56 protein-coding genes and 2 pseudogenes are annotated in these 55,370 nt (G+C 73.2%); 34 read left to right on the forward strand and 24 right to left on the reverse strand.

Annotated features, from left to right (window positions below):
* From ACFV20_RS22655 to hypA, 8 genes and pseudogenes are all read left to right on the forward strand, one after another.
* Nucleotides 1–569 (forward strand): annotated as a pseudogene (locus tag ACFV20_RS22655) (hypothetical protein); the annotation flags it as partial.
* Between the two features lies 1 nt (nt 570).
* The gene (locus ACFV20_RS22660) at nt 571–1,659 is read left to right on the forward strand and encodes a hydrogenase expression protein HypE (RefSeq protein ID WP_385659111.1); all 1,089 of its coding nucleotides are present in this window, start codon (nt 571–573) and stop codon (nt 1,657–1,659) included.
* Nucleotides 1,660–1,708: 49 nt separating this feature from the next.
* Nucleotides 1,709–3,502, forward strand: a complete 1,794-nt coding sequence (locus tag ACFV20_RS22665; RefSeq protein WP_385659112.1) for a nickel-dependent hydrogenase large subunit — start codon at nt 1,709–1,711, stop codon at nt 3,500–3,502.
* A complete protein-coding gene (locus ACFV20_RS22670) occupies nt 3,495–4,043 on the forward strand; it encodes a NifU family protein (RefSeq protein ID WP_385659114.1) in 549 nt (182 codons plus the stop codon). Before ACFV20_RS22665 ends, ACFV20_RS22670 begins: the two co-directional genes overlap by 8 nt.
* Nucleotides 4,040–4,636, forward strand: a complete 597-nt coding sequence (locus ACFV20_RS22675) for a DUF5947 family protein (RefSeq protein ID WP_385659116.1) — start codon at nt 4,040–4,042, stop codon at nt 4,634–4,636. Before ACFV20_RS22670 ends, ACFV20_RS22675 begins: the two co-directional genes overlap by 4 nt.
* 40 nt (nt 4,637–4,676) lie before the next feature.
* The gene (locus ACFV20_RS22680; protein WP_385659118.1) at nt 4,677–4,883 is read left to right on the forward strand and encodes a hypothetical protein; all 207 of its coding nucleotides are present in this window, start codon (nt 4,677–4,679) and stop codon (nt 4,881–4,883) included.
* 34 nt (nt 4,884–4,917) lie between these two features.
* Complete coding sequence (locus tag ACFV20_RS22685) at nt 4,918–5,109, forward strand: hypothetical protein (protein ID WP_385659120.1); 192 nt, start codon at nt 4,918–4,920, stop codon at nt 5,107–5,109.
* A 7-nt stretch (nt 5,110–5,116) separates the two neighbouring features.
* Nucleotides 5,117–5,467, forward strand: coding sequence for a hydrogenase maturation nickel metallochaperone HypA (hypA, locus tag ACFV20_RS22690; RefSeq protein WP_385659122.1), 351 nt, complete (start codon nt 5,117–5,119; stop codon nt 5,465–5,467).
* Nucleotides 5,468–5,627: 160 nt separating this feature from the next.
* On the opposite strand, the gene hypE is transcribed toward hypA, so the two are convergent.
* Genes hypE through ACFV20_RS22725 form a run of 7 tightly spaced genes read right to left on the reverse strand, consistent with a single transcriptional unit; the run spans nt 5,628 to nt 13,570 of the window.
* Complete coding sequence (hypE, locus tag ACFV20_RS22695) at nt 5,628–6,698, reverse strand: hydrogenase expression/formation protein HypE (RefSeq protein WP_385659124.1); 1,071 nt, start codon at nt 6,696–6,698, stop codon at nt 5,628–5,630.
* On the reverse strand, nt 6,691–7,833 hold the full coding sequence (hypD, locus tag ACFV20_RS22700; RefSeq protein ID WP_385659126.1) for a hydrogenase formation protein HypD: 1,143 nt from the start codon (nt 7,831–7,833) through the stop codon (nt 6,691–6,693). The genes hypE and hypD overlap by 8 nt, the downstream gene beginning before the upstream one ends.
* Entirely contained in the window at nt 7,830–8,150 is a 321-nt protein-coding gene (locus tag ACFV20_RS22705) for a HypC/HybG/HupF family hydrogenase formation chaperone (protein ID WP_385659127.1), read from the reverse strand. Before ACFV20_RS22705 ends, hypD begins: the two co-directional genes overlap by 4 nt.
* Nucleotides 8,151–8,153: 3 nt before the next feature.
* The gene (gene hypF / locus ACFV20_RS22710) at nt 8,154–10,466 is read right to left on the reverse strand and encodes a carbamoyltransferase HypF (RefSeq protein ID WP_385659129.1); all 2,313 of its coding nucleotides are present in this window, start codon (nt 10,464–10,466) and stop codon (nt 8,154–8,156) included.
* Nucleotides 10,463–11,200, reverse strand: a complete 738-nt coding sequence (gene hypB / locus ACFV20_RS22715) for a hydrogenase nickel incorporation protein HypB (RefSeq protein WP_385659131.1) — start codon at nt 11,198–11,200, stop codon at nt 10,463–10,465. The genes hypF and hypB overlap by 4 nt, the downstream gene beginning before the upstream one ends.
* A gap of 40 nt (nt 11,201–11,240) precedes the next feature.
* Complete coding sequence (locus tag ACFV20_RS22720; protein WP_385659133.1) at nt 11,241–11,828, reverse strand: hydrogenase maturation protease; 588 nt, start codon at nt 11,826–11,828, stop codon at nt 11,241–11,243.
* Entirely contained in the window at nt 11,825–13,570 is a 1,746-nt protein-coding gene (locus ACFV20_RS22725) for an enoyl-CoA hydratase-related protein (protein WP_385659134.1), read from the reverse strand. Before ACFV20_RS22725 ends, ACFV20_RS22720 begins: the two co-directional genes overlap by 4 nt.
* Before the next feature lie 219 nt (nt 13,571–13,789).
* Between ACFV20_RS22725 and ACFV20_RS22730 the strand changes: the two genes are divergently transcribed.
* Together ACFV20_RS22730 and ACFV20_RS22735 are read left to right on the forward strand one after the other, a co-directional pair.
* Complete coding sequence (locus tag ACFV20_RS22730; protein ID WP_385659135.1) at nt 13,790–14,548, forward strand: IclR family transcriptional regulator; 759 nt, start codon at nt 13,790–13,792, stop codon at nt 14,546–14,548.
* Between the two features lie 129 nt (nt 14,549–14,677).
* On the forward strand, nt 14,678–15,883 hold the full coding sequence (locus tag ACFV20_RS22735; protein ID WP_385659136.1) for a PP2C family protein-serine/threonine phosphatase: 1,206 nt from the start codon (nt 14,678–14,680) through the stop codon (nt 15,881–15,883).
* A 79-nt stretch (nt 15,884–15,962) separates the two neighbouring features.
* Here ACFV20_RS22735 and paaK read toward each other — a convergent pair whose 3' ends face one another.
* Together paaK and paaI are read right to left on the reverse strand one after the other, a co-directional pair.
* A complete protein-coding gene (paaK, locus tag ACFV20_RS22740) occupies nt 15,963–17,318 on the reverse strand; it encodes a phenylacetate--CoA ligase PaaK (protein ID WP_385659138.1) in 1,356 nt (451 codons plus the stop codon).
* Entirely contained in the window at nt 17,319–17,705 is a 387-nt protein-coding gene (gene paaI / locus ACFV20_RS22745; protein WP_385659356.1) for a hydroxyphenylacetyl-CoA thioesterase PaaI, read from the reverse strand.
* A 199-nt stretch (nt 17,706–17,904) separates the two neighbouring features.
* Here paaI and paaA point away from each other — a divergent pair, with 199 nt between their 5' ends.
* Genes paaA through paaE form a run of 5 tightly spaced genes read left to right on the forward strand, consistent with a single transcriptional unit; the run spans nt 17,905 to nt 21,643 of the window.
* On the forward strand, nt 17,905–18,891 hold the full coding sequence (gene paaA, locus ACFV20_RS22750) for a 1,2-phenylacetyl-CoA epoxidase subunit PaaA (protein WP_385659140.1): 987 nt from the start codon (nt 17,905–17,907) through the stop codon (nt 18,889–18,891).
* Nucleotides 18,888–19,181: a 1,2-phenylacetyl-CoA epoxidase subunit PaaB gene (gene paaB, locus ACFV20_RS22755; protein ID WP_385659142.1), complete on the forward strand. Its 294-nt coding sequence runs from the start codon at nt 18,888–18,890 to the stop codon at nt 19,179–19,181. The genes paaA and paaB overlap by 4 nt, the downstream gene beginning before the upstream one ends.
* Before the next feature lie 10 nt (nt 19,182–19,191).
* Nucleotides 19,192–20,019 carry a 1,2-phenylacetyl-CoA epoxidase subunit PaaC gene (gene paaC, locus ACFV20_RS22760; protein WP_385659144.1) on the forward strand — a complete coding sequence of 276 codons (828 nt, stop codon included), beginning with the start codon at nt 19,192–19,194 and terminating at the stop codon, nt 20,017–20,019.
* Nucleotides 20,013–20,528 (forward strand): 1,2-phenylacetyl-CoA epoxidase subunit PaaD, encoded by a 516-nt coding sequence (gene paaD, locus ACFV20_RS22765; protein ID WP_385659146.1) that lies wholly within the window; start codon nt 20,013–20,015, stop codon nt 20,526–20,528. Before paaC ends, paaD begins: the two co-directional genes overlap by 7 nt.
* A complete protein-coding gene (gene paaE / locus ACFV20_RS22770; protein WP_385659148.1) occupies nt 20,528–21,643 on the forward strand; it encodes a 1,2-phenylacetyl-CoA epoxidase subunit PaaE in 1,116 nt (371 codons plus the stop codon). Before paaD ends, paaE begins: the two co-directional genes overlap by 1 nt.
* A gap of 27 nt (nt 21,644–21,670) precedes the next feature.
* On the opposite strand, the gene ACFV20_RS22775 is transcribed toward paaE, so the two are convergent.
* On the reverse strand, nt 21,671–23,320 hold the full coding sequence (locus ACFV20_RS22775) for a PucR family transcriptional regulator (protein WP_385659150.1): 1,650 nt from the start codon (nt 23,318–23,320) through the stop codon (nt 21,671–21,673).
* 227 nt (nt 23,321–23,547) lie between these two features.
* On the opposite strand from ACFV20_RS22775, the gene ACFV20_RS22780 reads away from it, so the two are divergent.
* The 4 genes from ACFV20_RS22780 to ACFV20_RS22795 all read left to right on the forward strand — a co-directional run bounded on the left by ACFV20_RS22780 (nt 23,548) and on the right by ACFV20_RS22795 (nt 29,363).
* Nucleotides 23,548–24,816 carry an aspartate aminotransferase family protein gene (locus tag ACFV20_RS22780; RefSeq protein WP_385659152.1) on the forward strand — a complete coding sequence of 423 codons (1,269 nt, stop codon included), beginning with the start codon at nt 23,548–23,550 and terminating at the stop codon, nt 24,814–24,816.
* Nucleotides 24,817–25,137: 321 nt separating this feature from the next.
* Nucleotides 25,138–26,577: an NAD-dependent succinate-semialdehyde dehydrogenase gene (locus ACFV20_RS22785; RefSeq protein ID WP_385659154.1), complete on the forward strand. Its 1,440-nt coding sequence runs from the start codon at nt 25,138–25,140 to the stop codon at nt 26,575–26,577.
* A gap of 118 nt (nt 26,578–26,695) precedes the next feature.
* Nucleotides 26,696–28,663 carry a heavy metal translocating P-type ATPase gene (locus ACFV20_RS22790; RefSeq protein ID WP_385659156.1) on the forward strand — a complete coding sequence of 656 codons (1,968 nt, stop codon included), beginning with the start codon at nt 26,696–26,698 and terminating at the stop codon, nt 28,661–28,663.
* Between the two features lie 301 nt (nt 28,664–28,964).
* Nucleotides 28,965–29,363, forward strand: a complete 399-nt coding sequence (locus ACFV20_RS22795) for an SseB family protein (protein ID WP_234846955.1) — start codon at nt 28,965–28,967, stop codon at nt 29,361–29,363.
* Between the two features lie 173 nt (nt 29,364–29,536).
* Here ACFV20_RS22795 and ACFV20_RS22800 read toward each other — a convergent pair whose 3' ends face one another.
* Entirely contained in the window at nt 29,537–29,962 is a 426-nt protein-coding gene (locus tag ACFV20_RS22800; protein ID WP_385659158.1) for a MarR family winged helix-turn-helix transcriptional regulator, read from the reverse strand.
* A gap of 259 nt (nt 29,963–30,221) precedes the next feature.
* Here ACFV20_RS22800 and ACFV20_RS22805 point away from each other — a divergent pair, with 259 nt between their 5' ends.
* The 11 genes from ACFV20_RS22805 to ACFV20_RS22855 all read left to right on the forward strand — a co-directional run bounded on the left by ACFV20_RS22805 (nt 30,222) and on the right by ACFV20_RS22855 (nt 39,940).
* The gene (locus ACFV20_RS22805; protein ID WP_385659160.1) at nt 30,222–30,479 is read left to right on the forward strand and encodes an ArsR/SmtB family transcription factor; all 258 of its coding nucleotides are present in this window, start codon (nt 30,222–30,224) and stop codon (nt 30,477–30,479) included.
* 50 nt (nt 30,480–30,529) lie between these two features.
* Nucleotides 30,530–31,489 carry an SMP-30/gluconolactonase/LRE family protein gene (locus ACFV20_RS22810; RefSeq protein ID WP_385659162.1) on the forward strand — a complete coding sequence of 320 codons (960 nt, stop codon included), beginning with the start codon at nt 30,530–30,532 and terminating at the stop codon, nt 31,487–31,489.
* 511 nt (nt 31,490–32,000) lie between these two features.
* The gene (gene crcB, locus ACFV20_RS22815) at nt 32,001–32,456 is read left to right on the forward strand and encodes a fluoride efflux transporter CrcB (protein ID WP_385659164.1); all 456 of its coding nucleotides are present in this window, start codon (nt 32,001–32,003) and stop codon (nt 32,454–32,456) included.
* A complete protein-coding gene (locus ACFV20_RS22820) occupies nt 32,453–32,833 on the forward strand; it encodes a DUF190 domain-containing protein (RefSeq protein WP_385659165.1) in 381 nt (126 codons plus the stop codon). Before crcB ends, ACFV20_RS22820 begins: the two co-directional genes overlap by 4 nt.
* Nucleotides 32,830–33,177, forward strand: coding sequence for a fluoride efflux transporter FluC (locus ACFV20_RS22825; protein WP_385659166.1), 348 nt, complete (start codon nt 32,830–32,832; stop codon nt 33,175–33,177). Before ACFV20_RS22820 ends, ACFV20_RS22825 begins: the two co-directional genes overlap by 4 nt.
* A gap of 81 nt (nt 33,178–33,258) precedes the next feature.
* Nucleotides 33,259–34,095, forward strand: coding sequence for an undecaprenyl-diphosphate phosphatase (locus tag ACFV20_RS22830; protein ID WP_385659168.1), 837 nt, complete (start codon nt 33,259–33,261; stop codon nt 34,093–34,095).
* Between the two features lie 122 nt (nt 34,096–34,217).
* Nucleotides 34,218–34,955, forward strand: a complete 738-nt coding sequence (locus ACFV20_RS22835) for a FadR/GntR family transcriptional regulator (protein ID WP_385659170.1) — start codon at nt 34,218–34,220, stop codon at nt 34,953–34,955.
* Complete coding sequence (locus ACFV20_RS22840) at nt 34,952–36,394, forward strand: amino acid permease (protein ID WP_385659172.1); 1,443 nt, start codon at nt 34,952–34,954, stop codon at nt 36,392–36,394. The genes ACFV20_RS22835 and ACFV20_RS22840 overlap by 4 nt, the downstream gene beginning before the upstream one ends.
* A 32-nt stretch (nt 36,395–36,426) precedes the next feature.
* Nucleotides 36,427–37,443 (forward strand): asparaginase, encoded by a 1,017-nt coding sequence (locus ACFV20_RS22845; protein ID WP_385659358.1) that lies wholly within the window; start codon nt 36,427–36,429, stop codon nt 37,441–37,443.
* Nucleotides 37,444–37,564: 121 nt separating this feature from the next.
* Nucleotides 37,565–38,974: an aspartate ammonia-lyase gene (gene aspA / locus ACFV20_RS22850; protein WP_385659173.1), complete on the forward strand. Its 1,410-nt coding sequence runs from the start codon at nt 37,565–37,567 to the stop codon at nt 38,972–38,974.
* Nucleotides 38,975–39,016: 42 nt separating this feature from the next.
* Nucleotides 39,017–39,940 (forward strand): glutaminase, encoded by a 924-nt coding sequence (locus ACFV20_RS22855; protein ID WP_385659175.1) that lies wholly within the window; start codon nt 39,017–39,019, stop codon nt 39,938–39,940.
* 21 nt (nt 39,941–39,961) lie between these two features.
* Here ACFV20_RS22855 and ACFV20_RS22860 read toward each other — a convergent pair whose 3' ends face one another.
* Nucleotides 39,962–40,120, reverse strand: coding sequence for an alpha/beta fold hydrolase (locus tag ACFV20_RS22860; protein ID WP_385659177.1), 159 nt, complete (start codon nt 40,118–40,120; stop codon nt 39,962–39,964).
* Between the two features lie 500 nt (nt 40,121–40,620).
* Here ACFV20_RS22860 and mptB point away from each other — a divergent pair, with 500 nt between their 5' ends.
* Together mptB and ACFV20_RS22870 are read left to right on the forward strand one after the other, a co-directional pair.
* Nucleotides 40,621–42,015 (forward strand): polyprenol phosphomannose-dependent alpha 1,6 mannosyltransferase MptB, encoded by a 1,395-nt coding sequence (gene mptB / locus ACFV20_RS22865; RefSeq protein ID WP_385659359.1) that lies wholly within the window; start codon nt 40,621–40,623, stop codon nt 42,013–42,015.
* A complete protein-coding gene (locus tag ACFV20_RS22870) occupies nt 42,012–43,397 on the forward strand; it encodes a glycosyltransferase 87 family protein (protein WP_385659179.1) in 1,386 nt (461 codons plus the stop codon). The genes mptB and ACFV20_RS22870 overlap by 4 nt, the downstream gene beginning before the upstream one ends.
* A gap of 59 nt (nt 43,398–43,456) precedes the next feature.
* Here the strand turns inward: ACFV20_RS22870 and ACFV20_RS22875 are convergent.
* The 4 genes and pseudogenes from ACFV20_RS22875 to ACFV20_RS22890 all read right to left on the reverse strand — a co-directional run.
* A pseudogene (locus tag ACFV20_RS22875) lies at nt 43,457–44,293 on the reverse strand (D-alanyl-D-alanine carboxypeptidase family protein); the annotation flags it as partial.
* Nucleotides 44,294–44,382: 89 nt separating this feature from the next.
* Nucleotides 44,383–45,525: a transcription termination factor Rho gene (gene rho / locus ACFV20_RS22880; protein WP_385659181.1), complete on the reverse strand. Its 1,143-nt coding sequence runs from the start codon at nt 45,523–45,525 to the stop codon at nt 44,383–44,385.
* A 242-nt stretch (nt 45,526–45,767) separates the two neighbouring features.
* Nucleotides 45,768–46,595 (reverse strand): class I SAM-dependent methyltransferase, encoded by an 828-nt coding sequence (locus ACFV20_RS22885; RefSeq protein ID WP_385659183.1) that lies wholly within the window; start codon nt 46,593–46,595, stop codon nt 45,768–45,770.
* A gap of 69 nt (nt 46,596–46,664) precedes the next feature.
* On the reverse strand, nt 46,665–47,063 hold the full coding sequence (locus ACFV20_RS22890; protein ID WP_385659185.1) for a nuclear transport factor 2 family protein: 399 nt from the start codon (nt 47,061–47,063) through the stop codon (nt 46,665–46,667).
* A 68-nt stretch (nt 47,064–47,131) separates the two neighbouring features.
* On the opposite strand from ACFV20_RS22890, the gene ACFV20_RS22895 reads away from it, so the two are divergent.
* On the forward strand, nt 47,132–47,695 hold the full coding sequence (locus tag ACFV20_RS22895; protein ID WP_385659187.1) for a PadR family transcriptional regulator: 564 nt from the start codon (nt 47,132–47,134) through the stop codon (nt 47,693–47,695).
* Between the two features lie 4 nt (nt 47,696–47,699).
* Nucleotides 47,700–48,485 (forward strand): methyltransferase domain-containing protein, encoded by a 786-nt coding sequence (locus tag ACFV20_RS22900; protein ID WP_385659189.1) that lies wholly within the window; start codon nt 47,700–47,702, stop codon nt 48,483–48,485.
* Here the strand turns inward: ACFV20_RS22900 and ACFV20_RS22905 are convergent.
* The 8 genes from ACFV20_RS22905 to ACFV20_RS22940 form a co-directional block, all read right to left on the reverse strand.
* Nucleotides 48,451–49,272, reverse strand: coding sequence for an alpha/beta fold hydrolase (locus tag ACFV20_RS22905; protein ID WP_385659190.1), 822 nt, complete (start codon nt 49,270–49,272; stop codon nt 48,451–48,453). The two genes, ACFV20_RS22900 and ACFV20_RS22905, sit on opposite strands and share 35 nt — an antisense overlap.
* 54 nt (nt 49,273–49,326) lie before the next feature.
* A complete protein-coding gene (locus ACFV20_RS22910) occupies nt 49,327–50,133 on the reverse strand; it encodes a GntR family transcriptional regulator (RefSeq protein WP_385659192.1) in 807 nt (268 codons plus the stop codon).
* A 130-nt stretch (nt 50,134–50,263) separates the two neighbouring features.
* Nucleotides 50,264–51,430 carry a serine hydrolase domain-containing protein gene (locus tag ACFV20_RS22915; RefSeq protein WP_385659194.1) on the reverse strand — a complete coding sequence of 389 codons (1,167 nt, stop codon included), beginning with the start codon at nt 51,428–51,430 and terminating at the stop codon, nt 50,264–50,266.
* A 114-nt stretch (nt 51,431–51,544) separates the two neighbouring features.
* Entirely contained in the window at nt 51,545–52,513 is a 969-nt protein-coding gene (locus tag ACFV20_RS22920; RefSeq protein ID WP_385659196.1) for an acetylxylan esterase, read from the reverse strand.
* Between the two features lie 111 nt (nt 52,514–52,624).
* Nucleotides 52,625–53,206 (reverse strand): hypothetical protein, encoded by a 582-nt coding sequence (locus ACFV20_RS22925; protein ID WP_385659197.1) that lies wholly within the window; start codon nt 53,204–53,206, stop codon nt 52,625–52,627.
* Nucleotides 53,207–53,414: 208 nt separating this feature from the next.
* On the reverse strand, nt 53,415–54,179 hold the full coding sequence (locus ACFV20_RS22930) for a ferredoxin reductase (RefSeq protein ID WP_385659198.1): 765 nt from the start codon (nt 54,177–54,179) through the stop codon (nt 53,415–53,417).
* On the reverse strand, nt 54,172–54,777 hold the full coding sequence (locus ACFV20_RS22935) for a sulfite oxidase-like oxidoreductase (protein ID WP_385659200.1): 606 nt from the start codon (nt 54,775–54,777) through the stop codon (nt 54,172–54,174). Before ACFV20_RS22935 ends, ACFV20_RS22930 begins: the two co-directional genes overlap by 8 nt.
* A gap of 87 nt (nt 54,778–54,864) precedes the next feature.
* Nucleotides 54,865–55,263 (reverse strand): MarR family winged helix-turn-helix transcriptional regulator, encoded by a 399-nt coding sequence (locus tag ACFV20_RS22940; RefSeq protein WP_385659361.1) that lies wholly within the window; start codon nt 55,261–55,263, stop codon nt 54,865–54,867.
* Nucleotides 55,264–55,370 lie beyond the last annotated feature (107 nt).

Below are 55,370 nucleotides of genomic sequence, written 5' to 3' on the forward strand. Positions count from 1 at the left end.
CCGCGTCAGCCGACTCACCCCACACCTCCCAGACCCCAGCCGCCTCAGACGTCTTTCCCCTCACCTTCGAGACCCCCGCCGCGTCCGCCGACGGTCCCCTCACCTTCGAGACCCCCGCCGCGTCCGCCGACCGTCCCCTCACCTTCGGCACCCCCGCGGCGTCCGCCGGCCGTCCCGCCTGGTGGCAGGAAGGCGGCGACGACGGTCTCTCCCCGACCACCGACACCGTGCTCGTCGACGGCGTCCGGCTCGGCGGCGGCAGCCGGGTCCGGCTCCGTCCCCGGGGACGCGGCGCCGACGCCCAGGACATGTTCCTGGCCGGGCGCACCGCCGAGGTCGCGGCCGTCTTCCACGACGTGGACGGCAGCGTGCACCTCGCCGTCACCCTCGACGACGACCCGGCCGCCGAACTCAACAACTGGTACGGCCGCTTCCACTACTTCCGGCCCGACGAGCTCGAACCCCTCGGGCCCGCCGGATCCCCGGACGAGCCGTCGGCACCGGCTCCCGCCGCAGCTCCCCCGCGGCACACGACCGACTCCGAGACCCCCGCAGCGGAGGCCGAGTGACATGACCACCCACAGCAGCACCCAAGAAGTCAGCAAGGAACCCGACCGGTCCGAGGACCGCCGGGGCATCGACGAGATCACCATCCTGTGGATCTCCGAGGGCATGAGCTGCGACGGTGACACCGTCTCGCTCACCGCCGCCGACCAGCCCTCCATCGAGGACGTGGTGCTCGGGCTGATCCCGGGCCTGCCGAAGGTGAACCTGGTCAACAAGGTGCTCTCGCCCAGCCTGGGCGGCGAGGACTTCCTCGCGCCCTACCGGGCGGCCGTACGCGGCGAACTGGGTCCCTTCATCCTGGTCATCGAGGGCTCGATCCCCAACCAGAACATCATCGAGGGCGACGGCTACTGGACGTCCTTCGGCAACGACCCGGAGACCGGCGAGCCGCAGACCCTCAACTGGTGGATCGACCAACTGGCCCCCAAGGCCTGGGCGGTGGTCGCCGCCGGCACCTGCGCCACCTTCGGCGGCATCCACGCCATGTCCGGCAACCCGACGGGCTGCATGGGCCTCGCCGACTACCTGGGCTGGGACTACACCTCCCAGGCCGGCCTGCCCGTCGTCAACGTGCCGGGCTGCCCGATCCAGCCCGAGAACTTCATGGAGACCCTGATCTGGGTCCTCTACCACGCGGCCGGCTCCGCGCCCCCGCCGCCGCTGGACCACATGCTCCGCCCGCAGTGGCTGTTCGGGAAGACCGTCCACGAAGGCTGCGACCGCGGCTCGTACTACGAGCAGGCCGGCTTCGCCACGGACTACAACTCGCCCAAGTGCCTGGTCAAGACGGGCTGCTGGGGTCCGGTCGTCAACTGCAACGTGCCCAAGCGCGGCTGGATGGGCGGCCTCGGCGGCTGCCCCAACGTCGGTGGCATCTGCATCGGCTGCACGATGCCCGGTTTCCCGGACGCGTTCATGCCGTTCATGGACGAGCCCCCCGGCGGCACCCTGTCGTCCCTGGCCATCAAGCCGTACGGAGCCGTCATCCGCAGGCTGCGCGGCATGACCAACGAGCTCGTCAACCACGAGCCCAAGTGGCGCCACAACAAGCGCAAGCTGACCAGCGGCTACGACCCGCGCTGGCGCCCGTGATGACACCCGCGACCCCACCCACCACCGACAGCGAGGGGCAGTACCGCAGATGACCACCACCGAGGCCCGGCCCACGGACCGCAAGCCACCCCAGCTCGTGGACATGTCCTGGGACCCGATCACCCGGATCATCGGGAACCTGGGCATCTACACGAAGATCGACTTCGCCAACCGGGAAGTCGTCGAATGCCACAGCACCTCGTCGCTCTTCCGCGGCTACTCGGTGTTCATGAAGGGCAAGGACCCGCGCGACGCGGGCTTCATCACGTCCCGGATCTGCGGCATCTGCGGCGACAACCACACCACCTGCTCCGACTACGCCCAGCAGATGGCCTACGGCGTCAAGCCGCCCCCGCTGGCCGAGCACATCGTCAACCTCGGCGAGGCCGCCGAGTACATGTTCGACCACACGATCTTCCAGGACAACCTGGTCTTCGTGGACTTCTGCGAGGCGATGGTCAAGGCCACCAACCCCGGTGTCCTGGCCCGCGCCGAACGCACCGACGCCCCCCGCGGCGACATCCACGGCTACCGCACGATCGCCGACATCATGAAGGCCTTCAACCCCTTCGAGGGCGAGGTCTACAAGGAGGCCCTGAAGGTCAGCCGGGTCACCCGCGAGATGTTCTGCCTGATGGAGGGACGGCACGTCCACCCCTCCACGCTGTACCCGGGCGGCGTCGGCACGATGCCGCAGCCGACCGTCTTCACCGACTACCTCAGCCGCCTCATGCGGGTCATCGACTTCGTGAAGAAGGCCGTCGCCATGAACGACGACGTCTTCGACTTCTTCTACGAGGCCCTGCCCGGCTACGAGGAGGTCGGACGCCGCCGTGTCCTGCTGGGCTGCTGGGGCGCCTTCCAGGACCCCAAGGTCGTCGACTACCGATACGAGACCATGAACACCTGGGGCAAGGCGATGTACGTCACCCCGGGCATCATCGTCGACGGCGAACTGGTCACCAACAACCTCGTCGACATCAACCTCGGCCTGCGCATCATGCTCGGCAGCTCCTACTACGAGGACTGGGTCAACGAGCAGCCGTTCGTCACCCACGACCCGCTCGGCAACCCCGTCGACATGCGCCACCCGTGGAACCAGACCACCGTGCCGGTGCCGCAGAAGCGCGACTTCGACGACAAGTACAGCTGGGTGATGAGCCCCCGCTGGTTCGACCAGCGCACCGGCGACCACCTCGCCCTCGACACCGGCGGCGGCCCCCTGGCCCGTCTGTGGTCGACGGCGCTCAGCGGCCTCGTCGACACCCCGTACGTCAAGGCCACCGGCCACAGCGTGCGCATCTCCCTGCCCAAGGGCGAGTCACTGCCGGAGACCACCCTGGAGTGGCGCATCCCGCAGTGGAGCAACACCATCGAACGCGACCGCGCCCGGCCGTACTTCATCGCCTACGCGGCCGCCATGGCCCTGCAGTTCCTCGAGGAGGCCATGGGCATGGTGCGCGCGGGCGAGACCAAGGTGTTCGAGAACTTCGAGGTGCCCGACGAGGCGATCGGCTGCGGCTTCCACGAGGCCGTGCGCGGCGTCCTCTCCCACCACCTGGTGATCAAGGACAAGAAGATCGCCAACTACCACCCGTACCCGCCCACCCCGTGGAACGCCAGCCCCCGCGACAAGTTCGGCACCCCCGGCCCGTACGAGGACGCCGTCCAGGGCCAGCCCATCTTCGAGGAGAACGGGCCGGACGACTTCAAGGGCGTCGACATCATGCGCACGGTCCGCAGCTTCGACCCGTGTCTGCCGTGCGGAGTGCACATGTACGTCGGCAAGGGCAAGACGCTGACCACCCTGCACTCGCCGACGTACGGGGCGAACCATGGCTGAGGCCGTCGGCGCACGGCTGGCCGACCCGGACGTCGAGGCCCGGCTCGGCCGGCTCGACGAGCTGCTGGAAGGCCTCGAGACCGCGCCCGGCCCCACGACCCGATCCGCGACCGAGGCCGTGGCCCTGCTGACCGAGGTCTACGGCGAGGCCCTGGCCCGCGTCCTGGACCTCGCGGACGAGCGGCTGGCCGAACGCCTCGCCGAGGACGAGCTGCTGGGACACCTCATGGTGCTGCACGCCATCCACCCCGAGCCCGCCGAACGCCGGGCGGCCCGCGCGGTCGAACGGCTGCGTCCCGCCGTGCGGGAACGGGGCGGCGACGTGGAGTGGGCCGGGGTCGAAGGGCAGGTCGCCCGGGTCCGGCTGACGACGGGCGGCGGCTGCGGCTCCGGCTGCGGCGGCAGCGGCTCCGACGTCACCGACGCGGTCCGCGCGGCGGTGCTCGCCGCGGCACCCGAACTGACGGCGGTGGAGCCGCTGACCGAGACGGCCCCCGCCTTCGTCCCCCTGACCACGCTGACGCACCGGGGCGCACCGTGACCACCGACGGGGCACTGGCCCGCCTCATCCGCTCCTCGGCCGACCGTACGGCGGCGGCCGGGACGGAGGTGTGCGACCTGTGCGCCGCCCCGGTCGCCGGTGAACACGCCCACCTGTACGACACCGGACGGCAGGAGGTGCGCTGCGCCTGCGGCCCCTGCTCGGTGCTGTTCGCCGACGCGGCGGCGGGGGACGGCCAGTACCGGCTCGTGCCCCGCCGCCGGGTGCGGCTGCCCGAGGTCGACACGGCCGCCCTGGGCGTGCCGGTCGGCCTGGTCTTCTTCGTGCCCCGGGCCGACGGCACCGTCATCGCCGAGGGCCCGAGCCCCGCGGGAGCCATGCGGTGGGAGGTGGACGCCGACGCCTGGCGGGAGCTGGCCCGCACGTGTCCGCCGCTCGCGACCGTGGAACCCGAGGTGGAGGCACTGCTGGTGAACACCGTCCACGGCCTCGATCATCACTGGATCGTGCCGGTCGACGACTGCTACCGGATGGTCGCCGTCGTCCGCCGGGAGTGGCGCGGCCTGTCCGGCGGCGGCCGCATCTGGCCGGCCGTCGAGCAGTTCTTCGAGGACCTCACCGAGCGGCCGTAGGCACGGCCTCCGCAGGTCGGAGGCGAGGAAGGAGAGCACCATGGGCAGCATCAGAGTGGGGCGGCCCCAGGCCAAGCCCGACACGCCCCGGCACGTCGCCGGGATGCACCAGGGCAACAAGGGACCGCGCGAGCGGCAGAAGGGTCACCACCAGGACGGCACCGCCGACGCGCGCCGCTCCACGGGGATCCACTGGAAGCGGCATGACGCCCTCGCGGAGACCATGCCGAACATCTCGCCGGGATGAACACCGGCACGCGAACGAGCAGGGAGTCGCCGCAATGAAACGAGCAGGCAGAACCGTCGCGCGCGGACGGCGCGGGATGAGCGGGCAGCGGGTGCTGAAGGCCGAGGCCGCCCTGGTGGGCGGTGTGGCCCTGGCCCTGCTGTGCTGGGAGCTGCCCAGCCTGAGGCGGGAGGTGCGGATCTGGCGGATGGCCGGCGGGTTCCGCGCCGGCCGCCGCTACCCGTGAGACCGCCGTGCACGAACTGTCGATCGCGACCGCGATCATCGAGCGGGCCGACGAGCTGGCCCGGGCGGACGGGACGGACGCCGTCTCGAAGGTGACCGTCCGGGTCGGCGAGCTGGCGGGCGTCGTCCCCGACGCCCTGGACTTCGCCTTCGAGGTGGCCCGGGACGGCACGGCCCTCGCGGGGGCCGTGCTCGTCGTCGAGCAGGTCCCCGCGCAGGCCTGGTGCGGCCCGTGCGCCGAGGAGTTCGCGGTGGGCATGCCCCCGTTCTTCTGGTGCCCGCGCTGCGACCAGCCCTCCAGCGACCTGCGCAGCGGCCGTGAGCTGGAGATCGCCGGGATCGAGCCGGTCCCGGCATAGACAACGGCCGAGGGCCCCGCCGATCCGTCGGCGGGGCCCTCGGCCCTGTCCGGTGGCCTTGTCCGGTGGCCTTGTCGGGTGGCCTTGTCGGGCAGTTCTGTCAGGTGGTCCTCTGCGGCCGGCCTGTCAGGTGGTCCTCTCCGGCCGGCCTGGGCAGCGGTCAGCAGATGCGCGGCAGCTGCTCCCCGAGGGGCAGGTCCACCACCCGCGTCCCGCCGAGCCCGGTGGCGACCACCACCATCCCCGGATGCTCGGCGACGCACTCGCCGATCCGTGCCGCCCCGGCACCCTGCGGATGGGCCCGCATCGCGGCCAGCACCTCCTCCGCCTCCGACGGCGGCACGAACGCGACCAGCCGCCCCTCGTTGGCGACGTACAGCGGATCGAGCCCGAGGAACCCGCAGGCGTTCGCCACCGCGTCCGGCACCGGAATCGCCCGCTCCTGCAGCCGGACACCGGTCCCCGAGGCACGGGCGATCTCGTTCAGCGACGCGCCCAGGCCACCCCGGGTGGGGTCGCGCAGCACATGGATGTCCGCAGTGACGGTCAGCATCGCCGCCACCAGATCCGCCAGCGGCGCGGTGTCGCTGGCGACCTCCACCCCGAACTCCAGGCCCTCCCGCACGCTCATGATCGCCACGCCGTGCAGTCCGATCGGCCCGCTGACGATGACCGCGTCCCCGGGCCGGGCGCGCTGGGGCCGGATGTCCACCCCGTCCGGCACGAGTCCCACCCCGGCGGTGGTGACGTACACCCCGTCCCCGTGCCCGGACTCCACCACCTTGGTGTCGCCCGTGGCGATCGTGACCCCGGCGGCCCCGGCGGCGGCCCCCATCGAGCGGGCGATCCGCTCGACGACCGTCAGCTCCACGCCCTCCTCCAGGACGAAGGCCGCGGACAGGTACGCGGGCCGGGCGCCGCTCATCGCGAGGTCGTTGACCGTGCCGTTGACCGCGAGGTCGCCCAGGCAGCCGCCGGGGAAGAACAGCGGCCGGACCACGTAGGAGTCGGTGGAGAAGGCCAGCCGCGCACCGCCCAGTTCGAGGACGGCGGAGTCGGCGAGGCCGGACAGGGTGGCGTTGCCGTAGGCGGGGGTGAAGATCCGCTCCATCAGCTCGGCCGACAGCGCGCCCCCTCCGCCGTGCCCCATGACCACCACGCCCTGGTCGCGCAGCGGAGCGGGGCAGGTCCAGGCGGCCGGGTCGACCACGTCGGTGAGTCGCTCAGGCAACGGGGGTCACCTCCTGCGGCGCGGTCCCGCCGGCCTGCGGAGCCGGGGCGTTCATCCGCCGGTAGAGGTAGTAGGCCGCGCAGGCGCCCTCGCTGGAGACCATGGTGGCGCCGAGCGGAGTGCGCGGGGTGCAGGTGGTGCCGAACGCGGCGCACTCGGTCGGCTTGATCAGACCCTGCAGCACCTCGCCGGCCCGGCACTCGGCGGGCTCCTCGGTCCGGATCCCGCTCACGTCGAAGCGGTGCTCCGCGTCGTACGCGCGAAAGGCGTCGGTCAGGCGCCAGCCGCTGGCGGGGATCCGTCCGATGCCCCGCCAGGACCGGTCGGTGACCTCGAACACCTCCTCGATCATGCGCACCGCGGCCGGGTTGCCCTCCTCGCGCACGGCCCGCGGGTAGGCGTTCTCCACCCGGTGCTCGCCGCGCTCCAGCTGGCCCACCGCCCGGCGGATGCCCTCCAGGATGTCCAGCGGCTCGAACCCGGTCACCACCATCGGCACCCGGAACCGCTCGGCCAGCTCCGGGTACTCGGCCATTCCCATCACGCTGCACACGTGCCCGGCGGCCAGGAAGCCCTGCACACGGCACTCGGGCGCCGTCATGATCGCCTCGACGGCCGGGGGCACCCGCACGTGCGACACCAGCAGGCTGAAGTTGGCCAGCCCCAGGCGGCGCGCCTGGTGCACCGCCATCGCGTTGGCGGGGGCGGTGGTCTCGAAGCCGATCGCGAAGAACACCACCTCCCGGTCCGGGTTGCGGCGGGCCAGCTCCAGGGCGTCGAGCGGCGAGTACACCACCCGGACGTCACCGCCCTCGCCCTTGACCCGGAACAGGTCGCGGTCGGTGCCCGGCACCCGCAGCATGTCGCCGAAGGAGCAGAAGATCACCCCGGGCCGCGCGGCGATCTCCAGGGCCTTGTCGATGACCTCCAGCGGCGTGACACACACCGGGCAGCCGGGCCCGTGGATCAACTCGACCTGCTCGGGCAGCAGTTGGTCGATGCCGTGCCGGATGATCGAGTGCGTCTGCCCGCCGCACACCTCCATCAGGGCCCAGGGCCGGGTGGCGGTGGCGCGGATCTCGTCCAGCAGGCGCCGCGCCAGCTGGGGGTCGTTGAACTCGTCGATGTACTTCACCGGGCCTCGCTCCCGCTGTCCTGGGGCTCCGTCACCGCGGTGGTGCCCGCCTCCTTCGCCGCCTGCTCCCAGGCGTCCCCGAACTCCTCCTCCAGCAGCCCCAGTTCCTCGAAGAGCTTCAGGGAGGCCAGGGCCGACTCCTCGTCCAGACGCTGGAGCGCGAAACCGACGTGCACGATGACGTACTCGCCCACTTTCACGTCGGACACGTACTCCAGACACGCCTGCTTCTGCACACCGCCGAAGTCGATCAGCCCGGTGAGCGGGTCGGCGCTGTCGTCGATGGACACGACCTTGCCGGGCACTGCCAAACACATGGGTCACTCCTCCTGTCGTAGGTGCGCCGCGACCACCAGCTGGCCGAGGGCCAGCCCGCCGTCGTTCGGCGGGACTTCGCCGTGCCGGAGCACCGCGAAGCCGTCTTCGGACAGCAGCCGCGCGCACTCCTCCTCCAGCAGCGCGTTGGCGAACACCCCGCCGCTGAGCGCGACGGTGGCGAGGCCGGTGTCCTGACGCGCCCGCCGGCAGATCCCCGCCACCGCCCCCGCCACGGCGCGGTGGAAACGGGCCGCGAGCACGGCGGCCGGTGTGCCGCGCCGCAGATCGGCGATCAGCGCGCCGAGCACCGGTGCCGGGTCGAGATCCCCGGTGAAGGAGTACGTCCACCCGTCGGCGTCCCACGCCACGGCCGCGGCCGCCTCCAGCTCCAGCGCTGCCTGCGCCTCGTATCCCGTGCGGTGGCACACGCCCACGAGCGAGGACACGGCGTCGAAGAGCCGGCCCATGCTGGAGGTCGCCACACAGGCCAGAGCGCCGGACAACTGCTGTCCGAGCAGGGCGAGTTCGTCGGGCGCACAGGCGGTCACGCAGGGCAGGTCCGCATCCCACGGCAGTCCCGCGGCCCGCAGCCGGGCCAGGGCCAGCCGGCACGGGTTGGCGACGCCCGCGTCGCCACCGGGCAGCGGGGCGGGGGAGAGGCGGGCGTAGCGGCGGAAGCCGGTGTAGTCGGCGAGCAGGATCTCGCCGCCCCAGACGGTGCCGTCGTCGCCGTAGCCCGTGCCGTCGAAGGCGACGCCGATCACGGGGGTGGTGCCGTCGAGGCCGTGTTCGGCCATCGCGGAGGCGAGGTGCGCGTGGTGGTGCTGGACCAGCACGGGGGAATGCCCGGCCAGCCGGGCGGCCCACCGCGTCGAGTGGTACCCGGGGTGCCGGTCGGCGGCGACCAGTTCGGGGCTCACGCCGGTGAGGGCCCGCAGGTGCGCGTCCGCCCTCCGGGCCGCCTCCAGGGTGGCCAGGTCGCCCATGTCGCCGATGTGCGGGCCGAACCAGGCCTGCTCGCCCGCTCCGAGGCACAGGGCGTTCTTCAGGTCCCCGCCCACGGCGAGGGCGGGCCGCACCGGCACCGGCAGCCGCAGCGGACGGGGCACGAAGCCCCGCGAGCGGCGCAGCACCTGTGCGGTGCCGTCGGGGCGTACCCGCAGCAGGGAGTCGTCACAGGGGGAGGCGATGGGCCGGTCGTGGGCGAGCCAGGCGTCGGCCAGCCCGGCGAGCCGGTCCAGCGCCTCGTCGTCGTCCGTGACGATCGGCTCCCCGGAGCGGTTGCCGCTGGTCATCACCAGCACACGCGGGCCGGGCGGATCACCGGGCAGGCCGAACAGCAGGGTGTGCAGCGGCGTGTAGGGCAGCATCACGCCGAGGTGCGGGCTGCCGGGGCAGACACCGGGCGCGAGACCGTTCGCCTCCGGACGCCGGCGCAGCAGGACGATGGGACGGCGGGCACCGGTGAGCGCGGCCCGCTCCGGCGAGGAGAGCCGGGCGACGCGCCGCACGTCGTCGAGGTCCGCGCACATCACCGCGAAGGGCTTGCCGCCGCGTGCCTTGCGGGTGCGCAGGGTGTCGACGGCCCGGGCGTCACCGGCGTCACAGGCCAGGTGGTATCCCCCGAGGCCCTTGACGGCGACGATCCGCCCTGCGGCCAGCAACGCCCGTGCCGCTGCGAGGGCTTCGGCGTCCCGGGCCGGGCGGACCCCGCTGCCGGGCCCGGGCACCAGACGGAGCCGGGGACCGCAGTCGGGGCAGGCCACGGGCTGGGCGTGGAAGCGGCGGTCGCGGGGGTCGCCGTACTCCCGGGCGCACCCGGCGCACATCGGGAAGCCGGACATGGTCGTGACCGCCCGGTCGTAGGGCATGCCCGTGGCGATGGTGAAGCGGGGGCCGCAGTGCGTGCAGGTGACGAACGGGTGCCGGTACCTGCGGTCGGCCGGATCGCCCAGCTCCCGCAGGCAGTCCGGGCAGGTCGCCGTGTCGGGCGGGAGCAGGGTGCTGCCGGGGGAGCGGTCGGTGGAGCGGATGGCGAAGCCGCCGCCCGCGCCCGTCGCGGGCAGGTCCTCGAATCCCATGCCGGTGACGGTGGCCAGGGGCGGTGGCCGCTCGGCCAGCCGGTCGCAGAAGGCGTCGACGCCGTCCGGCGGGCCCTCCACCTCGATCAGGACCCCGCTCGCCGTGTTGCCCACGAAACCGGCGAGTGCGAACTCCGTGGCGAGGCGGTGCACGAACGGGCGGAACCCCACGCCCTGCACGGTGCCCCGCACGGTGACGCGTCGGCGCACCGCCCGGGCGGCGGGCGCCGTCACGGGACGAGGCCGGCTTCGGCGCCCTCGTGGCTGTGGGTGTGCGGACGGGGCGCCAGCGGCGGCCGGTGGGCGGGGGCTCCGTCCCGGACGCCGAGCACCCGCTCCAGGAGGGCGTCGACGCCGGTCCCGGTGCGGGCGCAGGACCGCAGCATCTCCACCCCCGGGTTGACCCGCTGGACGTTCGCCTCGAAGGCCGCCTCGTCGAACCCGGCCGGTCCGGCCAGATCGGTCTTCGTCAGCACCACCAGGTGGGCGGACCCGAACGCCGTGGGGTACTTGAGGGGCTTGTCCTCGCCCTCGGTCACCGCCATGAGCACGATCCGCAGACTCTCGCCGAGGTCGTAGGACGCGGGGCAGACGAGGTTGCCGACGTTCTCGACGAACAGCAGCGAGGTCCCCGCGGGCAGCCAGCTCTCCACATGACCGCGCAGCTGCCGTGCCTCCAGGTGGCACAGCCCGTCCGTCAGCAGTTGCTTCACCGGGGCGCCCGAGCGGGCCAGCCGGTCGGCGTCGTTCTCGGTCGCCAGGTCGGCGGTGAGCGCGGCCACCGGAAGGCTCCGCTCCACCGCCCTGGCCAGCACCCGCCCGAGCAGTTCCGTCTTGCCGCTGCCGGGGCTGGACAGCAGGTTGACCACACTCACTCCGCGCCGGGCCAGCTCCTCGCGCAGGCCCGCGGCCAGCCCGTCGTTCTTGGCCAGGACGGCCTGGGTGACCTCGTCCACGGAATCGCACATGGGCGCCGCTCCTCGCGGGTCGGTGGGGGACATCGTCGTGCTACCGATCCTCCGCGCCGCCGCTCACCGTGCCCGGCAGCCCGGCCGGGGACAGGGCGGCGTTTTCGTCCGGGCGGCTCAACGGGGGCGTGGCCGCCGGGTCCGCGAGCAGCACGGGCACCACCGTGTGCAGCGCCGCCACGGCCCGCCCCACCGCCTGACGCACCGTCGCGCTGATGCCGGGGGCGATGTCCTCGTCGGCGGGGGCCCGCAGCTCGGGCTCGCAGGCCAGCACCAGGACGCGGGGGAGCGGTTCGTCGCCCAGGTGGGCGGCCAGGGCCAGGACCTTGGCCGGGTCCATGCCGTGCGCCTCCGGCGGGGCGCCCGCGGTGGCGGCCGGGGGCAGGTCCGGCTCGATCAGCGACAGCGTGCCCGGCGCGTGTCCCCGCACGGCCGCGTCGACCAGGACGGCCGTGTCGTAGCCGTCGAGCAGCTCGTACGCCAGGTCCATGCCGCGGATGCCGAAGTCCCGCACGCGGACCTCCGGCGGCAGCGGGTGCCGGTCCAGGGCGCGGATCACCTCGGGGCCGAAGGCGTCGTCCGCGAGGAAGATGTTGCCGACGCCCGCCACGAGCAGCCGCTCGCTCACTTCGCTCCTCGGGTGGCGAGCGGACGGGCGGAGCCGTTCGGGAGTTTGCGGACGAACGCGGACCGCAGCGCGTGGTACGGCGCGGCGGGGTCGTCGAAGACGGCCCGCATGCGGGCGAGTTCGACCCGGCGGTACTCGGCGAGGGGCCGCTGGAGCTCGTCCGCGTGCCGTGCCGTGGCCTTGGCGGTGATCCGGCGCGGCAGATCCGGATCACCGGCCAGGTCGGCGGCCAGCCGCTCGACCTCGGCGGCGAACTCCTGGGGCCCCGCCGGCACCAGACGGTCCACCAGACCGATCCGCCCGGCGGTCGCGGCGCTCACCGGCAACGCCTCGGTCGTCAGCCGCTCGGCCGTCTCGGCGCCCACCCGGCGGGGCAGCGAGTACGTCCAGTACTCCGACCCGTACAGGCCCATGGTGCGGTAGTGCGGGTTGAGGACGCCGCCCGTGCGGCACCAGACCTCGTCGGCGGCCAGCGCGAGCATGACGCCGCCGGCGGCCGCGTTGCCGCCGAGCGCCGCCACCACCAGCCGGTCGGTGGTCCGCAGCACCGCCTCGACCAGGTCGTTCATGGCGTTGAGGTTGGACCAGGACTCGACCGCCGGGTCGTCCGACGCCTCGATGACGTTGAGGTGGATGCCGTTGGAGAAGAAGTCGCGGGCGCCGCCGAGCACCAGCACCGAGGTGGGGCGGGTGAGCGCGTAACGCCAGGCGGCGAGCAGCCTGCGGCAGTGGGTGGTGCTCATCGCCCCACCGGGGAACGAGAACGTCAGGAAGCCGAGGGGACCGCGCTGCCGGTAGCGGATGTCGGACCAGGTGGTGCGGTCCGGGGGCAGTTCGAGCGGGGCGGCGATCTCGGGCAGCCAGTACGGGCGCTCCCGCGTCCCCGGCATGCCCGGGCCGCTGCCGGACGGGGCGGGGAAGCCGGCGAGCACCGAGGCCGCCGGGCGCCGGAAGGGGGCCGGGTCACCGGAGCTCTTGCGGGGACGCAGCTCGGGGATCCACACCGCGCCGTCCCGGGTGGCCCGGCAGAGCGCGCCGGCCCGGGTCGCGAGCAGCTCCCCGGGCTCCCCGCGCAGCCGGTCCTCGGGGTGCCCGCCGTGCAGGAACACCTCCTGGCCGCAGATCTCGTCCCGGACACCCGGCTGCGAGTCCGCCCCGCGGAGTTTGCGCAGCACCGTCGCCGTGTCGTCGTTCTCCCAGTCGATCCGCCGCTGCTCCTGGCGGAAGAGGTCCCGCCACACCACATGGATCCCGGGTTCGCTCTGCGGGCGGGGTTTGTAGGACCCGTCGGCGTAGCGCCGCACGGCCAGCAGCACGGCGGCCGTGGCGGCGTCCGCGACCTCGTTGCGGTACAGGTCGCTCTTGCCCGTCGGCGGCACCGTGAACGTGGCGTCCGCCCACACGTCCCCGGCGTCCATGGCGGCCTCGGCCTGCAGCACCGTGACGCCCCACTCCGGCGCCTCCTCGGCGATCGCCCAGTCCAGCGACGACGGGCCCCGGTCGCCGGGTGGCCCCGGGTGCACGATCAGACAGGTGTGCTCCCGCCACACGTCCTCCGGCAGGGCCGACTTCAGCATCGGGGCGACGATCAGCTCCGGGCTCGTCTCGCGTACGGCGGCCCGGACGGCGTCGGGGCCGTGCGTGGCGAGCACGACGTCCACGTGGTGCCCCTCGTCCGACAGTTCGGCGAACACACGTTGGGACAGGCTGTTGAACGCGCTGGCGACGAGCAAGATGTCCATGACCCGGCATGGTCGTCCGTCCGGGGAGGGCCGTGAAGGACCACGGCGGCGTTTCGCGGTGGTCGCCCGCTTCCGGCCGAACGGGTACGCGACGGCGTCCCCACCGGTGAGCCGGTGCCGTGGACCGCGCCGCTGCCGCGCGGTGCCACCGCAGCCGGCCTCCGCCGGCCCGCCGGCCTCCCCTTGCCCCGGGCGTACGCTGTGGCGCACGCTGTTCGTATGGGTGCGCAGGACGGCCCAACGCTCATCAACTCCGTCCAGCGGGCCATGCGGCTGCTGGAGGTGGTGAGCGCGCACGTCAACGGCGCGCCGGCCAAGCAGCTGGCACGCGAGACCGGCCTGCCCCTGGCCACCACCTACCACCTGCTGCGCACCCTGGTGCACGACGGGTACGTGCGGAAGCTGGACGACGGCGGCTTCATCCTCGGCGACAAGCTGCAGACGCTGCAGTCCATGGGCCGTGCGCAGGCCCTGCTCAGCCGGGTCCGGCCCACCCTCGCCGCGCTGCGGGACGAGCTCGCCACCGCCGCCTACCTCACCTTCTACGAGGACGGCGAGATCAGGGTCGCCGAGATCGTCGACGGTCCGGGCACGCCCCGGGTGGACCTCTGGGTGGGCTTCGAGGACGCGGGGCACGCCACCGCGCTGGGCAAGTCCGTCCTGCGGGAACTGGGCGAGGAAGCGCGGCAGGACTACCTCTCCCGGCACCACCTCGCCGACCTCACCCCCCGGACGATCACCAGCCTCCCGGAACTGCTGCGCCGGCTGGAAGCCCCGCCCCTGGCACCGGCCATCACGGACCTGGAGGAGTACTCCCTCGGCACGGTCTGCGTCGCCGTCCCGGTGTACAGCGGGGACGTGCTCGGCTCGCTCGGTGTCTCGCTGCCCTCCCACCGGCTCTCCCGGCTGCCGGAGATCCGCGAGCGGCTGCTCCCGACCGCGAGCCGCGTGACCAGGACTCTCTCGCTCGCGAAGTGACGACGACCCCCCTCGTTCACTATCTGAAAACCCGCTCCTTGCCGGTGGCTGTGCTCACCCGGTTCTCTGGATAAAACAGACATTTTCGAAGACGTGCCCCGCGCACAGGTGAGGACTGCGGACCCAGACATGAGTCAAGCCCGTAACCATGGCGTCGACCACCGGCCGGTACGGCCGTCCGGCAACCGAGTGGCCGGTCCCGGGGCTTCGGCCCGCAGGCGCGTCGTCGCGCGGCTGGCCGTCGGCGCACCCGTCCTGCCCGTCCTGGTCGTGGCCGCCGTCGTGTGCGCCGACCTCGTGGGCGGGGCGGGCATGGTCTGGCTGCCCCTGCTCGCGGTGGGCCCCGCCCTCGCGGCCACGACCAACGGGCCGCGCGGGGTCCTGTGCGTCGGAGGCCTCGCCGTGCTGGTCGGTGCGACGCTCGGGATCCGCGACGGGGTGCCGGGCCGGGAGCTGGCCGCCGTGCTGTCGGCCCTGGCCGCCGTCACGCTGGCGAGCGGCCTGGCCGGTGTGCTGCGCGGACGCCGGGAGCGGGTGCTGGCCGCCGTACGATCCGTCGCGGAGACCGCACAGCACGCCCTGCTCAAGCCCGTGCCGTCGACCGTGGGGCCGTTCCAGGTGGCCGTCCGCTACAGCGCCGCCGCGGCGGAGGCCCGTATCGGCGGTGACCTCTACGCCCTGATACCCACCCCGCACGGGGTGCGGCTGATCGTCGGCGACGTGCGCGGCAAGGGCCTGCCCGCCGTGGGGACCGCCGCGCTGGTGCTCGGTGTCTTCCGGGAGGCCGCCCACGACGAGCCCGATCTCCTCGCCGTGGTCGACCGCATCGAGCGGAGCCTCGCCCGCAACCTGGGCCGCGACGACTTCGTCACCGCCGTGGTCGCCGGGTATCCGCGGGAGGGACATCTGGAGGTGGTGAACTGCGGGCACGCGCCCCCGCTGCTGGTGCGCGCCTCGGGGAGCATCAGCGCGGTGGAGCCCGCGCACCCGGCCCCGCCCCTGGGCCTGCGCGACCTCACGGGACACACCCCGGCACGCCACACGCTCCCCTTCGCCGACGGGGACCAGCTGCTGCTGTACACCGACGGGGTCACCGAGGCCCGCGACGGCGGCCGGGCCTTCTACCCCCTGGCCGAGGGGCTGGAGCGGCACGTCTCCCAGGAGCCGGCCCGCACCGTCGGCGCGCTCCACGAGGAACTGCTGTCCCATGTCGGCGGCCGGCTGCACGACGACGCGGCCCTGCTCCTCATCCGCAAGCCGGGCCCGACCGGCGCGGAGCCGGACCCTCCCGGCCCGAACGCAGCCCCCGCCGCCGGGGCGAGGTGCCGCTCCTGAGGGCGTCCGGACGCGCCCGGCCCGGTGCCCCGGACGACGTACCGCCCAGGGGGCCGGGCCGGCCGACCCGGATCAGCCCTCAGCCTTCGCGCAGGTCCTTCACCCGGCGGAGCTTGCCGAGGGAACGCTCCAGGGTCTCCGGTTCGACGACGGTCACCTCGGCGGTGATCCCGATGCCGTCCTTCACGGCCCCGGCGATCATGGCGGCCGCTGCCTCGCGCTGCTCGGGGCCGGTGCCGGGGCGGGTCTCGACGCGGACGGTCATGTGGTCCATACGCCCGCGCCGGGTCAGCTGGATCTGGAAGTGCGGGGCGACACCGGGCGTGCGCAGCACGATCTCCTCGATCTGACTGGGGAAGACGTTCACCCCGCGCAGGATGATCATGTCGTCGCAGCGCCCGGTGATCTTCTCGATCCGGCGGAACGCGGGCCGGGCCGTGCCGGGCAGCAGCCGGGTCAGGTCGCGGGTGCGGTAGCGGACGACCGGCAGGGCCTCCTTGGTCAGGGACGTGAAGACCAGCTCGCCCTCCTCGCCCTCGGGCAGCACCTCGCCGGTGACCGGGTCGACGACCTCGGGGTAGAAGTGGTCCTCCCACACGTGCAGCCCGTCCTTGGTCTCCACGCACTCCTGGGCGACGCCCGGGCCGATCACCTCGGACAGGCCGTATATGTCGACGGCGTGGATGTCCGTCCGCTCCTCGATCTCGCGGCGCATCTCCTCCGTCCACGGCTCGGCCCCGAAGACGCCCACCCGCAGACTGCTCGCGCGCGGATCGAGGCCCTGCCGCTCGAACTCGTCGAGCAGCGTGAGCATGTAGGACGGGGTCACCATGATGATCTCGGGCCGGAAGTCCTGGATGATCTGCACCTGGCGCGCGGTCATGCCCCCGGAGGCCGGGATCACCAGACACCCGGCGCGCTCCGCCCCGTAGTGCGCGCCGAGGCCGCCGGTGAACAGTCCGTACCCGTAGGAGACGTGCACCTTGTGGCCCGGCCGGCCGCCGGCGGCGCGGATCGAGCGGGCGACCAGGTCCGCCCACATCGACAGGTCGTTCTCCGTGTAGCCGACCACCGTGGGGCGGCCGGTGGTGCCGCTGGAGGCGTGCACCCGCCGCACCCGGTCCATGGGCACGGCGAACATGCCGAACGGGTAGGTGTCCCGCAGGTCGGCCTTGGTGGTGAAGGGGAAGCGGGAGAGGTCCTCCAGCGAACGGCAGTCGTCGGGGGAGACCCAGGCCGCGTCGAACTTCTTCCGGTACGCCTCCACGTGGTCGTAGGCGTGCCGGAGGCTGCCCCGCAGACGGTCGAGCTGGAGCTCGCGCAGCTGCTCGCGGGTCAGCCGCTCACCGTCGTCGAGGAGGTCGTGGGGGAGCGGTTCGCCGAGGCGCCGCGGCGTCGGTCCGGTGGCCCGGGAGGCCGTCGTCTCGCTGGTCATTCAGGACTCCTCCGGCCTCGTGCTCCTGATGCTCCGGCTGCGGCCCCGGAACTCGGCGATCACCTCGTCGCCCCGCCGCACGCTCACGTCGTACAGACCGCTGCGCCCGAACCGGGTACGTTCCTCCGCCCGCGCCACGAGCACGTCGCCCTGGTGCGCCGGGGCGACGAAGGTGATGTCGGCGCCCGCCGCGACGGTCACCGGACCGTGGCTGTTGCAGGCGCAGGCGAACGCGGTGTCGGCGAGCAGGAAGACGTACCCGCCGTGGGCGATGCCGTGCCCGTTCACCATCGCGCGCGTCACCGTCATGCGCAGGACGGCGGTCCCCTCGCCCTGCTCCAGCAGCTCGATGCCGAGCCCGCGGGAGGCCTCGTCCGCGGCGAACATCGCCTCCGCCGCGGGTGTCGCGTCAGCGGTATGACTCACTTCTCGCACCACCTTGTAGCCCGACCGAACATTCGGTTAGCTTCGGTGCCGTCAAGTAATCAACTCGTCTCGGCGCCTGTCAAGGGGCCGGGGGCTTACCAAGGTGCGGCGCCTTGTCATACGATGTACCGAACGAATGGTCGGTTGGGAAGTGGGACGGATGGACACGACACACTCCAGCCCCCCGGGGGCGGACGGCGCCGAGCCGGATCTCCAGCAGCACTTCGACGCGACGATCGCGCGGGACCAGCGGATCGAGCCGCGCGACTGGATGCCGGAGGGCTACCGCAGGACGCTGATCCGGCAGATCGCGCAGCATGCGCACTCGGAGATCATCGGCATGCAGCCCGAGGGCGAGTGGATCACCCGCGCCCCGTCGCTGCGCCGCAAGGCCATTCTGTTCGCCAAGGTCCAGGACGAGGCCGGGCACGGGCTGTACCTGTACTCGGCGGCGGAGACGCTGGGCGCCGACCGCGCCGATCTGACCGAGCGCCTCATCGAGGGCCGCCAGAAGTACTCGTCGATCTTCAACTACCCGACGCCGACCTTCGCCGACGTCGGTGTGATCGGCTGGTTCGTGGACGGCGCCGCGATCTGCAACCAGGTGCCGCTGTGCCGCTCCTCCTACGGGCCCTACGCACGCGCCATGGTCCGGATCTGCAAGGAGGAGTCCTTCCACCAGCGGCAGGGCTACGAGCTGCTGATGACGATGATGCGCGGCACTCCGGAGCAGCGCGAGATGGTGCAGGACGCGGTGAACCGCTGGTGGTGGCCGTCGCTCATGATGTTCGGCCCGCCCGACGACGCCTCGCCCAACTCCGCGCAGTCCATGGCCTGGAAGATCAAGCGGCACAGCAACGACGAACTGCGCCGGCGCTTCGTCGACATGACCGTCCCACAGGCCGAGAGGCTCGGCGTGACGCTCCCCGACCCGGAGCTGCGCTGGAACGAGGAGCGCGGACACCACGACTTCGGCACGCCCGACTGGGACGAGCTGATGCGGGTCATCAAGGGCGACGGCCCCTGCAACGACCAGCGGATGGAACGGCGCCGCACGGCCCACGAGGAGGGCGCCTGGGTGCGCGAGGCGGCCACCGCCCACGCCGCCAAGCAGGCGGCTCGCACGGAGAAGGGAGCGGTGGCATGACCGCCGACAAGCAGCACTGGCCCCTGTACGAGGTGTTCGTGCGCGGCAAGCGCGGACTGAACCACGTCCACGTGGGCTCTCTGCACGCCGCCGACGACCGTATGGCGCTCACCCACGCCCGCGACCTGTACACCCGCCGCAACGAGGGCGTGTCCATCTGGGTCGTGCGCTCGGAGCACATCGCCGCCTCCACCCGCGACGAGAAGGACCCGTTCTTCGAGCCCAGCGCCGACAAGGTGTACCGGCACCCGACCTTCTACGACATCCCCGAAGACGTCCCGCACATCTGAAGGAGAGGGCATGAGCGACGACCACGTCTACCTGACCCTCGCCGAGGGGCACGAGGACGACACCCGCTGGGCCTACGGCACCGGCTTCGAGGACCCCCTGCACGGCGTCGACACGACCGTGCCCGACGACCTGGACGCCGGCGAACTGGCCTCCGTCTGCGTCAGCCTCGCCGACGACGCCCTGGTTTCCGCCCAGCGGCTCGCCGAGTGGACCACCCGCGCCCCCGAGCTGGAGGAGGAGGTGGCGCTCGCCAACATCGGGCTCGACCTGCTCGGCCAGGCCCGCCTGCTCTACTCCCGCGCCGGCCAGGCCGACGGCACCGGCCGTGACGAGGACGCCTACGCCTACTTCCGCGACGCCGGCGACTTCCGCAACGTCCGCCTCGCCGAACTGCCGGGCGGAGACTTCGCGTTCTCGATCGTGCGGCTGCTGGTGTTCGCCAGCTGGCGCCTCGCGCACTTCGAGCGGCTCACCACCCACCGCGACCCGGTGCTCGCGGCCATCGCCGCCAAGGGCGTGAAGGAACTGGCCTATCACCGCCAGTACGCGGCCGAGTGGGCCGTGCGCCTCGGCGACGGCACCGAGGAGTCCCACCGCCGGATGCGCAAGGCGCAGGAGCAGGTGGCGCCCTACCTGGGCGAGCTGTTCACGGCGTACGACGTCCGCGACGAGGTCGTGGCGGTCCTCCGCCAGGTCACCGAGGCGGCGGGGCTGCCCATGCCGGTCTACCGCCCGCTGCCCGGCTCGGGCCGCACCGGGGACCACACCGAGCATCTCGCCCCGCTGCTCGCCGAGTTGCAGGGCGTGGCCCGCGCCCACCCGGAGGCGACATGGTGACGGCACTCCTGGACGAGCGACGGGCCCGGCGCATCGCCGAGCGGGTGCCCGACCCCGAACTGCCCATGCTCACCCTGGCCGACCTCGGCGTCCTGCGCGAAGTGACCCTGGACCAGGACGGCACGGTGGTCGCGAGCCTGACCCCGACCTACTCGGGCTGCCCGGCGATGGCGGAGATGCGCGCCGGCGTGGCCGCACGGCTGCGCGAGGCGGGGTACGAGCGCGTGGAGATCCGCACGGTCCTCGACCCGCCCTGGAGCAGCGACTGGATCACGGCGGACGGCCGGCGCAAACTCGCCGAGCACGGCATCGCCCCGCCCGGCGCCGCGCCCGCGCGCACCGCCGGACCGGTCCCGCTCGTGCTGTCGCCGACCCGCCGCTCGGTGCCCTGCCCGCGCTGCGGTCACCCCGACACCGAGGAGACCTCCCGCTTCGGCGCCACGTCCTGCAAGGCCCTGTGGCGCTGCCTCGCCTGCCGCGAGCCGTTCGAGTACCTCAAGGAGATCTGATGGAGGACCTGATGGAGCCGGCCCCCGCCCCGGCGGCACGCCCCCGTGCCCGCCGACGTCCGGTCTTCCACGCCCTGCGGGTCGCCGCCGTGCAGCCGCTGTGCGAGGACGCGGCAGCCGTGAGTTTCGACATCCCGGCCGAGCTGGCCGAGGAGTTCGCCTTCGCGCCCGGCCAGTCGCTCACCCTGCGCCGCGACGTCGACGGCCGGGACGAGCGCCGCTCGTACTCGATCTGCGCCCCGGCCGGCACGGCGCCGCGCATCGGTGTGCGGGTGGTGCCCGGCGGCCTGTTCTCCTCCTGGCTGGTGCGGGACGTGCGGCCCGGCGACACCGTCGAGGTGATGCCGCCCACCGGTGCCTTCACCCCCGACCTGACCGTCCCCGGCCACCACGTCCTCGTCGCGGCCGGCTCCGGCATCACCCCCATGGTCTCCATCGCCGAGTCCGTCCTCGCCGCCGACGCCCGCTCGCGCGTCACCCTCCTCTACGGCAACCGCCGCACCGGCACGGTGATGTTCGCCGACGAACTCGCCGACCTGAAGGACCTCTACCCGACGCGGTTCCAGCTCGCCCACGTCCTCTCCCGCGAGCCCCGCGAGGCCGAGGTGCTCTCCGGCCGGCTGGACGCCGAGCGGCTGGCCGCCCTCGTCGACGCGCTGGTCGACGTGGAGTCGGCCGACCACTGGTGGCTGTGCGGCCCGCACGGCATGGTCCGCGCCGCCCAGCAGGTCCTCACCGGCCTCGGCGTCCCCGCCGAGCGCGTCCACCAGGAGCTCTTCTACGCCGACGACGAGCCCGTCCGCGAGGTCCAGCACGCCGAGACCGGCCCCTCCGGCCCGGTCAGCCAGGTCACCGTCACCCTCGACGGCCGCTCCACCACGGCCCCGCTGCCTCGCGGGCGCACCCTCCTCGAAGGCGCCCAGCAGACCCGCCCCGACCTGCCCTTCGCCTGCAAGGGCGGGGTCTGCGGCACCTGCCGGGCCCAGATCACCGACGGCAAGGCCGACATGCGCCGCAACTTCGCCCTGGAACCGTCCGAGGTCGACGCCGGCTACGTCCTGACGTGCCAGACGTTCCCGGTGTCCGAGACGCTGACGGTCGACTTCGACACCTGACCCTCCTGGCCCGGGACGCCCGAAGCGCTACAGGGGGTGCGGTCCCGGGCCGGCGCGCAGGACCCGCAACGCCGTGAGCGCCACGTGGAGTTCCGTACGGTGGGCGCCGGATTCGAGGTCGGTGTCCAGAAGGCGTTCGACGGTGCGCAGACGCTGGTACACGGTCTCCCGCGACAGACCACCGCGCCGGGCCGTCGTGGTCTTGTTGCCGGCGGCGTCGAGGTAGTGGCCCAGGGTCGTCAGCAGATCGGTGCCGTGCCGGTCGTCGTGCTCGACGATCCGGCCCAGCCGGCGTTCCGTGTAGTCCTGGATCCTGGTGTCCTCGCGCAGCGCGTACAGCAGCCGGCGCAGGTCGACGTCCGGCAACTCGTGGAAGGACCGGTCCGCGGGCAGGGCCTGGCCGGGCGGAGTGGCCTCGATGACCCGGGCCGCCTCCCGGAAGGAACGAGCGGTGTCGGCGAGATCCTCCACCTCCGAGCCGACGCCGACGATCGCCCCCGGAGCCGAGGCCAGTGCCGCGCGGCTCAGCCGTTCGGCCACCGGCCGCCAGGGCCGGCCCCGGCGCAGCGCCGGCAGCACACCGAGGCGGCCGGGGGACAGCTCGCCGACCAGCGCCGGGACCCCGGCCGACCGCAGCTCCCGGTGCAGCCGGGCCTCCACGTCCGCGCCCTCCACGCCCGGCCCCGGGTCCACGAGCACCGCCAAGAACACGACGTCGTCCGTGGGCAGCCCCAGCGCGGCACAGCGGGCGCGGACGTCCTCGGGCGAGTGGTGGCGCTGCTCCGCCAGCTCCCGCAGGGCGTTGCGGTGGGCCGTGTGCTCCCACGGTGTGGAGTGGATGAGGCGGGCCACGGTGAGGGCCATCGCCGTCCGCTCCAGGACGGTGACGTGCTCCGGCCCGAAAACCGGCCCGTCGGCGGGCAGCATGACCAGCCGCCCCCAGCGTTCGCCCTGGTAGGAGACCGGTGCGGTGAGCCAGCTCTCCGGACCGCCCACCCCGGTGCGCTCGCCGGGCCCGGTCGCCCGTGAGCGCCGCTCCCAGTCCCCGAGCGCCTCCTCCACTGTGCTCCCCGAGGGCTCGCAGATCAGCGCCTGGTGCGCCAGGTTCTCCAGCACGACCGTCCGGCCGCTCATCTCCGCCGCCGCGCGCAGCACGTCCTCCGGCCCCGCCCCGCGCAGCGTCAGGGCCGTGAACGCCTCGTGGATCCGCTGGGTCCGCCGCATCGCCTCCGCCTGGCTGCCGAGGATCAGGGCGTGCACGACCTGCGTGACCTCCAGGAAGTTGACGTCCCGGGCGAGGGTGACCAGCGGGAGCCGCCGGGCCCGGCAGGCCTGCACGAGGGCGTCCGGAGGCCGGTGGTAGCGCCGTACGAGCTCGATGACCAGGGCCGCCGCCCCCACCTCGGTGAGCTCCTCGACGTACCGGCGCACTCCCGCGGCGTCCTCGGGCAGGGGCATGCCCGTGGTGAGGACCAGCTCCCCGCCCTTGAGGAAGGAGGCGGGGTCCGTCAGTTCGGTGATGTGCACCCAGCGCACCGGCCGGTCCAGCTGCGCCAGCCCCGTGACGACCTGGGGCTGCCCGGCGGCCAGCACCGGCAGGGCGAGGATGTCGGCGAGGGTCGGCGCGCGACCGGCCGGGGCGGGGTCACGGCCGGCTGACGTGGGGTGAGCGTTCACGGTGCCTCCCTGCGTGCCCGGTCACTCTGACAAGCGGTGCTGACCTGCGCAAGAGCTGCCCACGGGAGGGGCGGGCGGTGCCACGGGGGTTCGGCGCCTGACACAACGTCCGAACAACGGGTTCCGGCTGGACAGATCACGCGTTGTCCCGTTTCGCGACGGCCCGGATGCTCGGGAACCGGAGCTGCGCCGAGCAGCCAGACCTCGACGTACGGCCGGGAGACCACATGACCGCACTGTCGCCGCACCTTCGCCAGGCCACCCCCGTCGTGGCGGCCCGGGGCGAGGGCGTCCACCTCTACGGTGAGGACGGCCGCCGCTACCTCGACTTCACCGCCGGCATCGGCGTCACCAGCACCGGGCACTGCCACCCCAAGGTCGTGGCGGCGGCACAGGAGCAGGTGGGCACCCTCATCCACGGGCAGTACACGACCGTCATGCACCAGCCGCTGCGCCGCCTCGTCGACGCGCTGGGCGAGGTGCTGCCGTCCGGCCTGGACAGTCTGTTCTTCACCAACTCCGGCAGCGAGGCCGTCGAGGCCGCCCTGCGGCTGGCCCGCCAGGCCACCGGCCGGCCCAACGTCCTGGTCTGCCACGGCGGCTTCCACGGCCGGACCGTCGCCGCCGCCTCCATGACCACCTCCGGCGTCCGCTTCCGGTCCGGCTTCTCGCCGCTGATGAGCGGCGTGGTCGTCACCCCCTTCCCGACGGCCTTCCGGTACGGCTGGGACGAGGAGACCGCCACCCGCTTCGCGCTCGCGGAGCTCGACTACACCCTCCAGACGATCTCGTCGCCCGCCGACACGGCGGCGATCATCGTCGAGCCGGTCCTCGGCGAGGGCGGTTACGTCCCCGCCGGCCGTGCCTTCCTCGAAGGCCTGCGGGAGCGGGCGGACCGGCACGGCTTCCTGCTGATCCTCGACGAGGTGCAGACCGGCGTCGGCCGCACCGGCCGGTTCTGGGGCCACGACCACTTCGGCGTCACCCCCGACATCCTGGTCACCGCGAAGGGCCTCGCCAGCGGCTTCCCCCTCTCCGGCATCGCCGCCTCCGAGGAACTCATGACGAAGGCCTGGCCCGGCTCCCAGGGCGGCACGTACGGCGCCAACGCCGTCGCCTGTGCCGCGGCCTGCGCGACGTTGGACGTCGTACGCGACGAGAAACTCGTGGAGAACGCCGAGGCCATGGGCAAGCGGCTCCGCCAGGGCCTGGAGGCCGTGGCCGGCCGCACCCCGGGCATCGGCGACGTCCGTGGCCTCGGCCTCATGCTCGCCACCGAGTTCGTCACCGAGGACGGCAGCCCCGATCCGGAGACCGCCGCCCGTGTGCAGCGGGCCGCCGTCGACGAGGGCCTGCTCCTGTTGCTGTGCGGCGCCTGGAACCAGGTCGTCCGCATGATCCCGGCGCTGGTGATCGACGAGACCGGCGTCGACGAGGGCCTCCAGGCCTGGGCGAACGCCGTCGAGGCCGGAACCTCGGGGGCCTCGGAGCGCTGACCCCCGCCCCCCCCGCGACCTGGCGGGTCCGACGGCCCGTCTCGCCGAGCTCACGCCCGGTCTGCGGGTGGAGACCGGGGCGGGAGCCGCCGGCCCCTGTGCCCATGACGCCTCCGACTTCCGCGTGCCGCCCCGGCCGGTCGTCGTCGCCGAACCAGCCGTGCCGCCGCCCTCGGGCGTGACGTGTCGGCGGACGGGCCGTCGTCGCCGACGGCTTCAGCTGCGCCACCGGACCGGCCGCCTCGCCGGCGACCGGGGCATCCGTGCCCCGCACCTCGCCGGACTCCTCGACCCCGCCGCCCACCAGCCAGGAGAGATGACATGACCGAGGTTCTGACGCAGTTGTTCATCGGTGGTGCGTGGGTGGACGCCACCGACGGTGCCACCATGCCCGTCGACGATCCCGCGACCGGCGAGATCCTCTGTCACGTCGCCGACGCCGGCCCCAAGGACGCGAAGCTCGCCGAGGAGGCCGCCGTCCGGGCCCAGCACGCATGGGCCCGCACCGCACCCAGGGAGCGCAGCGAGATTTTGCGCCGCGCCTACGAGCTCATCCTGGAACGCACCGGCGAACTCGCCAACTTGATGACGTCCGAGATGGGCAAGCCGCTCGCCGAGGCCCGGGGGGAAGTGGCGTACGCCGCCGAGTTCTTCCGCTGGTTCTCCGAGGAGGCCGTCCGGGTCGACGGCGGCTGCGGCACCCTGCCCGACGGCCGCAACCGCATGCTGCTGTCCCGGCGCCCGGTCGGACCGTGCCTGCTGATCACGCCGTGGAACTTCCCCCTGGCCATGGGCACCCGCAAGATCGGCCCGGCGGTCGCCGCGGGCTGCACGATGATCCTCAAGCCCGCGCCGCAGACGCCGCTGTCCAGCCTGGCCCTGGCCGGGATCCTCAAGGAGGCCGGGCTGCCGGACGGTGTGCTGAACGTCGTCACCACCTCCCGTGCCGGTGAGGTGTGCGAGCCGCTGCTGCGCGGCGGGCGGATCCGCAAGCTGTCCTTCACCGGTTCCACCGCCGTCGGCCGGCTGCTGCTGGCGCAGTGCGCCGACACCGTCGTGCGGACCTCGATGGAGCTGGGCGGGAACGCGCCCTTCATCGTCTTCGACGACGCCGACCTGGACGTGGCCGTGGACGGGGCGATGATCGCCAAGATGCGCAACATGGGGGAGGCCTGCACGGCGGCGAACCGCTTCTTCGTGCACCGGTCGGTGGCCGGCGAGTTCGGCCGGCGGCTCGCCGAGCGGATGGGCGCCCTCGTGGTCGGACCCGGTACCCGCGACGGGGTCGACGTCGGCCCGCTGATCGACGCCGCCGGGCGCGCCAAGGTCGAGGCCCTGGTCGCCGACGCGGTGGAGCGCGGGGCCCGGGTGCTCGTCGGTGGCCGCACGCCGGAGGGGCCCGGCCACTTCTACCCGCCGACCGTGCTCGCCGGTGTCGACGCCGGCAGCCGTCTGATGGACACGGAGATCTTCGGCCCGGTCGCCGCGATCCTCACCTTCGACGACGAGGACGAGGTTCTGCGCCGCGCCAACGACACGCCCTGGGGCCTGGTCGGCTACGTCTTCACCCAGGGGCTGGACCGCGGGCTGCGCGTCAGTGAGGGCCTGGAGGTCGGCATGGTCGGCCTGAACACCGGTCTGGTCTCCAACCCGGCGGCTCCGTTCGGCGGGGTCAAGCAGTCCGGACTCGGGCGCGAGGGCGGCCGGGTGGGGATCGACGAGTTCCTGGAGTACCAGTACGTCGCGGTGCCCGTGCGGTGAAAGCCGGATCCGCGCCGCGCCGGGGCTCCGGTACGAGGCATCGCATGAAGGCATGAATGAGTCTTCATGTGTTCCTGTATGGTGAGGTGGCCACGCGACCCCGCCAGAAGGACCCCTGATGACCTCCACCCTCGCGCCGCATCCGGTCGAACGGGCGAAGCCCGCACGCGCCGGAGAGGTGGCCCGGCGGCGCACCCGTGTCCTCGCGCTCCCCGAGGCGCGCTGGGCCGCCGCGGCCACCGCCCTCTTCCTCCTCGCGCTGCCCTTGCAGTGGACCGGCGCCCCCGCCTGGCTCTGGGGCTCCCTGTACGCCCTGTCGTACGTCACCGGCGGGTGGGAGCCGGGGTGGGAGGGGCTGAAGGCGCTGAAGGAGCGCACCCTCGACGTGGATCTGCTGATGGTGGTCGCCGCCCTGGGCGCGGCCGCGATCGGGCAGGTCATGGACGGCGCCCTGCTCATCGTCATCTTCGCCACCTCGGGCGCGCTGGAGGCCCTGGCCACGGCCCGTACCGCCGACTCCGTCCGCGGTCTGCTCGACCTGGCCCCCGCCACCGCCACCCGGCTGAACCCGGCCGGAGCGGAACAGGCCGTTCCCGTCGAGGAGCTGAAGGTCGGCGACACCGTTCTCGTGCGGCCCGGCGAACGCGTCGGGGCCGACGGACGCGTGCTGGACGGGGCGAGCGAGGTGGATCAGGCGACCATCACCGGTGAACCGCTGCCCGTGCCGAAGGAGCGGGGCGACGAGGTCTTCGCCGGCACCCTCAACGGCACCGGCGCGCTGCGGATCAGGGTCGAGCACGACGCGTCCGACTCGGTGATCGCCCGGATCGTCCGCATGGTGCAGGAGGCGTCCGAGACCAAGGCGCCCACACAACTGTTCATCGAGAAGGTCGAACAGCGTTACTCGCTGGGCATGGTGGCCGCGACCCTGGCCGTCTTCCTCGTACCGCTCGCCTTCGGGGCTCGATTGACCGACTCGCTGCTGCGCGCCATGACCTTCATGATCGTGGCCTCGCCGTGCGCGGTGGTCCTGGCCACCATGCCGCCCCTGCTGTCGGCCATCGCCAACGCCGGCCGCCACGGTGTCCTGGTGAAGTCGGCCGTGGTGATGGAGCGGCTCGGCCGGGTCGACGCGGTCGCGCTGGACAAGACCGGCACCCTCACCGAGGGCAGCCCCCGGCTCACCGACGTCCGGCCGTTGCCCGGATCAGGCCTCGACGAGCGGGAGTTGCTGATCCTGGCGGCAGCCGCCGAACGGCCCAGTGAACATCCGCTGGCCCGGGCGGTCGTCGACGCGGCCAGGGAACGCGGTCTCGACCTGCCCGACGCCCGGGACTTCACCTCCGCGCCCGGCGTGGGAGTCACCGCCGTGGTCGGCGGCCGTACCGTCGCGGTCGGCGCACCGGCCCGGCTGGCGGACGACGCCGTCGGCACGGCCGCGGAACTGGAGGAGTCCGGCCGTACCGCCGTCCTGGTCGTCGTGGACGGCGTCCCCGCTGGACTGCTCGGCGTCGCCGACCGGCTGCGCCCGGACGCCGCCGCAACGGTCACCGCTCTCACCCGGCTCACCGGCACTCCGCCCGTGCTCCTCACGGGCGACAACCCCCGCGCCGCCGCGCACCTCGCCGCCGAGGCCGGCATCGACGACGTGCGCGCCGGGCTGCTGCCGCAGGACAAACTGGCGGCCGTCAAGGAGCTGGAGGATGCGGGCCGCAAGGTGCTGGTCGTCGGGGACGGCGTCAATGACGCGCCCGCCCTGGCCGCCGCGTACACCGGTGTCGCCATGGGCCGGGCCGGCTCCGACCTGGCCCTGGAGACCGCGGACGCCGTCATCGTGCGCGACGAACTCGCGGCGGTCCCCGCCACCGTCGCCCTGTCCCGCCGCGCCCGCCGGCTGGTCGTGCAGAACCTCGTGATCGCCGGGGTGTTCATCGCCGGTCTGGTCGCCTGGGACCTGGCCGGTGACCTGCCGCTGCCGCTGGGCGTCGCGGGCCACGAGGGCTCCACGGTCCTGGTCGGCCTGAACGGGCTGCGGCTGCTGCGGGAGGGGGCCTGGCGGCGGGCCGTGGCGGAAGAAGGCCACTGACCGGGCCACTGACCGGACGCCGGTGCCGGTCGGCGCGACGGATCTGGCAGAGGAAGGCCACTGACCGGACGCCGGGGCCGGACGCCGGGGCCGGTCGGCGCGACGGATCTGGCGGGGGAGAGGCGGCTGACGGACCCCGACACCGTCCGGGGCCCGGCCACAGGATCTCCTCGCGGCTCCCACGAACCCTGAAGATCCACGAGGATTGCCCCGTTGCCGTTCGGGTACGCGAGCAGGACCGTACTCGGGGCGGATCTTGCCCCGGGCAGGCCGCACGACCGCCGCTACCAGGGAATGTGCCATGGAGACACCTGCAAACGACCCCACGCCCACGCCCGCCCAGCGGGCACTGGACGTCCTCGCCGAGAACACCGAGGACGCTGCGGCTCTGGACGCGCTCGCCAACAGCGACGTGCTCATCCCCGTGCCCGACGACGCGGCCGACGCCGACGCCGCCAACCCCTCGGCGGTGGCGCTGCCGGTGCTGGAGCAGCCGGGCGGCGAACCCGTGGTGCCCGTGTTCACCTCCGAGGTGGAGATGGCCGGGCTGCTGCCGTTCGTCTCCCGCTACCGCATGGTGCCGCTCGGCGCCCTCGCCGCCCAGTGGCCGGCCGACGACCTGTCGCTCACCATCGACGGCAGCTCGGAACACCGGCTGACGCTCACCTCGGAGGGAGTCCGCACCCTGCTGGCCCGCTAGCCGGGAGCCCGCACCCTGCTGGCCCGCTAGCCGGGAGCCCGCACCCTGCTGGCCCGCCAGCCGGGAGCACGCGCCTCGCCGGCCCGCTAGCCGGGAGCCCGCACCCTGCTGGCCCGCCGGCAGGGGACTACACCCTGCTGGCCTGCCGGCAGGTGGCGCACCCTGTCGGCGCGCTAGTGGGGGGACGGGCCCGGTTCCGGCCTGGGCGGCTGACCGCCCAGTGCCCGGGTCAGCGCCGCCCGCTGCAACGGCAGCACCTCGGCGTGCAGCTCACGGCCCCTCGACGTCAGGGCGACCCACACGCCCCGCCGGTCCTCCGCGCAGACGGACCGCGTCACCAGCCCGTCCTTCTCCAGCCGGGCGATCAGCCGGGACAGCGCGCTCTGGCTGAGGTGGACCCGCCCCACGAGGTTCTGCACCCGGCACTGCTCGCCCTCCGCGGGCGCGGCGGCCACGAGCATGTCCAGGACCTCGAAGTCGGACGCACCGAGTCCGTGCGGATGCAGCGCACGGTCGATCTCGCACATCGTGCGCGCGTGCGCCGACAGGATGTCCCGCCACCGTTCCTCGAGCTGTTCACCAGCCGTACTCGCCGCCATAGGGGAACGGTAACACCGGTGCAGGATTCAATGACCATGCATGAATGACCTGTGACGCGCCTGGTTCCGGTAGCGCTGAGCGCGGGGGAGGAGGGCCCGCCGCCGGGCTCCCCCCGCCATCCGCTCACCTGTCCGAAGTCCCGCGCACGGCCGGGCAGTTCGGTATCGGACAAGCATGCCGAGTGCCGGACACGGCGGCCCCCGCTGCGAGACAGTGGGAGGACGCGGTGAGGGCGAAGTCGCGAGGCAGGGGCACGACATGCTGAGGACACCCACGGACGAGACGCGACTGCGCATCCTGGCCTGGCTGAAGGAGCCCGGCCCCGCGGCGGACGGCGTCACCGCGGACGCCGTCGCCGAGCGGTTCTCGCTGCCACGCCCGGTCGCCGTCACCCACCTCCGGCTTCTCGAGGCCACCGGCATGGTCCGCACCAGCAGGTCCGCGGGCCGGGTCCGCTACCACCGCGACGACATCCGGATCGCCGAAGTCGCCCGCATGTTTGAAAAGGGCTGGTAGGCGACCCGGTACCGCGGCATCGCTCCCTACGGTGAAGGACACGCACGCGAATGGACCGACCCACGGCACTCGTCCCCCGCCACTACGTCGCCGTGGGCCCCGGCCCCGAGGACGTGGTCGCCGACCCGCGCGGCCGCGTCCTCACCGGCGTCGCGGACGGCCGCATCCTGCGGCTCGACACCCTCGGCGACCCGGTCGCGGCCCGCGTCGAGGTGATCGCCGAGACCGGTGGCAGGCCGCTCGGGCTCGAACTCCTCCCCGACGGCGACCTGTTGGTGTGCGACGCGGCCCGCGGCCTGCTGCGCGTCGGCACCGGCGACGGCACCGTCCGTGTCCTCGCCGACTCGGTGGCGGGCGAGCCGCTGCGCTTCTGCAGCAACGTCGTCTCCCTCTCAGACGACAGCGTCTACTTCACCGTCTCCAGCCGCCGTTACCCCGTGGAGCAGTGGATCGGCGACATCGTCGAGCACACCGGGACGGGACGGCTGCTGCGGCTCGCCCCCGGCGGGAACACCCCCGAGGTGGTGCTGGACGGACTGCAGTTCGCCAACGGGCTCGCCGTCGGAGCCGACGAGTCCTTCCTCGTCGTCGCCGAGACCGGCGCACGCCGGCTCCTGCGCTTGCGGCTCACCGGGCCCGGGGCCGGACGGAGCGAGCCGTTCGCCGAGGACCTCCCGGGCATGCCCGACAACCTCTGGCGCGGCGCACCCGACGGACCGATCTGGGTCGCCCTCGCCGGGCCCCGCGTCCCGGCCCTCGAACTGCTCCACCGCGGCGCGCCCGGCGTCCGGGCCGCCGCCGCCCGCGCCGCCGTGCGCGCCCCGTTCCGCCCCCTGTCCACGATCGCCGTCCAGGCCTACGACGACCAGGGCCGCCTCGTCCACCACCTCGGCCGCCGCCACTCCGGCTACCGCATGCCCACCAGCGTCTGCGAAGCGGGCGGCCACCTGATCCTCGGCAGCATCTGGGAACGCGGCGTCGCCGTCTGCGAGCCACCCGCCCCGAAGTGACCGCGACGGCCGCTCAGGAGCGGCCGTGGACGCGGTTGGTCCTGGGTGCTCCGCGTCGACCGATGCGGCGCGGCCGTGGGCGCGGTTGGTCCTGGGTGCTCCGCGTCGACCGATGCGGCGCGGCCGTGGGCGCGGTTGATGCGGGGTGCTCCGCGTCGACCGTTCCGGCGCGGTCGTGGGCGCGGCGGCTGCGAAACAACCCTCACCCCTCACCGCCGAAGAGCCTCACCGCCGACGCCCTCACCGCCGACGCCCTCACCTCCGAAGAGCCTCACCGCCGACGTCCTCACCGCCGAAGTGCCCCTCACCGCCGAAGTGCCCCTCACCGCCGCCTCGGAGTGACCCCGTTCCGCCCCGGGGTTAACCTGAACTCCGGCCGCGGCTGACGTCGCGGCGCGGCGGTGGGGCCCGCCGTACCCGAACCGCGGCAAGGACGCCGCCAACGGTCCCTACTTGCGACGGCACGCGCCCGTACGACCCGGGCTCCCGGCGAGTAGGAGACACACACCCCATGACATCCCCCGAGAGCCTCCACGTGCGGGCCTCCGCCCCGCGCCGGCCCTCCTGGCGCGCCCAGGCGCCGGTCGTCACGGTCGTGGCGCTCGGCGGGGGAGCGGGGGCGGCCGCCCGGTACGCCGCCTCCCTCTGGTGGCCGACTCCCGCGGGCGGCTTCCCCTGGACGACGCTCGTGGTCAACATCGCCGGCTGCGCCGTGATCGGCGTCTTCATGGTGATCATCACGGAGGTCGGGACCCCCCACCCCCTCGTCCGCCCCTTCTTCGGCACCGGTGTCCTCGGCGGCTTCACCACCTTCTCCGCGTACGCCGTCGACATCCGAAGGCTCGTCGACGGCGGTCAGGCCGCCACCGCTCTGGCCTATCTGGCCGCGACCCCGCTCGCGGCCCTGACGGCCGTGTGGCTCGCGGCCGGGACGACCCGCCGTGTCCTGAAGAGGAGGAAGAGATGACGAGACCCACCGCCCGTGCCCTGCGCCTGACCGTCTTCGTCGGCGAGAGGGACACCTGGCACCACAGGCCCCTCTACTCCGAGATCGTCCACCGGGCCCACGCGGCCGGTCTGGCCGGCGCCAGCGTCTTCCGCGGCATCGAGGGCTTCGGCGCCTCCTCCCTGATCCACACCTCGCGGCTGCTGTCCCTGAGCGAGGACCTGCCGGTCGCGGTGGTGATCGTCGACGACGAGCCCCGCGTCCGCGCGTTCCTGCCGCACCTCGACGACATCGTCACCGAGGGTCTCGTGACCCTCGACGAGTGCGAGGTGATCCGGTACACCGGCCGCGGGGACGATCCCGGCACAGCCGACCCGAAGGGTGAGAATCCGTTGTGAACTGGCTGCTGGTCGTCGGCGGCGCGATGGTCGGCGCCCCCCTGCGCTACCTCACCGACCGGGCGGTCCAGGCGCGGCACGACTCGGTCTTCCCCTGGGGCACCCTCGCGGTCAACGTCGGCGGGTCGCTGATCCTCGGCCTGCTCACCGGCGCCGCCACCCACCTCCAGCTGCTGCTCGGCACCGGGCTGTGCGGAGCCCTGACGACCTACTCGACGTTCTCCTACGAGACGCTGCGGCTGGCGGAGACCGGGGCGCGGCTGCAGGCCGCCCTCAACGTCGGGCTCAGCGTGGCGGCCGGACTCGCCGCGGCCTTCGCGGGAGCGGCCCTGGCGCGTATGTGAGGCGCGTTCATGAGCGTCGTTCTCGTCCGGGTGTAGTAAGACGGTCCCCTCCGCTCCCGCCCCCGAGCAGAACGGGATCCCATGAGCGTCATCAGCGTCGGTCAGGCCGTCGTCCTCGGAGCCGTCGAGGGGGTGACCGAGTTCCTGCCCGTCTCCTCCACCGGCCATCTGAAGATCGTCGAGGGGCTGATGGGCATCCCCGTGGACGACGACGCCGTGGTCGGGTTCTCGGCCGTCATCCAGGTCGGCGCGATCGCCGCGGTGCTCGTGTACTTCTTCAAGGACATCGTGCGGATCGTCTCCGCCTGGGGGAGGGGCCTGCGCCACCGGGAGGAGCGGTACCACCACGACTACCGGTTCGCCTGGTGGGTGATCTGTGCGACCGTCCCGATCGTCGTGGTCGGGCTCGCCGCCAAACCGCTCATCGAGGGCCCCCTCGCGTCGCTGTGGGTGGTGGCCGGTTCGCTGATCGTCGGCAGCGGCGTGATGTGGGCGGCGGATCAGATGGGCCGGCACAAGCGCGGGGAGGACGACACCTCGTTCAAGGACGCGATGCTCGTCGGCAGCTCCCAGATCCTCGCCCTGCTCTTCCCCGGCTTCTCCCGCTCCGGCGCCACCATGTCCACCGCGCTCATGCTCGACCTGGACCGCGTCGCCGCCACCCGGCTCTCCTTCTTCCTCGGCATCCCCGCCCTGACCGGCGCAGGCCTCTACGAGCTCAAGGACGCCCTGGGCACGGGGGCGGGCGCGGCCCCGCTCGCCGTGGGCACCCTCGTGTCGTTCGTCGTGGCGTACGCCTCCATCGCCTGGCTGCTGAAGTTCGTGGCCAAGCACTCCTTCAACGCGTTCGTGATCTACCGGATCGCGGTGGGTGTGCTGCTGTTCGGGCTGCTCGGGGCGGGTGTGCTGCACAGTTGACCGGTCCACCGGGAGGCGCCGCCGACGGTCGGCGGCGCCGCCGTGGCCCGCCGCGCAGTTCCCGGCGCCCCTTTGGCGCACCCTCTTGACAGCCCCCTCCCGTCGCCCGGAGTATCACTCCCGTGAACCTGTCAGACAGCCGGACAGCCGGACAGCCCGTGCGGCGCGTCAGCGCCATGGAAGCGGTGCTGGCGCACCTGCGCGACGCCATCGAGCGGGGCGAGTACGCCATCGGCGACAAGCTCCCCTCCGAGGCGGAGCTCTGCCGCACCCTGGAGGTCTCCCGGCCCGTGCTGCGCGAGGCGCTGCGGGCCCTGCAGACCATGGGCCTGACCGTGTCCCGGACCGGCAAGGGCACCTTCGTCGTCGCCAGCACCGTCGAGGACCCCACCTTCGGCGACTACTCCGCCAGCGATCTGCTGGAAGTGCGCCGCCATGTGGAGATCCCGGTCGCCGGGTACGCCGCCCGGCGCCGCACCCCGGAGAACCTCGATCACCTGGCCCACCTGCTGGACCGGATGGAGCGGGAGACGGACACCACCGCGTGGGTCGCCATGGACACGCTGTTCCATCTCGCCGTGGCCGAGGCCGCCCAGAACCCGGTGTTCCGCCGGGTCATCGAGGAGATCCGGGACGCCCTGGCCCGCCAGTCCGCCTTCCTCAACGAGCTGGGCGGCCGCCGCGAGCAGTCCAACCGCGAGCACCGGGCGATCGTCGAGGCGCTGACCGACGGTTCCGAGAACGACGCGGTGGAGGCCATGGCCCACCACCTCGACCGCGTCGAGACCACCCTCACCGACATCGTGCGCTCCCCGCGCACGGACTCGGACCTCCCCACGGAAGGCGAACCCCAGGCGTGAGCGAGCAGTCCCTGCACGACGATGTGCAGAAACGTTCCATCCATGTCGATGCCGGAGACGCGGGTTACAGCAAGTCCCTGAAGTCCCGGCACGTCAACATGATCGCCATCGGCGGAGCCATCGGCACCGGCCTGTTCCTCGGCGCCGGCGGCCGTCTCGCCGACGCCGGCCCGTCCCTCTTCATCGCCTACGCGGTCTGCGGCCTCTTCGCCTTCCTCGTCGTGCGCGCCCTCGGTGAACTCGTCCTGTACCGGCCCTCCTCGGGCGCCTTCGTCTCCTACGCCCGTGAGTTCATGGGGGAGAAGGGCGCCTACACCGCCGGTTGGATGTACTTCCTCAACTGGGCGACCACCGGCATCGCCGACATCACCGCCGTCGCCACCTACACCCACTACTGGGGCATGTTCTCCGACATACCGCAGTGGGTCATCGCGCTGATCGCGCTGGCGGTCGTCCTCACCGTCAACCTGATCTCGGTGAAGATCTTCGGCGAGCTGGAGTTCTGGTTCGCGATCGTCAAGGTCGGCGCACTCGTCGTCTTCATGTGCATCGGCATCTTCCTGCTGGTCACCCAGCACCCCGTCGACGGCCACACCCCCGGCCCGTCCCTCATCGGCGACAGCGGCGGCGTCTTCCCGCACGGCCTGCTGCCCATGCTGCTGATCATCCAGGGCGTCGTCTTCGCCTACGCCTCCGTCGAACTGGTCGGCGTCGCCGCAGGTGAGACCGAGAACCCCGAGAAGATCATGCCGAAGGCGATCAACTCGATCATGTGGCGCGTCGGGGTCTTCTACGTCGGCTCGGTCGTGCTGCTGTCGATGCTGCTGCCGTGGAACAAGTACACCGCCGGCGAGAGCCCCTTCGTGACGGTGCTGTCCAACATCGGCGTCCCGGCGGCGGGCGGCGTCATGAACCTCGTCGTCCTCACCGCCGCCATGTCCTCCCTCAACTCCGGCCTCTACTCCACCGGCCGCATCCTGCGGTCCATGGCGATGGCCGGATCCGCGCCGAAGTTCACCTCCGTGATGAGCCGCAGCCAGGTCCCCTACGGCGGCATCCTGCTCACCAGCGGCATCTGCGTCCTCGGCGTCGGCCTCAACTTCGTCGTGCCCGCCGAGGCGTTCGAGATCGTGCTGAACTTCGCCGCGATCGGCATCCTCGCCACCTGGGGCATGATCATGATCTGTCACCTCCTCTTCTGGCAGAAGACCCAGAAGGGCGAGCTGACCCGCCCGGGCTACCGGCTCCCGGGCTCCCCCTGGACCGAGATCGTGACGCTGGCCTTCCTCGCCTCCGTCCTGGTCCTCATGTACGCCGACGGCGGCGCGGGACGCACCACCGTGCTGTGCCTGCCGCTGATCGTCGGAGCCCTGGTCGCCGGATGGTTCGGCATCCGCGGCCGTGTCGCGCGCACGTCCACCACCGGAGCCGACGCGTGAGGAACGCGCCGCTCCACGAGAAGCAGGCAGTGATGTACAGCAGTTCACTCGCGGACGCACCCCTTGTCCGTAAACCCGTCCACGCCCCCGTCGCCCACCTCATACGCGGCGGAATCACCGAAGGCATCCACTACGGCTCCGTCGTCGTCCTCGACGCCGACGGAAGGGTCCGGCTCCAGATCGGAGACATCGAGGCCGCCTTCTACCCGCGCTCCGCGATCAAGCCCGTCCAGGCCGTGGCCATGGTCCGCGCCGGGCTGCCCCTCGACGGCGAGCTGCTGTCGCTGAGCGCCGCCAGCCACTCCGGCGAGGAACGCCACCTCGCCGGGACCCGGCGCATCCTCGAACTCGCCGGGCTCACCGAGGACCACCTGCGCAACGTCCCGGACCTGCCGTTCGACCCGGTCGTCCGGGACGCCTGGGTGCGCGAGGGCCGGCCGCCCTCACGGCTCGCCCAGAACTGCTCCGGCAAGCACGCGGCGATGCTCTACACCTGCACCCTCAACGGCTGGCCCCTCGAGAACTACCTCGACCCCGGCCACCCGCTCCAGCAGGCCATCGCCGAGATCGTCGAGGACCTCACCGGGCAGCGCATCGCCCAGGTCACCGTCGACGGCTGCGGCGCGCCCCTGTTCTCGATCTCCCTGCACGGACTGGCCCGCGCCACCGCCCGGATCGTCACGGCCGCGCCGGGCACTCCCGAGGCCCGGGTCGCCGACGCGATGCGCGAGCACGCCGAGATGGCCTCCGGCTCCGGGCGGGACGTCGCCGCGCTGATGCGGGCCGTGCCGGGGCTGCTCACCAAGGACGGCTTCGAAGGCGTGCAGGTCGCCGCGCTGCCCGACGGCCGGGCCGTCGCCGTGAAGATCGCCGACGGGGCCAACCGGGCGCGGGTGCCGGTGGCCGCCGCCGGGTTGGCCCGGGCCGGTGTCGAGCCGGCGCTGCTCACCGAGTTCCAGGGGGAGCCGCTGCTCGGAGGCGGGCGGGAGGTCGGGCGAGTGCGGCCCGTTCGCTCGCTGGAGCCGCTTGCCGGTGCCGACCGCGCCTGACGATGTGCCGGGTTCTCCCGTCCGGCGGCCACGGCTCCCCTGTGGCTGATCGCGCAGTTCCCCGCGCCCCTTTCAGGGGCGCTCTCCATCCTGTACCTCAGAGAAGAGGACCCTCACCGTCATGACCGCCGCCACCCGCTCCGAGCACGATCTGCTCGGCGACCGTGACGTTCCCGCCGAGGCGTACTGGGGTGTGCACACCCTGCGGGCCACGGAGAACTTCCCCATCACGGGCATGACCATCTCCGCCTACCCGCACCTGATCGACGCCCTCGCCGCGGTCAAGGAGGCCGCCGCCCTCGCCAACGAGGAGCTCGGCCTGCTGGAACCGAAGAAGGCCGCCGCCATCGTCGAGGCCTGCCGGGAGATCCGCGACGGCAAGCTGCACGACCAGTTCGTCGTGGACGTCGTCCAGGGCGGTGCCGGCACCTCCACCAACATGAACGCCAACGAGGTCGTGGCGAACCGGGCGCTGGAGCTCATGGGCCACGCCAAGGGCGAGTACGGGTTCCTGCACCCCAACGAGGACGTCAACCTCGGCCAGTCCACCAACGACGTCTACCCGACCGCCGTCAAGATCGCGACGGTGTTCGCGGTGCGCGGGCTCCTCGACGCGATGTCCGTCCTCCAGGACACGTTCGCGGCCAAGGCCGTCGAGTTCCGCGACGTGCTCAAGATGGGCCGCACCCAGTTGCAGGACGCGGTGCCCATGACGCTGGGCCAGGAGTTCTCCGCGTACGCCGTCATGCTGGACGAGGACCGGTCCCGGCTCGCCGAGGCCGTCCAGCTGATCCACGAGATCAACCTCGGTGCCACCGCGATCGGCACCGGCCTCAACGCCCCCGCCGGATACGCCGAGGCGGCCCGCCGCCACCTCGCGGCCATCACCGGACTGCCCCTGGTGACGGCGGCCAACCTCGTCGAGGCGACCCAGGACTGCGGCGCGTTCGTGCAGATGTCCGGCGTGCTCAAGCGCATCGCGGTCAAGCTCTCCAAGAGCTGCAACGACCTGCGGCTGCTGTCCTCCGGGCCGCGCGCCGGTCTGGGCGAGATCAACCTGCCTCCGGTGCAGGCCGGTTCGTCGATCATGCCCGGCAAGGTCAACCCGGTCATACCCGAGGTCGTCAACCAGGTCGCCTTCGAGGTCATCGGCAACGACGTCACCATCACCATGGCCGCCGAGGCCGGACAGCTCCAGCTCAACGCCTTCGAGCCGATCATCCTGCACTCCCTGTCGGAGTCCATCACGCATCTGCGGGCGGCGTGCCTGACGCTGGCCGAGCGCTGCGTCCTCGGCATCACCGCCAACACCGAGGCGCTGCGCGCGAGCGTGGAGAACTCCATCGGCCTGGTCACCGCCCTCAACCCGCACATCGGCTACACGGCCGCCACCGACATCGCCAAGGAGGCCCTCGCCACCGGCCGGGGCGTGGCCGAACTCGTCCTGGAGAAGGGCCTGCTCCCCGCCGGGACCCTCGCCGGGCTGCTGCGCCCCGAGGTCCTCGCCGGCAGCGGCTCGACCCCGGCCTGACCTGCGGAGCGCACCGGGACCGGCGGAGGGACAATAGCGATCATGACGTCGTCGACGACCTTCCAGCCGGTCCTGGAGCGCATCGCCGAGGAGATCGAGCGGACCCCCGGCCGTGGCCGGCCCGCCGACTACATCCCGGCGCTCGCCGCCCGCGACCCGCGCAGCTTCGGCATGGCCGTCGCCGAGCCGGACGGCACGGTGTACGGGGTGGGGGACTGGCGGGAGCCGTTCTCCGCCCAGTCCCTCACGAAGGTCTTCACCCTCGCCCTCGACCTGGCCCGCGAGGGCGACGTCCTGTGGGAGCACGTGGGCCGCGAACCCTCCGGCAACCCCTTCAACTCCCTGGTCCAGCTGGAGTACGAGAACGGCATCCCGCGCAACCCGTTCATCAACGCGGGCGCCCTGGTCGTCACCGACCGGCTGCACACCCGGACCGGGGACGCGTCGGGCGAACTCCTGGCGTTCCTGCGGGCCGAGAGCGGCAACCCCGGCCTCGGCTTCGACCCGGAGGTAGCCGCCTCCGAGACCGCCCACGGCGACCGCAACGCCGCGCTCGGCCACTTCATGGCGTCCTACGGCAACATCGACAACCCCGTGCCGACGCTCCTGGAGCAGTACTTCCGGCAGTGCTCGATCGCCGCGTCCTGCGCCGACCTGGCCCTCGCCACAGGCTTCCTCGCCCGGCACGGCGTCCGCGCCGACGGCACCCGCCTGCTCACCCGCAGCCAGGCCAAGCAGATCAACGCCATCATGCTGACCTGCGGCACGTACGACGCGGCGGGCGACTTCGCCTACCGTGTCGGCCTGCCCGGCAAGAGCGGTGTGGGCGGCGGGATCATCGCGGTCGTCCCCGGCCGCTGCACCCTGTGCGTGTGGAGCCCGGGCCTGGACGAGCGGGGCAACTCGGTCGCGGGTGTCGCGGCCCTCGACCGCTTCACGACCCTGACCGGTCTGTCGGTGTTCTGACCGGCGGCCCGCCCGCGCGGCTCAGCCGAGGAACTCCTCCAGCATCGGCAGCAGCAGTTCCGTACGCCGCATGAGCGCCATGTGCGTGGTCTCCGGCAGCACCGCCAGCCGGGCGTCGGGGATCAGGTCCCTCATCTCGGCGGCGTACTCGACGCGCAGGAAGTCCGTGTCGCCGAGCACCAGAAGCGTGGGCGCCGCCAGACCGCGCAGGTCGTCGGCGGCCCAGGGCAGCGGGGCGTGGGCCGCCCAGCTCGTCCAGCAGGCCGACCACGTCCGAGGCGAAGTGCGGCACGCTCATCTCCCGCTCGATGTCGGCCGTGTGCCCGTGGCCCTGCACCTCCGGAGCCACGACCCGGCGCGTGGCCGCGAGCGCCGGCAGGACCGCTCCGAAGGACAGGCCGATCGTGAGCGCGCCGCCGTGCAGCAGCACCAGCGGCCGGTGCCCGCTGCCGGCGCCGTGCAGCTCGTAGTACATCCGAAGGCCGTCGACCTTCGCATACGCCGCGGTGCTGGCCATGGGTTCACGTCCGTTCCTCGGTCCACCGATGCCGGTAGGACTCCCGCCGCGGCGGGAAGTCATCGCCCCGTGCACACCGGGCGGTCACGAGCAGGCCGCCCTGCGGAGACAGCAGCGTCCCCTCTCGGCCATCCACCGTTGACACGCTGCCCGTGTGTTGGCCATGGCTTTCCCCGTCGATCTCCGCCGCTGCCGGATACTCGGTCTGGCCGGTACCGCCTGCCTCGCCCTGGGCGGTGAGACGGCCGGCGCCCTGCCCGTGGCGGACCTTCTCCACCCGGACTCCGCGCCCGCCGCGCTCGGTGTGGTCGGCGTGTACTTCGGCGTCGTCCTGCTGATCGCGGCCTGGCTGCTGCTGGGCCGGGTGGTGCGCGGGCCGAGACCACCGGCGCCCCGCGCCCTGCTGCTCGTCCTCGCCACCTGGGCGGCTCCGCTGCTCCTGGCCCCGCCGCTGTTCAGCCGGGACGTCTACAGCTACCTCGCCCAGGGGGCGATGGTCGACGCGCACCTGGACGTCTACGCGCACGGGCCGTCCCGGCTGGGCGGTCCGCTCGCCGGCGAGGTCGCCCCGCTCTGGCGGCACACCGGCGCCCCGTACGGGCCGGTGTTCCTCGCCGTCGCGGGAGCGCTGTCGGCTCTCACCCGCGGCGAACTGCCGGCCGGACTGTTCGGGATGCGGCTCGTCGCCCTGGCCGGTGTGGCCCTGATGGCGGCCGCGCTGCCCCGGCTCGCCCGGCACAGCGGCGCCGACCCGTCCGCCGCGCTGTGGCTGGGCGCCCTCAACCCGCTGGTCCTGCTGCACCTGGTCGCAGGCGCCCACAACGACGCCGTCATGCTGGGCCTGCTCGGCGTCGGGCTGGTGGCGGCGCTCGGCCGGTGGCCGGTCCTCGGCGCCGTCCTCGTCACCCTCGCCGCTCTGGTCAAGGCGCCCGCCGTGCTCGGTCTCGCCGCCGTCGTCGCCCTCCAGGTGCGTGCGGGCCGCAGCCCGGCGAAAGCCCTCGTGACGACCACCGTCGCCGCAGCGGGGACCACCGTCGCCGCGACGGCCGTGGCCGGCACCGGGTACGGCTGGGTCGGCGCCCTGAACACCCCCGCCTCCCCGCAGAACTGGGCCCTGACCACCCTTCTCGGCCGTGTCACCCGGGCCCTGCTGGAGCACCTCGGCAGTGATCTCGCGCCCCTGGCGCTGCCCGCCTGGCACGCTCTGGGCATCGTGGCCGCCGTGATCGCGATCGCGCTGATCTGGCTGCGGCTGCGCCTCCGGCCGGTGTACGCGCTGGGCCTGTCCCTGGCGGCGGTGGCCGCGCTCGGACCGGCGATCCGCCCCTGGTACGCCCTGTGGGGCCTGTTCCTCATCGCCGCCGCCGCACCGAGTACGTCCGTACGCCACCGCACGGCGGCCGTCACCGGCGTGCTCGCGCTGAGCGTGCTGCCCGGTGGCGGCCCGGCGGACACGGGGCAACTCGTCCTGGCCGTCTCCGGCGGCGCGCTCGCGGTCGTCGTGCTGTGGCAGGCCCACCAGGCGGAGCTCGCCCCGGCACCGGGCGGCGCGGCATGACCGCGGCCCTGCCCCGTACCGACCGGGGCCGGATGCTGCTGGTGCTCGCCCTCGCCACGCTGGTGACGGTCTTCACCGCGACCGTGCCGCTGCTGCGGGACTGGTTCGACCTGCGCGTCTATCACGGCAGCATCGACTCCTGGGTGCACCGCGGCGGCCGCCTCTACGACTACCGGGTGCCCGGCACGACGTACGGCTTCACCTACCCGCCGTTCGCCGCGGTCGTCATGCTGCCGATGGCCCTGCTGGGGCTGCGCACCGCGATCGCCGCGGCCCTGCTGCTCAACCTTGCCGCCCTGGCCGTGATCCTGCGGTTGCTCGCCGGCCCACGTTGGCGGCGTCACGGCTGGTTCGGCTGGGCCCTGACCGCCTGCCTGCTCGCCCTGTTCGAACCGCTGCGCGACACCATCGGCTTCGGCCAGGTCAATCTGCTGCTGCTGGCGCTCGTCCTCACCGACGCGACACTGCTCGCCACCGGGCGCGGACGCCTGGCGGGGGTCGGTATCGGGCTGGCGGCGGCGATCAAACTCACGCCCGCCCTGTTCATCGGCCTGCTGCTGGTGGCCGGACGCCGGCGCGCGGCGGCACTCGCCACGGCCGTGGCCCTCGGCGCCACGGCCCTCGCGGCCCGGGTGGACCCGGACGCCTCGCGCTTCTACTGGACCGAGGCGCTGTGGGACACCGACCGTGTGGGGCGCCTCGGCTACGTCTCGAACCAGTCCGTGCAGGGCATCCTGGCCCGGCTCGGCGAACCGGACCGCGCGGTGTGGGCCCTGGCGGTGCTGCTGATCCTCGGGGTGTGGGCGGTGCGGGCCCGCCGGGCGGTCGCGGCGGGGGACTGGACGGCGGCGTTCGCCCTGACCGGTCTCGCCGCCTGTCTCGTCAGCCCGATCACCTGGGTGCACCATCTCGTGTGGCTGCTCCCCTCCTTCGCCGTGCTGGTCCGCGCCGGGCGCCTCCGGGTGGCGGGCGCCCTGTACGCCGTGCTGTGCACGAGCGTGGTGTGGCTGTGGTTCGACGACGCGTCCGGCGTCGACGGGTTCCTGGGCAGCAACACCTACGCCTGGATCACCCTGGGGCTGTTGCTGTGGCTGCCGGTGGGTCAGCTCCGCCGGGGTCTGCGGACCGGAAGCCGCAGCACCAGCACCACGACCGCCGCGCCCGTACCGGCGGCGCCCGCGATCATCCCGGCCTCCGTCCAGACGGACGCGTGCTCCTCGCCCACCGCCGCCGCGACCGCGGCCGGCGTCGTCACGGCCGGCCCCGCTGACGTGCCCGGCGCGCCGAGCGAGCCCACCGCCTCGACCTTCCCGGCCGACCTGAAGCCCCAGTCGAGCAGCGAACGGGCCTCCTCGTACACGGCGGACCCGCCGCCCTCCTGAGGGTTCATCACCGTCACGATCAGGGTGCGCCCGTCCCGGCGGGCCGCCGCGACGAGCGTGCTGCCCGCCTTGGAGGTGTAGCCGTTCTTGATGCCGATGAGCCCCGGGTACGGCTTCACCCCCTTGGCGCCGCTCAGCAGCCGGTTGGTGTTGAGAATCGGGTACGACCCGTTGCCGCCGCCGGGGAACCTGGCCTCGACGGTGGCGCAGTACCGGGCGAAGTCGGGGTTGCGCAGCCCCACCCGGCCGAACACGGCGAGGTCGTACGCCGACGACACCTGGCCCGGGGCGTCGTAGCCGTCGGGTGACACCACATGGGTGTCGCGGGCGCCGAGGGAGCGGGCCTTGGCCTGCATCCGCTGGGCGGTGACGCGCCAGCCGCCGTTGAGCTCGGCCAGGACGTGCACGGCGTCGTTGCCCGAGTTGAGGAAGACGCCGCGCCACAGGTCGGAGATCCGGTACGTGTTGCCCTCGGCGACCCCGACCAGACTGCTGCCGGCGCCGATGCCGCGCAGTTCCCGCTCGCGGACGGTGTGCCGGACGCCCGCCGGCAGCCCGGGCAGCACGGTGAGGGCGAAGAGGGTCTTCAGGGTGCTGGCCGGGGGCAGCCTGCGGTGCGCGTGGTGGGCGGCGAGCACCTCTCCGGTCCGGGCGTCGGCCACCAGCCAGGACAGCGCGGAGACCTTCGGGAGGCGCGTCGCGCCGGTGCGCGGGTGGACCTGGGTGCCGGGTCGGTACAGCAACGAGGGGTGCGGGGCCGCGGCTCTCGGCCCGCCCGGCGGAGTGGGCTCCGCCCCGCCGGTGCCGGCCGCCGCTGCGGGCGTCAGCGCCAGGAGCCCGGCCACGCAGAGCGCACCGGCCGACACGGCCACCCGGGAAGAGAATCCGATGATCATACGATCAACGTAGAAAACGGACGTGCTTCTCGGGGTGACGACGGGGCCGCGCGCCGGGCGCCGGCACCCGGATGGCTGATCGCCTCGCGTCAGCCCGGGGGCAGCGTCGGCTGGATGCGCCGCAGGAACGTGGCGTTGTCCGGCGTCTCGCGCATCCGCTCCAGGAGGGTCTCCAGGCCGCCCTGCCCGTCCCGGCCCCGCAGCACACGGCGCAGGCCGTGGACGGCGGCCAACTCGGCCGGACGCAGCAGGAGTTCCTCGCGGCGGGTACCGGAGAGGGTGATGTCGACGGCCGGGAACACGCGGCGTGACGCCGGATCGCGGCTCAGCCGGAGCTCCATGTTGCCGGTGGACTTCAGTTCCTCGAAGTAGAAGTCGTCGGCCCGTGAACCGGTCTCCACCAGGGCCGTCGCGAGGATCGTGAGCGAACCGCCCTCCTCGGCCGACCGGGCGGCGCCGAAGAACCGCTTGGGGCCGGTCAGCGCGGACGCGTCGACGCCCCCGGTGAGGATGCGGCCACCGGAGGCGGCGGCGTTGTTGTGCGCCCTGCACAGCCGGGTCAGCGAGTCGAGGAGGACGACGACGTCCTCACCGGCCTCGACGAGCCGCTTGGCGCGCTCGATCACGAGGTCGGCGAGCGCGATGTGCTGCCTGGCACTGCGGTCGAAGGTCGAGGCGTACACCTCGCCCCGCACGCAGCGCCGCATGTCCGTGACCTCCTCGGGCCGCTCGTCGAGCAGCAGCATCATCAGCCGGCACTCGGGATGGTTGTTGGTGACGGCGGCGGCGAGCTGCTGGAGGAGGACGGTCTTGCCGGTCTTGGGCGGGGCCACGAGGAGCCCGCGCTGGCCCTTGCCGACGGGGGCGATCAGGTCGACGACGCGTCCGGCGAGGCCGGCCGCCGGGTGTTCGAGCCGCAGCCGCTCGTGCGGGTGCAGCGGCGTCAGGTCGCGGAAGTGGCGCCGTTCGCGCGGGTGGCCGGGCACCCGGCCACCGACGCGTGCGACGTCGGTCAGGGCGCGCCGGTCGCCTGTCACGCCCTCGACGACGTCGCCCTTGCGCAGGCCGTACCGGCGGATCAACGCGGGGGAGACCACGGCGTCGGCGGGCGCGGGCAGGCAGTCGGCGCCGCGCAGGTGCCCCTTGCCGTTCGTGTCGATGTCGAGGACACCGGACACGGTCCGCTCCGGGGACCGTTGCTGGACGTGCGGGTTTTCGAGTGTGGTGGTCATGGTGGTGGGTGTCCTTTCACGGACGGCGGGCACGGGACATGCGAGGAAGGGGGGAGAGGCCGCGAAGGGAGGGCCGATGGCTCGCTCCGGGCGGCGGGGAAACAGCACCTCGGAAACGACGAACACGTCGTGGTGCTGGAAAGAAGGAGAGAGAAGAGACGGCACCGGCGCCCGTCAACAGGGGCGTGCACGAGTGCTGTTCGCACTGTACCACGTCATGCGGTACAGGCAAGCCGGCTACCTCACCGCGTGGCCAGCAGCCCGTACAGCAGCGGGATGCGCGGCTCGGGCAGCCGCCACCAGCCGGACTCGGTGCGGACCATCTGCGGCCAGCGCGGCCAGGGCAGCTCGTCGCCCTCCCGCAGGCGCCGCACGGCGAGTCCCGCACCCGTCAATGCGTTCATGACCTCGCCCATTCCGTGCGGCCACTCGTAGCTGTCCGTCGCGCCTTCGACGGCCGGGCCGTCCGTGTACGTGTGGGTCCCGTCGCGGTGCACCGGGCCGGCGCCGCCCAGGTAGTCGTGGCGCAACAGCAGCTCGGGCCCCTCGCCCGGGGCGGGCTTCGGCCCGAGCGCGTTGAGCAGGGGGTGGAATTCGACGACGTACAGCAGGCCGCCGGGACGCAGGAGCCGGGCGACGGTCTCCGCCCAGCGGCCCAGGTCGGGGAGATAGCACAGGGCGCCCTTGCCGGTGTAGACGACGTCGAACCGCCGTCCCTCCAGCGCCTCGACCGCGTCGTACACGTTCGCCCGGACGTACGTCACGTCCGCTCCGGCCTTCGCGGCGATGTCCCGGGCCGCCGCCACCGACGCCTCGGAGAAGTCGAGGCCGACGGCCCGGGCGCCGCGCCGCGCGAAGGCGATCGTCTCCGTCCCGAGGTGACACTGGAGATGCAGCACGTCACGCCCGGCGAGTTCGCCGAGGTCCTCCCACTCGAACGGGGCGAACCAGCGCCCGGGGTCGAGATCCTGGTCGAGACCGTAGAAGCGGCTGGCGAGATGGACGGGCGTGCGGGCGTCCCAGTTCGCCTGGTTGGCCCGCATCAGCCGCTCGTGCTCGACGGACGTCATGGGGACATCCAACCGCGAACCGGCCGTGGGTGCCCGGAGAACACCGGAGAAGAGTTGAGGAGGTGTCGCTCAGTTCGAGCGGGAGCGTGCCTCCTCGGCGATCCGCTCGAACTGCTCGCCCATGGCCGCCGCGAGGGCCTGGGCCGCCGACAACGGGCGGACCATCACCGTGAATTCGTCGATGCGTCCGTCCTCGTCGACGTGGATGAAGTCACAGCCGTTGATCTCCCGGTCGCCCACCCGCGCGGTGAAGACCAGGGCGGAGTCGCGGCCGTCCGCGTCGTTGATCTCGCGCACGTAGCGGAAGTCCTGGAAGACCCCGGAGACGGCACGCAGGATCGCCGCCGTGATCGCCTTGCCGGTGTACGGCTTGAAGACGACCGGGCTGGTGAAGACGACGTCCGGCGCCAGCAGCGCCTCGGCGGCGTCGAGGTCGAGCTTCTCGATCGCCTCACGGAATGCACGCATCGAACCGCCTTGGTCAATTTGTTGAGTAGGTGCGGAGTAGATTAGTCATCCGTTGGTACGGTGTCCACATGTCTCTCAAGTACGCCGTGCTGGCGGCCCTCCTGGAGGGCGAGGCCTCGGGGTACGAGCTGTCCAAGGTGTTCGACGTGTCGCTGGCCAACTTCTGGGCCTCGACCCCCCAGCAGCTCTACCGCGAACTGGAGCGTCTCGCGCAGGACGGACTGATCGAGGCGAGGGTGGTGCGCCAGGAACGGCGGCCCGACAAACGGATGTTCACGCTGACCGAAGCCGGCCGCCGGGACCTGGACGCGTTCGCCGCCGCGCCGCCCCGCCGGCCCACCGCCATCCGCGACGAACTCCTCATCAAGATCCAGGCCATGGACGGCGTGGACCCCGAGGCGACCCGTGCGCTCGTCGAGGAGCGCGAGGCGCGGGCCCGCGGCAAGCTCGCCCGCTACCGTCGGGTGCGCGAGCGCCTCCTGGCCGGCCGCAGCGAGGAGGAGTACCTCCGGGAGACCGACCGTGTCGGCCCCTACCTCACCCTGATGGGCGGCATCGGCTTCGAGGAGGAGAACCTCCGCTGGTGCGAGCGCGTACGCGCCGTCCTGAAGCAGCGGACTCCCCTAGGCTGAGCCGATGTTCAGCCCCGAAGGTCCCAGCCTGCGCGAGCTCGCCGTCCAGGCGTTGTCGTCGGTCGAGCGCGGTTACGACCTCCTCGCCCCGAAGTTCGACCACACGCCGTTCCGGACACCCGACGCGGTCCTCGACGCCGTCGGCTCGGCACTGCGACGGACCGGGCCCTTCGACGCCGGGCTCGATCTGTGCTGCGGTACCGGGGCGGGCGTCGGCGTGCTGGCAGGGGTGTGCCGGGAGAGCGTCACCGGGGTCGACTTCAGCGCGGGCATGCTGGGCGTCGCGCGCGAGCGGGTGGGGCTGCCGCAGGGCCCGCCGGTCTCCTGGGTCCGGGCCGACGCCCGCGCGCTGCCCTTCGGGCCCGTCTTCGACCTGGTGGTCAGTTTCGGGGCCTTCGGGCACTTCCTTCCCCGGGAACTGCCCGGACTGTTCGCGCAGGTCCGTTCCGTGCTGCGGCCGGGCGGCCGCTTCGCCTTCCCGGTGGTCGCCCCGCCCCGCCCGGGCTCGCCCGGCTTCTGGGCGCTCCTCGGCTTCGACACCGTGATGCGGGTGCGCAACGCGCTTTGGCGGCCTCCGTTCGTCATGTACTACCGCGCCTTCCGCCTCGGGGACGTACGCCGCGAACTCGCGGCAGCGGGTTTCGAGGTGGAGCTCCAGCCGCTTCCGGAGTTCGGGCGGCGGCCTGACGGCAGCCCCCGGGTGCGGCTGGTCCTGGCCCGGCTGCCGGGCCATGACCCGGGGCCGGGAGGGTTCGTCAGCCGCGCAGGAAGTTCAGCAGATCGTCGTTGAACGCCTTCTCGTAGTCGCCGACCAGACCGTGCGGGGCGCCCGGATACACCTTCAGCGTCGCGTCCTTGACGAGCTGGGAGGTCCGGTGGGCCGAGGCGGCGATCGGCACGATCTGGTCGTCGTCCCCGTGCGCGACGAGCGTCGGCACGGCGATGCGCCCCAGGTCCTGGGTGAAGTCGGTCTCGGAGAACTGCGCGACGCAGTCGTAGGCGCCCTTCAGGCCGGCCTGCATGCTCCACATCCAGAACGCCCGCCGCACGCCCTCCGACACGGTGGCGCCGGGCCGGTTGAAGCCGTAGAAGGCCTCGCTCAGCTCCCAGTAGAACTGCGAGCGGTCCGCCGCGACCCCGGCGCGGATCTCGTCGAAGGCCTCCTTCGGCGTGCCCTCCGGATTGGCCTTTGTGCGCAGCATCAGCGGCGGGACCGCACCGAGCAGCACGACCTTCGCGACCCGCCCCGTCCCATGGCGCCCGATGTAGCGGGCCACCTCGCCGCCGCCGGTCGAATGGCCCACCAGGACCGCGTCGGTGAGGTCCAGTGCCTCGATCAGCTCGGCCAGGTCGTCGGCGTACCGGTCCATGTCGTTGCCCTGCCACGGCTGGCCCGAGCGGCCGTGTCCGCGGCGGTCGTGCGCGATCGCCCGGAAGCCGTGCTCGGCGACCAGCCGGGCCTGGCCGTCCCACGCGTCCGCGTTGAGGGGCCAGCCGTGACTGAACACCACGGGCTGCCCCTGGCCCCAGTCCTTGTAATAGAGCTCGGTTCCGTCGGAGGTCGTGAACGTGGCCATGGGGTTCCTCTCGGGGGTCGCCTGGGGAGCCGTACCGTGTCTTGATGATCTCCGTCATCGTCGGGAACCCGCGTCAGCAGTCCGCCGAACGGGTGAAGGGTGACGGTCGGTCGTGTGCGCCACCGCGCAGCTCGGCAGGGTGAACTCATAGACCAGCGCGTCCTGTTGGGCTTCCACCACGAGGTCGGTGATCTCCAGCGGCCGCGCGTACTGGTCGTGCACCTGGCGCGTGACCCGTACCGACGCGGTGCTCGCCAGGCGGGTGATGGCGTCGCGGTGGTGCAGGGTCAGGCCGGCCCGGCGCATCCAGTCGTACGCCCGGCGCAGCTGCGCTGCGGCGGTGCCGTCGGCCCGGTCGCGATAGCGGGCCAGCTCCGCCACCTCCGCCAGCGCCACGGCGGAGAACGAGGTCATGGCGCTCCGCAGGCCCTGCCCGTCGGCGGTCGCGTACCGGTAGCGGTGGATCAGGGTCGGGCGGCCGGGCTCCAGCCCCAGGGCCTCGGCGTGCTCCGGCGGGGGAGCCTCCCAGGTGACGGTGGCGCGAGCGACACCGCCCGGGGCCGCGGGGCCGGCGCCCACCGGGAAGGTGAGCGACGCCGGGGTCTCGGCCGGCAGGCCGGGCAGGGTGGCGTGGCTGCCGCGCCGGTCGGTGGTGACCAGACCGTCGCGGCGGAGCAGCTCCAGCGACCGCCGTACGGTCTCCCGGCTGACTCCCAGGCGGCCGGCCAGCCGCCGTTCGCTCGGCAGTCGTTCGCCGGGAGGAACGGTGCCGTCGCGCAGTTCGCGGAGCAGCTGCGTCGCGATCCGGCGGTACAGGGGCTCTGACTCGGACGGCGGGGGATGCGGGGTGGTGCGGGCCATGCCGCCCCTCCTGTGGGTGACGTTCGGTAGCCGTGCGGGCTCGGTGCGCCACCAGATCTAGCATTGGTCTAAACCAGCTGGGAAGGGCGGCCGGGCGGTTCGGCCGAAACCGGACGGCCCGCGCACGCCCTCACAGCGCGCCGTACAGGGCGTCGACCAGGGCCGTCTTCCGCGGGTCGTCGGCGATGCGGGGCCCCATCCGGTTCATCACATAGCCGAGGGACACCCCCGCCTCCGGGTCGGCGAGCCCGCAGGAGCCGCCGAAGCCGTCGTGTCCGAAAGCGCGCGGGTTGGGTCCGTACGAGCCGCCGGGGCCGCTGAGCCAGAGCCCGAGGCCGACCTCCGTCTCGTGCTCGAACCCGGCACCGAGCACCAGGTCCCGGCAGCTGCCCTGCCCTTCGCGCACCCGCTCGGCCGCCTCGGGCGACAGCAGGCGGTGGCCCCCGTGGGTGTCGAGGCCCGCGAAGACGCCGTACAGTCCGGCGACGGCACGCGCGGTGCCGTGCCCGTTCGCCGCCGGGATCTCCGCGGCCCGCCACCGCGGAGTGTTCGCCGCGGCGGCGGACACCGCCGGGTTGGTCAGCGCGGCCACGGCCGCCGGCGCCAACTGGGCGAAGACCGCGGCCTGTTCATCACCGCCCGTCGTCGGCGCCTGTACCAGCTCGGCGGCCCGGCCGGCGTCCTCCCCAGGCAGGCCGATGCGGAAGTCCAGGCCGAGCGGGCCGGTCACCTCCCGCTCCAGGAAGGCCCCCGGCTTGAGCCCCGACACCCGGCGTACGACCTCGCCGACCAGATGGCCGTAGGTCAGCGCGTGGTAGCCGGACCGGGTGCCCGGTTCCCACCAGGGCTCGGTCGCCGCGAGCCGCTGCGTGGTCAGCTCCCAGTCGCATAGCTGCTCCAGCGAGTGCGGCTCCCGCAGACCGGCCAGACCGGCGCGGTGGGACAGCAGATGGCGGACGAGGACCTTCTCCTTGCCCGCCGCCGCGAACTCGGGCCAGTACCGGGCCACCGGCGCGTCCAGATCCAGCAGCCCCCGGTCGGCGAGGAGATGCGCGCACAGCGCCACCGGCCCCTTGGAGGTGGACCACACGTTGACCAGGGTGTCCCGCTCCCACGGCCGGGAGCGCGCCGCGTCCGCCCAGCCGCCCCACAGGTCCACCACCGTCCGTCCGCCGACGGTGACCGCCACCGCGGCACCCAGTTCACCGCGCTCCCGGAAGTTCTCCTCGAACGCCTCGCGCACCGCCGTGAAGCGCGCGTCGCAGTGACCGCGCACCTGTGTCCCGAACTCGGACATGAGCCCCCCTCCGCCGACCGGTTCCGCGCCCGGGACGCCGCGTCGCGGCCCGGGCGCGATGAACGTACCGACTGGTCGGACCGGGTGGAAGGCCGGTGGAGGGAAACGGCCGGATCAGATGTACGAGCGCATCCAGCGCAGCTTGACCGCCTCCTGGAAGGGCCCGCCGCCCTCGTGGTCGTTGAAGTCGTAGACCTCGATCGCCTTGTCCTCGTGGGCCCAGGCGTTGAAGGCCGCGAAGACCGTCGACGGCGGGCAGGTCTGGTCCTCCAGGGCGGCCGAGAACAGTGCGGGGGCCCGGCCGCGGGCGGCGAAGTGGACGCCGTCGAAGTACGACACCGTGCGCAGGGCGTCCTCGGTGCGGCCGCGGTGGGTCTTGAGGTACAGGCCGATCTCCCGGTACGGGTGCCGGTCCGTGAGCGTCGCCGCGCGCGGGAAGTCGCACAGGAACGGCACGTCCGGCGCGATGCCCGCCAGGTCCGGGACCAGCCCGCCGACCGCGAGGGTGATGCCGCCGCCCTGGCTGGAACCGACGGCCACCGTGCGCGCCGGGTCGGTCAGGGGATGGGAGCGGGCCGCCTCCACGGCACGCACCGCGTCCGTGTAGACCCGGCGGTAGTAGTAGTGCTCCGGGGCGTCGATGCCGCGGGTCATGAAACCGGGGTACGCGGGCGCCCCGCCCACCGGGTCCGCCGTACCGCCGCCCCCGCCCCAGGCGCTGCCCTGCCCGCGGGTGTCCATCACGAAGTGCGCCCGGCCCGTGGACGCCCACAGCAGGTGCTCGTGGGGGAGCCCGCGTCCGCCGCCGTAGCCGACGAACTCCACGACCAGCGGCAGCGGGCCGTCCGCGCCGGCCGGCAGTGTCAGCCAGCCCTTGACCGGGTGACCGCCGAAGCCCGCGAACGTCACGTCGAACACCCGCACCGTGGTCAGGCCCGTGTCGACCGGCTCGAAGCGGGCGTCCAGGTCGTGCGCACGCGCGTCCTGGAGGGTCTTGGACCAGAAGGCGTCGAAGTCCTCGGGCTCGCCGGCCGCGCTGCGGTACGCACGGAGCTCGTCGAGCGGAAGGTCGAACAGGGCCATGCGGGACCGCCTTGGGTGAGAAGCAGCTACGGTGCCGTGCGGATGATCACCCTACGGGTGGGGCCGGAGGGCGGACCAGACGTGTGCCCGGACGTGCCGGGGCCCCGGCACTCACGCGTTGCGACGCGTCCACTCCGGCTCCGTACGGGCCCACGCCCGGTCCCACTCGGCCATCCGCCGGCGCAGCGCCACCCGGCGTACCAGGAAATGGCCGAAGAGCACCACCAACGCCGTGCCGCCCGCGGCGCAGATCCCCATGGTGAGGGTGTGCTGCCACACCGCCGCCCCGTCCAGCGGCGGCGCCACACTGCGTCCCCGCTCGTCGACCCAGACGTCCACGGTCTCGCCCTGCCGGGTGTCGGCCGGGACCCGGGCCGTCGCGGTGCGCGTGGCCCCGCCCGGATCCGTCCATCGCACCGTGGTCCGGTAGGCGTGGCGTCCGCCGGCCTGCACCGACGGCAGCGAGTCGTTCCTCGCGGTCACCTCGGCCCGCACCCGGTGCCGCTCGGCCCGTTGCTGCACCGCCAGCGACCGCGCCTCGCCGTGGGCCCACCGGGCGGCGGCCACCCCGGCCAGGGGCGCGCCCAGCAGGAGGAGGGCGGCGACCACCAGCACCGTCCACGCCTCGACGACGTCCGACCGGCGCCGCAGCGGACTGTGCCGCCGGCGCCGGCCCGGCTTCGGGGTCCGCACTGCCCACCTCCTCGCCGACGTCGCGGCCGGAGCGCCTGACCGGCCGTGCGGTGCGCCGCCGTCCCTCCACGTCACGTCACGCGTACGGGTGCGGATCGGGTACCTCGTCCGGCGCCCGCCGATCGCTCCCACGGCCCCTTGCGCGGCAGGAGCGGCCGGCCGGGACCCCGGGCAGGGTGCCCGGCGCGGGGGCGGCGAAACACCCGGGTCAGCCGAACCGTTCGATGCGGATCCGGTCCACCGGCTGACCGGCCGTCACCAGCAGCCGCGAGGCGTGCTCGGCGAACGAGTTGGAGCCGCACACATAGGCCTCCCACCCACCGGAGGGCTGTTCGGCCAAGAGGGGCGCCACATGTGCGGCAGCCATACGTCCCACTGCCACGCCCTCGGGCGCGCTCCGGGTGAAGACGGTGGTGGTCTCCGCGCCCAACTCCCGGGCGTAGACGAGCTCCTCGGGACTGCGCGCCGACACCACCATCCGCAGCGGCACGGTCAGCCGCCGTGCCCGGTGGTGCCGGATCATCGACATCAGCGGTACGACGCCGGAGCCGGCGCCGACGAGCAGCGCGGGCCGGTCGCCCGGCCAGGCGAAGAATCCGCTCACCGGGCCCCGCACCTCGACCCGGTCGCCGGGCCGGGCGACGGTGTGGAACCAGCCCGAGACCTCTCCGCCCTCCACGTGGTCCAGGGTGAGTTCGACGTGCCCGGAGTCGTCGGGCGCGGACGCGAGCGAGTAGTGCCGCTGGGCGGTGTAGCCGTCCTCGGCGGTCAGCCGCACCATCAGGTGCTGGCCCGGCAGATGACCCGGCCAGCCGGGCACGGCGAGCCGGAAGGTGGCCACGCGCGGGGTCTCGCGGCGGATCTCGACGAGGGTGGCGGTCTGCCACTCGGACGCGGCCTGCTCGTGCACGGCGATGCGCCCGGGCACGGCGAACGGCGTGGGCGGCACGAAGGCCTCGGCGGTCTCAGTCACCGGAGTACCTCTGCTCCTCCCACGGGTTGCCCCGCTCGTGGTAGCCGTTGCGCTCCCAGAAGCCCGGCTCGTCGTGGTCGAGGAGCCGCAGGCCCGCGACCCACTTGACGCTCTTCCAGAAGTACAGGTGCGGCACGACCAGCCGGGCCGGGCCGCCGTGCTCGGGGGCGAGCGGCCGGCCGTCGTACTCCCAGGCGATCCAGGCGCGGCCGCCGCTCAGGTCGGCGAGCGGCAGATTGGCGGTGTAGCCCGTGTGCGAGTAGGCGACGGCATGGGTGGCCGACCCATGGGGCCGGACCACATCCAGGAACGCGTCCAGGGACACGCCCGTGAAGCGCACCCCGAACTTCGACCAGCTCGTCACACAGTGGATGGCGCCCTCGTACGCGGACGGCTCCAGCCGGTGCGCCGCCTCCCAGTCCCAGGTGCGGGGCTCGGCCACCAGTCCGTCGACGCGGAAGGTCCAGTCGGCGGCCGCCAGCTCGGGAGTGACCTCGGCCGACAGCACGGGCCAGTCGTCTCCCGCGTCGTACTGGCCGGGCGGCAGGCCGGGGTCGGCGACGCGGGGACGCCCGGTGAAGCCTCGGGTGATGTGCATGCGGTGGTGCCTCCGGGCCGGGCCGGCGGTGCCCCGCCGGACCGGTGTGCTCGGTGTGTGCGTACTCAACCGTACGTGGCGGGTGTCCTAGTCCTGCCGGCCGGGACCGGGCGAGGCGTTGTAGCGCGCCAGGTAGTCCGCGAACCGGCTCAGGTCCTGCGCGGACCAGTCGGCCAGGCGCTCCCGGAAGGCCGCGCGGCGGCTCTCGGTGACCCGGGCCAGGATCCGCCGCCCGGCTGCGGTCAGGTGCAGCACCTGTACGCGGTGGTCCGCCGTGTCGGGGCGGCGCTCGACGAGACCGGCGCGCTCCAGACCCGTCACCTGGCGGCTCACGGTGGACTTGTCGAGGGCGTAGTGGGCGGCCAGATCGGTGGCCCGGCACCCGCCGCTCTCCTCCAGATGCCCGAGCAGCGTGTACGACACCAGCGACAGCTCGGGGTGCATCCGGCCCGCCGCGGCCCTGGCCCGGCGGGCGAAGACCGTCATCTCCCGCTGGATGGTCTCCACGGCGTCTGCGGTGTGCACGGGACCTCCCTCACCTGCGGTGCTGCTGAACTCCTTCCATGGTTGCACGACCCAACCACCTGACCGGC

Origin of the sequence: Streptomyces sp. NPDC059696, assembly GCF_042733745.1 — a bacterium.
In the GTDB taxonomy this organism is placed as follows: domain Bacteria; phylum Actinomycetota; class Actinomycetes; order Streptomycetales; family Streptomycetaceae; genus Streptomyces.

Coding starts and splice junctions, on each gene's coding strand:
- ACFV20_RS22805 (WP_385659160.1), top strand. CDS start 30,222: ATGCTGAGGACACCCACGGACGAGACGCGACTGCGCATCCTGGCCTGG.
- ACFV20_RS22940 (WP_385659361.1), bottom strand. CDS start 55,263: ATGACGGTCTTCGCCCGCCGGGCCAGGGCCGCGGCGGGCCGGATGCAC.
- ACFV20_RS22730 (WP_385659135.1), top strand. CDS start 13,790: ATGGGTGCGCAGGACGGCCCAACGCTCATCAACTCCGTCCAGCGGGCC.
- ACFV20_RS22810 (WP_385659162.1), top strand. CDS start 30,530: ATGGACCGACCCACGGCACTCGTCCCCCGCCACTACGTCGCCGTGGGC.
- hypB (WP_385659131.1), bottom strand. CDS start 11,200: ATGTGCGATTCCGTGGACGAGGTCACCCAGGCCGTCCTGGCCAAGAAC.
- ACFV20_RS22665 (WP_385659112.1), top strand. CDS start 1,709: ATGACCACCACCGAGGCCCGGCCCACGGACCGCAAGCCACCCCAGCTC.
- ACFV20_RS22915 (WP_385659194.1), bottom strand. CDS start 51,430: ATGTCCGAGTTCGGGACACAGGTGCGCGGTCACTGCGACGCGCGCTTC.
- paaB (WP_385659142.1), top strand. CDS start 18,888: ATGACCGCCGACAAGCAGCACTGGCCCCTGTACGAGGTGTTCGTGCGC.
- ACFV20_RS22900 (WP_385659189.1), top strand. CDS start 47,700: ATGTTCAGCCCCGAAGGTCCCAGCCTGCGCGAGCTCGCCGTCCAGGCG.
- ACFV20_RS22725 (WP_385659134.1), bottom strand. CDS start 13,570: ATGGACATCTTGCTCGTCGCCAGCGCGTTCAACAGCCTGTCCCAACGT.
- ACFV20_RS22870 (WP_385659179.1), top strand. CDS start 42,012: ATGACCGCGGCCCTGCCCCGTACCGACCGGGGCCGGATGCTGCTGGTG.
- paaC (WP_385659144.1), top strand. CDS start 19,192: ATGAGCGACGACCACGTCTACCTGACCCTCGCCGAGGGGCACGAGGAC.
- ACFV20_RS22795 (WP_234846955.1), top strand. CDS start 28,965: ATGGAGACACCTGCAAACGACCCCACGCCCACGCCCGCCCAGCGGGCA.
- ACFV20_RS22735 (WP_385659136.1), top strand. CDS start 14,678: ATGAGTCAAGCCCGTAACCATGGCGTCGACCACCGGCCGGTACGGCCG.
- paaE (WP_385659148.1), top strand. CDS start 20,528: ATGGAGGACCTGATGGAGCCGGCCCCCGCCCCGGCGGCACGCCCCCGT.
- ACFV20_RS22845 (WP_385659358.1), top strand. CDS start 36,427: ATGTACAGCAGTTCACTCGCGGACGCACCCCTTGTCCGTAAACCCGTC.
- ACFV20_RS22920 (WP_385659196.1), bottom strand. CDS start 52,513: ATGGCCCTGTTCGACCTTCCGCTCGACGAGCTCCGTGCGTACCGCAGC.
- paaA (WP_385659140.1), top strand. CDS start 17,905: ATGGACACGACACACTCCAGCCCCCCGGGGGCGGACGGCGCCGAGCCG.
- ACFV20_RS22935 (WP_385659200.1), bottom strand. CDS start 54,777: ATGCACATCACCCGAGGCTTCACCGGGCGTCCCCGCGTCGCCGACCCC.
- crcB (WP_385659164.1), top strand. CDS start 32,001: ATGACATCCCCCGAGAGCCTCCACGTGCGGGCCTCCGCCCCGCGCCGG.
- ACFV20_RS22905 (WP_385659190.1), bottom strand. CDS start 49,272: ATGGCCACGTTCACGACCTCCGACGGAACCGAGCTCTATTACAAGGAC.
- ACFV20_RS22780 (WP_385659152.1), top strand. CDS start 23,548: ATGACCGCACTGTCGCCGCACCTTCGCCAGGCCACCCCCGTCGTGGCG.
- ACFV20_RS22895 (WP_385659187.1), top strand. CDS start 47,132: ATGTCTCTCAAGTACGCCGTGCTGGCGGCCCTCCTGGAGGGCGAGGCC.
- ACFV20_RS22680 (WP_385659118.1), top strand. CDS start 4,677: ATGGGCAGCATCAGAGTGGGGCGGCCCCAGGCCAAGCCCGACACGCCC.
- aspA (WP_385659173.1), top strand. CDS start 37,565: ATGACCGCCGCCACCCGCTCCGAGCACGATCTGCTCGGCGACCGTGAC.
- ACFV20_RS22705 (WP_385659127.1), bottom strand. CDS start 8,150: ATGTGTTTGGCAGTGCCCGGCAAGGTCGTGTCCATCGACGACAGCGCC.
- paaK (WP_385659138.1), bottom strand. CDS start 17,318: ATGACCAGCGAGACGACGGCCTCCCGGGCCACCGGACCGACGCCGCGG.
- rho (WP_385659181.1), bottom strand. CDS start 45,525: ATGACCACCACACTCGAAAACCCGCACGTCCAGCAACGGTCCCCGGAG.
- ACFV20_RS22785 (WP_385659154.1), top strand. CDS start 25,138: ATGACCGAGGTTCTGACGCAGTTGTTCATCGGTGGTGCGTGGGTGGAC.
- ACFV20_RS22790 (WP_385659156.1), top strand. CDS start 26,696: ATGACCTCCACCCTCGCGCCGCATCCGGTCGAACGGGCGAAGCCCGCA.
- ACFV20_RS22685 (WP_385659120.1), top strand. CDS start 4,918: ATGAAACGAGCAGGCAGAACCGTCGCGCGCGGACGGCGCGGGATGAGC.
- ACFV20_RS22660 (WP_385659111.1), top strand. CDS start 571: ATGACCACCCACAGCAGCACCCAAGAAGTCAGCAAGGAACCCGACCGG.
- ACFV20_RS22800 (WP_385659158.1), bottom strand. CDS start 29,962: ATGGCGGCGAGTACGGCTGGTGAACAGCTCGAGGAACGGTGGCGGGAC.
- paaD (WP_385659146.1), top strand. CDS start 20,013: ATGGTGACGGCACTCCTGGACGAGCGACGGGCCCGGCGCATCGCCGAG.
- ACFV20_RS22885 (WP_385659183.1), bottom strand. CDS start 46,595: ATGACGTCCGTCGAGCACGAGCGGCTGATGCGGGCCAACCAGGCGAAC.
- paaI (WP_385659356.1), bottom strand. CDS start 17,705: ATGTTCGCCGCGGACGAGGCCTCCCGCGGGCTCGGCATCGAGCTGCTG.
- ACFV20_RS22890 (WP_385659185.1), bottom strand. CDS start 47,063: ATGCGTGCATTCCGTGAGGCGATCGAGAAGCTCGACCTCGACGCCGCC.
- ACFV20_RS22855 (WP_385659175.1), top strand. CDS start 39,017: ATGACGTCGTCGACGACCTTCCAGCCGGTCCTGGAGCGCATCGCCGAG.
- ACFV20_RS22670 (WP_385659114.1), top strand. CDS start 3,495: ATGGCTGAGGCCGTCGGCGCACGGCTGGCCGACCCGGACGTCGAGGCC.
- ACFV20_RS22830 (WP_385659168.1), top strand. CDS start 33,259: ATGAGCGTCATCAGCGTCGGTCAGGCCGTCGTCCTCGGAGCCGTCGAG.
- ACFV20_RS22820 (WP_385659165.1), top strand. CDS start 32,453: ATGACGAGACCCACCGCCCGTGCCCTGCGCCTGACCGTCTTCGTCGGC.
- mptB (WP_385659359.1), top strand. CDS start 40,621: ATGGCTTTCCCCGTCGATCTCCGCCGCTGCCGGATACTCGGTCTGGCC.
- ACFV20_RS22910 (WP_385659192.1), bottom strand. CDS start 50,133: ATGGCCCGCACCACCCCGCATCCCCCGCCGTCCGAGTCAGAGCCCCTG.